This window comes from Hydrogenophaga sp., assembly GCF_022844385.1.
Lineage (GTDB): Bacteria > Pseudomonadota > Gammaproteobacteria > Burkholderiales > Burkholderiaceae_C > Hydrogenophaga.
The window spans coordinates 1-46061 of sequence record NZ_JALHLX010000017.1 but is presented as its reverse complement, the minus strand read 5'-3'; the positions used below and the strand labels follow the sequence as shown (position 1 = coordinate 46061).

Annotated in this window: 50 protein-coding genes and 1 tRNA gene; 20 read left to right on the top strand and 31 right to left on the bottom strand. The window is 65.7% G+C overall.

The genetic code is table 11. The features are described 5' to 3' along the window. From Q0C59_RS05760 to Q0C59_RS05730, 7 genes are all read left to right on the top strand, one after another. Window positions 1-1902: bifunctional salicylyl-CoA 5-hydroxylase/oxidoreductase (locus Q0C59_RS05760; protein WP_291212920.1), on the top strand; the 1902-nt coding region annotated here is incomplete at its 5' end. A gap of 11 nt (window positions 1903-1913) precedes the next feature. Further along, window positions 1914-2393 (top strand): MarR family winged helix-turn-helix transcriptional regulator, encoded by a 480-nt coding sequence (locus tag Q0C59_RS05755; RefSeq protein ID WP_291212926.1) that lies wholly within the window; start codon window positions 1914-1916, stop codon window positions 2391-2393. Beyond that, window positions 2390-3244, top strand: a complete 855-nt coding sequence (locus Q0C59_RS05750) for an enoyl-CoA hydratase family protein (protein ID WP_291212917.1) — start codon at window positions 2390-2392, stop codon at window positions 3242-3244. The genes Q0C59_RS05755 and Q0C59_RS05750 overlap by 4 nt, the downstream gene beginning before the upstream one ends. A 1-nt stretch (window position 3245) precedes the next feature. Continuing rightward, window positions 3246-4445: an acyl-CoA dehydrogenase family protein gene (locus Q0C59_RS05745; RefSeq protein ID WP_291212914.1), complete on the top strand. Its 1200-nt coding sequence runs from the start codon at window positions 3246-3248 to the stop codon at window positions 4443-4445. A 13-nt stretch (window positions 4446-4458) separates the two neighbouring features. Then, window positions 4459-6114 carry an AMP-binding protein gene (locus Q0C59_RS05740; RefSeq protein WP_291212911.1) on the top strand — a complete coding sequence of 552 codons (1656 nt, stop codon included), beginning with the start codon at window positions 4459-4461 and terminating at the stop codon, window positions 6112-6114. Between the two features lie 10 nt (window positions 6115-6124). After that, window positions 6125-6517: a RidA family protein gene (locus Q0C59_RS05735; protein WP_291212909.1), complete on the top strand. Its 393-nt coding sequence runs from the start codon at window positions 6125-6127 to the stop codon at window positions 6515-6517. Between the two features lie 149 nt (window positions 6518-6666). Further along, window positions 6667-8832 (top strand): TonB-dependent receptor domain-containing protein, encoded by a 2166-nt coding sequence (locus tag Q0C59_RS05730; RefSeq protein WP_291212906.1) that lies wholly within the window; start codon window positions 6667-6669, stop codon window positions 8830-8832. Window positions 8833-8841: 9 nt separating this feature from the next. On the opposite strand, the gene Q0C59_RS05725 is transcribed toward Q0C59_RS05730, so the two are convergent. Then, window positions 8842-10047 carry an ATP-binding protein gene (locus Q0C59_RS05725; RefSeq protein WP_291212903.1) on the bottom strand — a complete coding sequence of 402 codons (1206 nt, stop codon included), beginning with the start codon at window positions 10045-10047 and terminating at the stop codon, window positions 8842-8844. A gap of 292 nt (window positions 10048-10339) precedes the next feature. Between Q0C59_RS05725 and Q0C59_RS05720 the strand changes: the two genes are divergently transcribed. Next, window positions 10340-10534, top strand: coding sequence for a hypothetical protein (locus Q0C59_RS05720; protein ID WP_291212901.1), 195 nt, complete (start codon window positions 10340-10342; stop codon window positions 10532-10534). A 74-nt stretch (window positions 10535-10608) separates the two neighbouring features. On the opposite strand, the gene Q0C59_RS05715 is transcribed toward Q0C59_RS05720, so the two are convergent. Both Q0C59_RS05715 and Q0C59_RS05710 read right to left on the bottom strand, forming a co-directional pair. Continuing rightward, window positions 10609-11760, bottom strand: coding sequence for an ABC transporter substrate-binding protein (locus Q0C59_RS05715; RefSeq protein WP_291212898.1), 1152 nt, complete (start codon window positions 11758-11760; stop codon window positions 10609-10611). A 185-nt stretch (window positions 11761-11945) separates the two neighbouring features. Further along, complete coding sequence (locus Q0C59_RS05710) at window positions 11946-13679, bottom strand: AMP-binding protein (RefSeq protein ID WP_291212896.1); 1734 nt, start codon at window positions 13677-13679, stop codon at window positions 11946-11948. Window positions 13680-13832: 153 nt separating this feature from the next. Here Q0C59_RS05710 and Q0C59_RS05705 point away from each other — a divergent pair, with 153 nt between their 5' ends. Continuing rightward, a complete protein-coding gene (locus Q0C59_RS05705) occupies window positions 13833-14321 on the top strand; it encodes a DUF1810 domain-containing protein (RefSeq protein WP_322341516.1) in 489 nt (162 codons plus the stop codon). Window positions 14322-14353: 32 nt separating this feature from the next. Here Q0C59_RS05705 and Q0C59_RS05700 read toward each other — a convergent pair whose 3' ends face one another. The 3 genes from Q0C59_RS05700 to Q0C59_RS05690 form a co-directional block, all read right to left on the bottom strand. Further along, the gene (locus tag Q0C59_RS05700; RefSeq protein WP_291212893.1) at window positions 14354-14530 is read right to left on the bottom strand and encodes a hypothetical protein; all 177 of its coding nucleotides are present in this window, start codon (window positions 14528-14530) and stop codon (window positions 14354-14356) included. A gap of 200 nt (window positions 14531-14730) precedes the next feature. Further along, on the bottom strand, window positions 14731-16434 hold the full coding sequence (locus tag Q0C59_RS05695; protein WP_291212891.1) for an AMP-binding protein: 1704 nt from the start codon (window positions 16432-16434) through the stop codon (window positions 14731-14733). 124 nt (window positions 16435-16558) lie between these two features. Further along, window positions 16559-22198 (bottom strand): response regulator, encoded by a 5640-nt coding sequence (locus Q0C59_RS05690; protein WP_291212888.1) that lies wholly within the window; start codon window positions 22196-22198, stop codon window positions 16559-16561. A 210-nt stretch (window positions 22199-22408) separates the two neighbouring features. Here Q0C59_RS05690 and Q0C59_RS05685 point away from each other — a divergent pair, with 210 nt between their 5' ends. Continuing rightward, the gene (locus Q0C59_RS05685) at window positions 22409-23248 is read left to right on the top strand and encodes a PleD family two-component system response regulator (RefSeq protein ID WP_291212885.1); all 840 of its coding nucleotides are present in this window, start codon (window positions 22409-22411) and stop codon (window positions 23246-23248) included. Between the two features lie 18 nt (window positions 23249-23266). On the opposite strand, the gene Q0C59_RS05680 is transcribed toward Q0C59_RS05685, so the two are convergent. Together Q0C59_RS05680 and Q0C59_RS05675 are read right to left on the bottom strand one after the other, a co-directional pair. After that, complete coding sequence (locus tag Q0C59_RS05680) at window positions 23267-23854, bottom strand: cytochrome c (RefSeq protein WP_291212882.1); 588 nt, start codon at window positions 23852-23854, stop codon at window positions 23267-23269. A 3-nt stretch (window positions 23855-23857) separates the two neighbouring features. Beyond that, on the bottom strand, window positions 23858-25087 hold the full coding sequence (locus tag Q0C59_RS05675; RefSeq protein WP_291212879.1) for a sorbosone dehydrogenase family protein: 1230 nt from the start codon (window positions 25085-25087) through the stop codon (window positions 23858-23860). Between the two features lie 197 nt (window positions 25088-25284). Between Q0C59_RS05675 and maiA the strand changes: the two genes are divergently transcribed. The 7 genes from maiA to Q0C59_RS05640 all read left to right on the top strand — a co-directional run bounded on the left by maiA (window position 25285) and on the right by Q0C59_RS05640 (window position 31102). After that, window positions 25285-25962: a maleylacetoacetate isomerase gene (gene maiA, locus Q0C59_RS05670; protein ID WP_291212876.1), complete on the top strand. Its 678-nt coding sequence runs from the start codon at window positions 25285-25287 to the stop codon at window positions 25960-25962. A 159-nt stretch (window positions 25963-26121) separates the two neighbouring features. Continuing rightward, complete coding sequence (locus tag Q0C59_RS05665) at window positions 26122-26754, top strand: nuclear transport factor 2 family protein (protein ID WP_291212873.1); 633 nt, start codon at window positions 26122-26124, stop codon at window positions 26752-26754. Between the two features lie 56 nt (window positions 26755-26810). Then, window positions 26811-27812 (top strand): tripartite tricarboxylate transporter substrate binding protein, encoded by a 1002-nt coding sequence (locus Q0C59_RS05660; RefSeq protein ID WP_291212870.1) that lies wholly within the window; start codon window positions 26811-26813, stop codon window positions 27810-27812. A gap of 25 nt (window positions 27813-27837) precedes the next feature. Beyond that, a complete protein-coding gene (locus Q0C59_RS05655; protein WP_291212867.1) occupies window positions 27838-28392 on the top strand; it encodes an NADPH-dependent FMN reductase in 555 nt (184 codons plus the stop codon). A gap of 87 nt (window positions 28393-28479) precedes the next feature. Next, window positions 28480-29502 (top strand): methionine synthase, encoded by a 1023-nt coding sequence (locus Q0C59_RS05650; protein WP_291212866.1) that lies wholly within the window; start codon window positions 28480-28482, stop codon window positions 29500-29502. A 1-nt stretch (window position 29503) separates the two neighbouring features. Further along, window positions 29504-30691 (top strand): serine hydrolase, encoded by a 1188-nt coding sequence (locus Q0C59_RS05645; RefSeq protein ID WP_291212864.1) that lies wholly within the window; start codon window positions 29504-29506, stop codon window positions 30689-30691. Window positions 30692-30706: 15 nt separating this feature from the next. Next, on the top strand, window positions 30707-31102 hold the full coding sequence (locus Q0C59_RS05640; protein ID WP_291212861.1) for a dihydroneopterin aldolase: 396 nt from the start codon (window positions 30707-30709) through the stop codon (window positions 31100-31102). Here the strand turns inward: Q0C59_RS05640 and Q0C59_RS05635 are convergent. Further along, window positions 31088-31321, bottom strand: coding sequence for a DUF2805 domain-containing protein (locus Q0C59_RS05635; RefSeq protein ID WP_291212858.1), 234 nt, complete (start codon window positions 31319-31321; stop codon window positions 31088-31090). The two genes, Q0C59_RS05640 and Q0C59_RS05635, sit on opposite strands and share 15 nt — an antisense overlap. Then, entirely contained in the window at window positions 31318-31878 is a 561-nt protein-coding gene (locus Q0C59_RS05630; RefSeq protein WP_291212856.1) for a DUF2889 domain-containing protein, read from the bottom strand. Before Q0C59_RS05630 ends, Q0C59_RS05635 begins: the two co-directional genes overlap by 4 nt. Before the next feature lie 93 nt (window positions 31879-31971). On the opposite strand from Q0C59_RS05630, the gene Q0C59_RS05625 reads away from it, so the two are divergent. Then, window positions 31972-32478 carry a cupin domain-containing protein gene (locus Q0C59_RS05625; RefSeq protein ID WP_291212853.1) on the top strand — a complete coding sequence of 169 codons (507 nt, stop codon included), beginning with the start codon at window positions 31972-31974 and terminating at the stop codon, window positions 32476-32478. A gap of 3 nt (window positions 32479-32481) precedes the next feature. Here Q0C59_RS05625 and Q0C59_RS05620 read toward each other — a convergent pair whose 3' ends face one another. After that, window positions 32482-33765, bottom strand: coding sequence for an amidase (locus Q0C59_RS05620; RefSeq protein WP_291212850.1), 1284 nt, complete (start codon window positions 33763-33765; stop codon window positions 32482-32484). Window positions 33766-33908: 143 nt separating this feature from the next. On the opposite strand from Q0C59_RS05620, the gene Q0C59_RS05615 reads away from it, so the two are divergent. Next, window positions 33909-34559, top strand: a complete 651-nt coding sequence (locus Q0C59_RS05615; protein WP_291212848.1) for a DUF6988 family protein — start codon at window positions 33909-33911, stop codon at window positions 34557-34559. Between the two features lie 6 nt (window positions 34560-34565). Here the strand turns inward: Q0C59_RS05615 and Q0C59_RS05610 are convergent, their stop codons facing one another. Then, window positions 34566-34919: a DUF2845 domain-containing protein gene (locus tag Q0C59_RS05610; RefSeq protein ID WP_291212845.1), complete on the bottom strand. Its 354-nt coding sequence runs from the start codon at window positions 34917-34919 to the stop codon at window positions 34566-34568. Window positions 34920-35019: 100 nt separating this feature from the next. Beyond that, window positions 35020-35244, bottom strand: a complete 225-nt coding sequence (locus Q0C59_RS05605) for a hypothetical protein (protein WP_291212842.1) — start codon at window positions 35242-35244, stop codon at window positions 35020-35022. Window positions 35245-35419: 175 nt separating this feature from the next. Here Q0C59_RS05605 and Q0C59_RS05600 point away from each other — a divergent pair, with 175 nt between their 5' ends. Beyond that, window positions 35420-36064 (top strand): hypothetical protein, encoded by a 645-nt coding sequence (locus tag Q0C59_RS05600; protein ID WP_407066547.1) that lies wholly within the window; start codon window positions 35420-35422, stop codon window positions 36062-36064. A gap of 6 nt (window positions 36065-36070) precedes the next feature. Here the strand turns inward: Q0C59_RS05600 and Q0C59_RS05595 are convergent, their stop codons facing one another. From Q0C59_RS05595 to rplF, 18 genes are all read right to left on the bottom strand, one after another. Continuing rightward, window positions 36071-36547, bottom strand: a complete 477-nt coding sequence (locus tag Q0C59_RS05595; protein ID WP_291212839.1) for a BLUF domain-containing protein — start codon at window positions 36545-36547, stop codon at window positions 36071-36073. 3 nt (window positions 36548-36550) lie between these two features. Next, window positions 36551-37264, bottom strand: a complete 714-nt coding sequence (locus tag Q0C59_RS05590) for a YebC/PmpR family DNA-binding transcriptional regulator (RefSeq protein ID WP_291212836.1) — start codon at window positions 37262-37264, stop codon at window positions 36551-36553. Window positions 37265-37305: 41 nt separating this feature from the next. Further along, a complete protein-coding gene (locus Q0C59_RS05585) occupies window positions 37306-37692 on the bottom strand; it encodes a hypothetical protein (protein WP_291212833.1) in 387 nt (128 codons plus the stop codon). A 75-nt stretch (window positions 37693-37767) separates the two neighbouring features. Beyond that, window positions 37768-38850, bottom strand: a complete 1083-nt coding sequence (locus Q0C59_RS05580) for a TRAP transporter substrate-binding protein (protein WP_291212830.1) — start codon at window positions 38848-38850, stop codon at window positions 37768-37770. Between the two features lie 177 nt (window positions 38851-39027). Then, window positions 39028-39104, bottom strand: a tRNA-Met gene (locus Q0C59_RS05575). A 17-nt stretch (window positions 39105-39121) separates the two neighbouring features. After that, window positions 39122-39517: a 50S ribosomal protein L17 gene (rplQ, locus tag Q0C59_RS05570; protein ID WP_069045179.1), complete on the bottom strand. Its 396-nt coding sequence runs from the start codon at window positions 39515-39517 to the stop codon at window positions 39122-39124. Between the two features lie 86 nt (window positions 39518-39603). Continuing rightward, window positions 39604-40587, bottom strand: coding sequence for a DNA-directed RNA polymerase subunit alpha (locus Q0C59_RS05565; protein ID WP_069045178.1), 984 nt, complete (start codon window positions 40585-40587; stop codon window positions 39604-39606). Window positions 40588-40681: 94 nt separating this feature from the next. Then, on the bottom strand, window positions 40682-41305 hold the full coding sequence (gene rpsD, locus Q0C59_RS05560) for a 30S ribosomal protein S4 (RefSeq protein WP_056269099.1): 624 nt from the start codon (window positions 41303-41305) through the stop codon (window positions 40682-40684). Window positions 41306-41468: 163 nt separating this feature from the next. Next, window positions 41469-41873, bottom strand: coding sequence for a 30S ribosomal protein S11 (gene rpsK, locus Q0C59_RS05555; protein WP_056268973.1), 405 nt, complete (start codon window positions 41871-41873; stop codon window positions 41469-41471). A gap of 18 nt (window positions 41874-41891) precedes the next feature. Next, window positions 41892-42257: a 30S ribosomal protein S13 gene (rpsM, locus tag Q0C59_RS05550; protein WP_056268975.1), complete on the bottom strand. Its 366-nt coding sequence runs from the start codon at window positions 42255-42257 to the stop codon at window positions 41892-41894. Between the two features lie 20 nt (window positions 42258-42277). Further along, the gene (gene rpmJ / locus Q0C59_RS05545; protein WP_009514917.1) at window positions 42278-42391 is read right to left on the bottom strand and encodes a 50S ribosomal protein L36; all 114 of its coding nucleotides are present in this window, start codon (window positions 42389-42391) and stop codon (window positions 42278-42280) included. Window positions 42392-42435: 44 nt separating this feature from the next. Then, a complete protein-coding gene (infA, locus tag Q0C59_RS05540) occupies window positions 42436-42654 on the bottom strand; it encodes a translation initiation factor IF-1 (RefSeq protein ID WP_029461331.1) in 219 nt (72 codons plus the stop codon). Window positions 42655-42663: 9 nt separating this feature from the next. Next, window positions 42664-43983: a preprotein translocase subunit SecY gene (gene secY / locus Q0C59_RS05535; RefSeq protein ID WP_291212823.1), complete on the bottom strand. Its 1320-nt coding sequence runs from the start codon at window positions 43981-43983 to the stop codon at window positions 42664-42666. 23 nt (window positions 43984-44006) lie between these two features. Further along, window positions 44007-44438, bottom strand: coding sequence for a 50S ribosomal protein L15 (rplO, locus tag Q0C59_RS05530; RefSeq protein WP_069045176.1), 432 nt, complete (start codon window positions 44436-44438; stop codon window positions 44007-44009). A gap of 14 nt (window positions 44439-44452) precedes the next feature. Continuing rightward, the gene (rpmD, locus tag Q0C59_RS05525) at window positions 44453-44635 is read right to left on the bottom strand and encodes a 50S ribosomal protein L30 (protein WP_056268982.1); all 183 of its coding nucleotides are present in this window, start codon (window positions 44633-44635) and stop codon (window positions 44453-44455) included. A gap of 11 nt (window positions 44636-44646) precedes the next feature. Beyond that, window positions 44647-45165, bottom strand: a complete 519-nt coding sequence (rpsE, locus tag Q0C59_RS05520) for a 30S ribosomal protein S5 (protein ID WP_056268984.1) — start codon at window positions 45163-45165, stop codon at window positions 44647-44649. 18 nt (window positions 45166-45183) lie between these two features. Then, entirely contained in the window at window positions 45184-45549 is a 366-nt protein-coding gene (rplR, locus tag Q0C59_RS05515; RefSeq protein ID WP_291212818.1) for a 50S ribosomal protein L18, read from the bottom strand. 11 nt (window positions 45550-45560) lie between these two features. Next, window positions 45561-46061: 50S ribosomal protein L6 (gene rplF / locus Q0C59_RS05510; RefSeq protein WP_291212815.1), on the bottom strand; the 501-nt coding region annotated here is incomplete at its 5' end.

The window sequence follows — 46061 nt, the reverse complement described above, 5'->3', positions numbered from 1 at the left end:
GTCTGGCTCGGCACCAAAAAGACGTTTGACGCCTTCACCTTCGATTTTGTGCAGACCGAACACGGCTGGTTCCAGGCGCACGCCTACAAGTTCGACGGCGAGACCTCGACCTTCATCGTAGAAACGCCCGAAGCGGTCTGGAAGGCGCACGGCATCGACCAGATGGAGCAGGCCGAGGGCGTGGCCTTCTGCGAGAAGCTGTTCGCCGACCGGCTGGAAGGCCATGCGCTCATCAGCAATGCGCAGCACCTGCGCGGCTCGGCGAACTGGATCCGTTTCCCGCGCGTGATCTGCAAGACCTGGGTGCACCAGATTGATGTTGCTGGTCGACAGATACCCGTGGTGCTCATGGGCGATGCGGCCCACACCGCGCACTTCTCCATCGGCAGCGGCACCAAGCTCGCGCTCGAAGATGCGATCGATCTCGCCAACGAGTTCACCCGGCACGCGAACGCCGACATGGCCGAGGTGCTGCAGGGCTACGAGTCGCGGCGCAGCGTGGAGGTGCTCAAGATCCAGAACGCCGCGCGCAACTCCACCGAGTGGTTCGAGAACGTGGACCGCTACACGGGCATGGAGGTGGAGCAGTTCGCCTACTCGCTGCTCACGCGCAGCCAGCGCATCAGTCATGAGAACCTGCGCCTGCGCGATCCCGCCTGGCTCGAAGGCTATGAGTCGTGGCTTGAAGCGCAAGCCGATCCGGCGCCGGGCCGCCCCAAGCCGGATCAGCCCCCTCGGGGGGCAGCGACCCGCGCAGCGGCGGAGCGTGGGGGCTCACACCCCACGCCGCCCATGCTGCTGCCGCTCACCGTGCGCGGCCTCACGCTGAAGAACCGCATCGTCGTCTCGCCCATGGCGCAGTACAGCGCGGTGGACGGCGCAGTGGGCGACTACCACCTGGTTCACCTGGGCGCGCGCGCGCTCGGCGGTGCTGCGCTGGTGATGGTGGAGATGACCAGCCCCACACCCGAAGGCCGGATCACACCCGGTTGCCCCGGCCTGTGGAACGATGTGCAGCAAGCCGCGTTCGAACGCATCGTGCACTTCACGCACGGCAGCCACGCCCACATCGGCATCCAGCTCGGCCACAGCGGGCCCAAGGGTTCCACGCAGCTCGGCTGGGAACGCATCGACGAACCGCTGGAGAGCGGCAACTGGCCCGTGATCTCGGCGAGCGCCGTGCCCTATGGCGAGCAGAACCAGGTGCCGCGTGCGATGACGCGCGCCGACATGGACGCGCTCACCGCCGCCTTCGTGGACTCAACGCAACGCGCTGCCGCCGCCGGCTTCGACTGGCTCGAACTGCACGCGGCCCACGGCTACCTGCTCTCGGCGTTCATCTGCCCGTTGACCAACCTGCGCACCGACGAGTACGGTGGCTCGCTCGAAAACCGCTGCCGCTACCCACTGGAGGTGTTCGCCGCCATGCGCGCCGCGTGGCCGGACGACCGGCCCATGAGCGTGCGCATCTCCGCGCACGACTGGGCGCCTGGCGGCAACACGCCCGACGACGCGGTGGCCATCGCACGGCTGTTCAAGGCGGCCGGCTGCGACGTGATCGACGTGTCCTCGGGTCAGACCACGCGTGCGGCCAAACCTGTCTACGGCCGCATGTACCAGACGCCGTTCGCCGACCGCGTGCGCAACGAGGCCGGCATCCTGACCATGGCGGTGGGCGCGATCAGTGAAGCCGACCACGCCAACAGCATCATCGCCGCAGGGCGCGCCGACCTCTGCGCCGTGGCCCGCCCTCACCTGGCCGACCCGGCCTGGACGCTGCACGAAGCCGCCAAGCTGCAGACCCGCGCCTTGCAATGGCCCCGCCAATATGAGAGCGGGCGCGACCAGCTCTACCGGGAAACCGCCCGCCTGCAAACCCTCAACAACAGCGACAAGCCATGAACGATTCACCACTGGATCTGGAGGCAAGGGCCCACAGCGAACACGCTCACGAGTTGCGCCTGTGGCTGCGGCTGCTGACCTGCTCGCAGCTGATCGAAAAACGCGTGCGGGTCGGCTTGCGTGAACAGTTCGACACCACGCTGCCGCGCTTTGACCTCATGGCCCAGCTCGAACGCCACCCAGCGGGTCTGAAGATGAAGGAGCTTTCGCACCGGCTCATGGTCACCGGCGGCAATGTCACCGGCATCACCGACCAGTTGGTGAACGAAGGCCTGGTGGAGCGGCTCGACGTGGACGGCGACCGCCGCGCGTTTCGCGTGGCCCTCACCGACCACGGGCGTACCACCTTCACCGAGATGGCACGCCAGCACGAACAGTGGATCGTCGACGCCTTCGAAGGCCTGAGCCCGCGCGATCTGGAGAGCCTGCACAAGCTGCTGGGCAAGGTGAAGGCCCATCAACTCGACATCAACCAGCGCATCGAAGAATGAAACACCCCATCCCCGACCACAACCCCATGCGCGGCCAGTACACCGCCATGGCCGATGCACGCCCCAGCCACTTCGCGCTCAGCGTGAACGATGGCGTGGCCACCGTCACGCTCAACCGCCCCGAGCGCAAGAACCCGCTGACCTTCGACTCCTACGCCGAGCTGAGCCAATGGTTCCTCGCCCTGCAGAAGAGCACCGACATCAAGGCCGTGGTGCTGACCGGCGCGGGCGACAACTTCTGCTCCGGCGGTGACGTGCACGAGATCATCGGCCCGCTCACGAAGATGACCATGCCCGAGCTGCTGGCCTTCACCCGCATGACCGGTGCACTGGTGAGCGCCATGCGCGCCTGTCCGCAACCCATCGTGGCCGCGCTCGACGGCGTGTGCGCTGGTGCCGGCGCCATGATGGCTTTGGCCTCGGACCTGCGCCTGGGCACGCCACAAGCCACCGTGGCCTTCCTCTTCACCCGCGTGGGCCTCGCCGGTGCCGACATGGGCGCCTGCGCGCTGCTGCCGCGCATGATCGGCCAGGGCCGCGCGAGTGAACTGCTGTTCACCGGCCGCGCCATGACCGCAACCGAGGGCCACGCCTGGGGCTTCTTCAACGCGCTGCACGAAACCGCCGCGCTGCTGCCCGCCGCGCACAAGCTCGCCGCCCAACTCGCCCAAGGCCCCACTTTCGCGCACGGCATGACCAAGACCATGCTGCACCAGGAATGGGCCATGACGCTGGACCAGGCGATCGAGGCCGAGGCGCAGGCGCAGGCGATCTGCATGCAGACGCAGGATTTCAGGCGTGCGTACGAAGCCTTCGCGGCCAAACAGCGCCCTCAATTCCAAGGCGATTGAGATGGTCGCCTTCGAACACCCGCACGGCATGCACCCACCGCAATCGCAGTGGGAACTGCCCTTCTTCGACGCACACCACCGCGCCATGGCGCCGCGCCTGGCCGATTGGGCCGCGCTGCAAGACGTGAACGAGAGCGACGACCGCGCTGCGTGCAAGGACTGGGTGGCGCGCCTTGGGCGCGACGGCTGGCTGCGCTACTGCGTGCCTGCGGCGCACGGCGGCGAGTTGCCCGCACTCGATTCGCGTTCGCTGGTGATCCTGCGCGAGACGCTCGCCTTCCACTCGCCCCTGGCCGATTTCGCGTTCGCCATGCAGGGCCTGGGCAGCGGCGTGATCACGCTCGCCGGCACACCCGCGCAACAAGCCAAGTACCTGAGCGCCGTGGCCAGCGGCCAGAAAATTGCGGCCTTCGCACTCAGCGAACCCGACGCCGGCTCCGACGTGGCCGCCATGGCCACACAAGCTGTGCAGACCACCAGCGGCTGGCTGCTCAACGGCACCAAGACCTGGATAAGCAACGGCGACCTGGCCGACTTCTACGTGGTGTTCGCCAAGACCGATCCGCTGGCCGGTGCGCGCGGCATCAGCGCCTTCATCGTCGACGCCGGGCACCCCGGACTGGACAGCAGCCAGCACATCCACGTGATGGCGCCGCACCCGCTGGCCACACTGCGGTTTGCCGACTGCGCGCTCGGCGCCGACGCCATCGTCGGCTCGCTGCACGGCGGCTTCAAGCTGGCGATGCAGACGCTGGACATCTTCCGCGCCTCGGTGGCTGCCGCCGCACTCGGCATGGCTCGCCGCGCGTTGGCCGAGGCGGTGGCGCAGGCGAAGCACCGCAAGATGTTCGGCCAGACGCTCGCCGACTTCCAGCTCACGCAGGCGCGCCTGGGGGAAATGAGCGCGCTCATCGACGCCGCCGCCCTGCTCACCTACCGCGCAGCCTGGCAACGCGACTGCAGCACCACACAAGGCATGGGCACCCCGGCCTACACCACGGCCGCCGCCGCTGCCAAGCTCACCGCCACCGAAAACGCGCAGCGCGTGATCGACATGGCGCTGCAGATGTTCGGCGGGCGCGGCGTGCAGGTGGGCCAGAAGGTGGAGAGCCTCTACCGCGACATCCGCTCGCTGCGCATCTACGAAGGTGCGAGCGAAGTGCAACTGCTCATCCTGGGCAAAGCCGCATTGCGCGCCTGAACACACCACCGCCATGCCCACACGCCTCATCCCCAGCGCGCAAGCCGACCACTTCGTGCACGACCACCTGCCGCCGCCCGGGCATTGGCCCGAGCTGCGCTTTGATCGGCCCGAACTGCAACTGCCCGCACAGGTGAATGCGGTGCAGGCGCTGTTCGAGCGGGCCATGGCCGCCGGCCACGCCGATCGCCCCCTGTTTCGCAGCGACGAACGCACACTGAGCTACGCGCAGGCGCAAACCGAGGTCAACCGCATCGCCAATGTCTTCACCGTGGAGCTGGGCCTCGTGCCCGGCAACCGTGTGCTGCTGCGCGGCGGCAACTCGGTGGCCATGGCGCTGGCCTGGCTGGCCACGGTGCAGGCAGGTTTGATTGCCGTGGCCACCATGCCGCTGCTGCGCGCCAGGGAGCTCGGCGCCATCCTCAAGAAGGCGCAGCCCGTGCTGGCGCTGTGCGACGTGAAACTGCAGGACGAACTCAAGGCCGCACTCACTGCCGACCCATCCACCGCCGGCGTGGCGATGCTGGTGTTCAACACCGGTGAAGCCGCCCCCCCGCACTCGCTGGAGGCCATGGCAGCTCGCCAGTGCGTGCACAGCGTGCCCTGCCCCACGGCCGCCACCGACATCGCCCTGCTCGCCTTCACCTCGGGCACCACCGGCACGCCCAAGGCGGCGGTGCACACCCACCGCGACGTGTTGGCTGCCTGCGAGACCTGGCCGCGCCACGTGCTGCGCGCCACGCCGGACGACATCGTCATGGGATCGCCGCCGTTGGCCTTCACCTTCGGCCTCGGCGGCCTGCTGGTGTTTCCCATGTGGGCCGGCGCCTCGGTCTATTTCCCGTCCGTGCCCTACACGCCCGAGGGCATGGTGCAGCTCATGGCCCGCGTGGGCGCCACCATTTGCTACACCGCGCCCACCTTCTACCGCCAGATGGCGCCGTTCGCCAAAACCCACGGCATCGGGAAGTTGCGCATCAGCGTGAGCGCGGGCGAAGGCCTGCCCGACGCCACGCGCCAGCTCTGGAAAGCAGCCACCGGACTGGAGATGTTGGACGGCATTGGTGCCACCGAGATGTTCCACATCTTCATCTCGTCGCCGCCCGAATCCGTTCGCCGCGGCGCCATCGGCCAGGTGGTGCCGGGCTATCAGGCGCGGGTGGTGAACGATGCCGGCGAGCCACTGCCGATCGGCGAAGTGGGCAAACTCGCGGTGATCGGCCCGACCGGTTGCCGCTACCTCGACGACGAGCGCCAGACCCACTACGTCAAGGGTGGCTGGAACCACCCCGGTGACGCCTTCCGCATGGATGCCGACGGCTACTTCTTCTACCAGGCGCGCACCGACGACATGATCATCACCGCCGGCTACAACGTGGCCGGTCCCGAGGTCGAAGCCGCGCTGCTGGAACACCCTGCCGTGGCCGAATGCGGTGTGGTGGGCAAGCCCGACGACGAGCGTGGGCAGATCGTGCAGGCCTTCGTGGTGCTCAAGCCGGGCCACGCGGCCGATGCCGCGCAGGTGAAGGCGCTGCAGGACCATGTGAAGCACAGCCTGGCTCCGTACAAGTACCCGCGCGAGGTGGTCTTTCTGGCCCAACTCCCGCGCACCGAAACCGGCAAGCTGCAACGTTTTGCGTTGAGACAGCAAGCCACCCAACAACACTGAGACAACCGAGATGAAACACCTGCAACCGCCCGGCTGGGCCACCCCCAAGGGCTACGCCAACGGCATCGCTGTGCGCGGCACCCACGTGTTCGTGGGCGGCCAGATCGGCTGGAACGCCAGCCAGACCTTCGAGAGCGACGACTTCATTGCACAGACGCGCCAGGCGCTGCTCAACATCCGCGACGTGCTGGCCTGCGCCGATGCCGGACCTCAGCACATGGTGCGCATGACCTGGTACATCACCGACCGCGTGGAATACAACAGCCGCCTGCGCGAACTCGGTGAGGCCTACCGCGAGGTGATGGGCAAGAACTTTCCGGCCATGACCTGTGTGGAGGTGAGCGCGCTCGTGGAGGAGCGGGCGAAGGTGGAGATCGAAGTGACGGCGGTGGTGCCGGACTGAAGCAAGCCGGCTACGGGAATACCCCTGAGCCTTTGTGTCCTGCGGTTGACTGCAAGACGGCACCGTGGCCCGAAAATGCCGGTGAAGCTCCCGGGCCAGTTCGTGGCCCAGCAGCACAGGCCATTCCGCCCGCCGACCGTTCCATACCGATGAAGTCTTCCGCCCCCGCCCTTTCCCGACACCTGAACCACCTCGACCATCCAACGTGCATTGCCATCGGCGTCACCCTGCTGATGGCCTCCCTGGCCCAGGCGCAGACTCCTCCCGAGGTGCCCGAACCCGAAGGCGGTGCGCTCGCGCCGGTGGTCATCACCGGCAGCGGCTCGGCCGACCAGCGCTGGCGCGGCAGCGCCACGGTGGACGTGGTCGATGGCAGCGAACTGCGCAGCGGCCAGCTGCAGATCAACCTCTCGGAAGGCCTGGCGCGCGTGCCGGGCCTGGTCATCCGCAACCGCGAAAATTACGCGCAAGACCTGCAAGTCTCCATCCGCGGCTTTGGCGCACGCTCCACCTTTGGCGTGCGCGGCGTGCGGCTGTTTGTGGACGGCATTCCGGCCAGCGCGCCGGACGGCTCGGGCCAGGCGGCCAACTTTCCGCTGGGCAGCGCGGATCGCATCGAGGTTGTTCGTGGGCCGTTCTCGGCGCTCTACGGCGCCTCCAGCGGCGGTGCCATCCTGCTCTACACCGAAGACGGCGGCCGCCCGGGCGAGCTGCGCGCGGGTGTGGCGGCGGGGGCCAACGGCCTGTGGCGCTTCTCGACCCAGGCCACCGGTCAGACCGGCACGGCCGAAACCCCGGGCTGGTCGTACGCGCTGGACGTGGGCAAGTTCGCCACCGACGGTGCACGCCCGCAGTCGGCTGCGCATCGCAGCACGGCCAACGCCAGGCTCTCGCGTGCACACGAGGGCGGGCGCACCACGCTGGTCTTCAACCGCCAGAGTGCCTTCGCGCTCGACCCACAAGGCTTGAGCCGCACGCAGTGGGATACCGACCCCGAGCAGACCGCCATCCAGCCACTTCAGTACAACACCCGCAAATCGGTCTCGCAAACGCAGGCCGGCCTGGCCTGGGACCAGGCGCTGGGCAACGGGCACAAGGTGGAGCTCATGGGGTATGCCGGTCAGCGCCGGGTGATCCAGTTCCAGTCGATCCCGCCGGTCAACCAGATCGGTGTGGCGGGCAGCTCGGGCGGCGTGATCGACCTCGACCGTGACTACTGGGGCTTCAACGCGCGCTGGCGCCTGCAACGCGAGTGGCAGGGCGGAGAACTCGACCTGAGCGCGGGCCTGGCCGGCGACCGGCAAACCGACCTGCGCCGTGGCTACGAGAACTTCGTCGGGACTCCCCCCAACCGCACGCTGGGTGTGCTGGGCACCCTGCGACGCGACGAGACCAACCGCGCCACCACGCTCGACCCCTATGTGCGCGCTTCGTGGCAGCGGCAAGCCTGGACGTTCGAAGGTGGCCTGCGCCACGTGAACGCGCGCTACGTTTCCTCGGACGCGTTCCTGTCCAACGGCGACCAGAGCGGTGGCGTGCGCTTCAGCGGTTACCTGCCGGTGGTGGGCGCGCGCTGGCAGCTCTGGCCGCAGCTGCAGGCGTTTGCCTCGGTGGGCCGCGGTCTGGAAACACCCACCCTCAACGAAGCGGCCTACAGCGTCGGGGGAGCGGCCGGCCTCAACACCGCGCTCAACGCCTCGCGCAGCACCAGCGCCGAAGTGGGCCTGCGCGGGCGCAACGCAGCAGGCCTGTGGAACGCCACCGTGTTCGACATCCGCACGCGCGACGAAATCGTGTCGGCCGGCACGGTCGATGGGCGCGCAAGCTTCACCAATGGCGGCAGCACGACACGGCAAGGCCTGGAGCTCTCGGCCGAATACGGCGTGGGCAACGTCACCGTGAGCAGTGCCTACACCTACCTGCGTGCGCGCTATGGCAGCGGCACCGCCAGCATCCCCGCCGGCAACCGCATGCCGGGACTGCCCGAACAACAGCTGTTTGCCCAGCTGGCCTGGAGCCCGGCTTTCGCCTCGCGCGTGGGTGGCGTGTTCACCGTGGATGCTCGCCACACCGGCCGCGTGTTCGTCAACGACCTCAACAGCGACGCGGCCGCCGGCCACACGCTGTTCAGCATCGGCGCCCGCTTCGAACAAACCACCGGCGCCTGGACCTGGCGCGAGTTCGTTCGCATCGACAACCTCACCGACAAGAAGCACGCAGGCTCGGTGATCGTCAACGATGGCAACAGCCGCTTCTTTGAACCCGGTCTGGGCCGCTCGCTGTCGGCCGGCATCGAGCTCACCCGGCGCTTCTGAGCGCAGCCCTCAGGAGGGCAACCGGCCGAACTCGCTCTCGGGGTCGATCACCTGCGCGGGCAGGCTGATGGCGAAGGTGCAGCCGGCGCTCGACGCGGCCTCGCACCAGATGTGCCCGCCGTGCCGCTCCACGATGCGTTGCGCCAGTGCCAGGCCGGTGCCGATGCCCTCGTAATCCATGGAGTGGTGCTGGCGCTGGAACAGCGCAAACAGGTTGGGCGCGTGCTCCAGGTCAAAGCCCACGCCGTTGTCGCGCACAAAGACCACACGTTCACCGGAGCTGTCGGTCCACTGGCCCACCTCGATGCGGGCCGGCGTCCGGGTGCGGCTGAAGTTCACCGCGTTCTGCAGCAGGTTGCGCAGCATCTCGGCCAGCAGGATCGCGTCACCCCGCACCTGGGGCAGGTCGTCGTCGATCACCCACTCGATCGAACGCGCCGGGTTCTCGGCCTGCAGGTGCCGCACCACGCCCTGCACCAGCGGACTCAACGGCACCTGCTGGCGCGCCAGCGACACACGTCCCATGCGCGCGTACTCCAGCAGACCTTCAATCATCAAGCTCATGCGCTTGCCGGACTTGGCGATCGACGCCTGGTACTGCAGCAACTGGCTGTCGCCGTTGGGCCCGATGCGCTCCTGCGCCAGCGACACAAAGCTGGAGATGTGGCGCAGGGGCGCACGCAGGTCGTGCGAGACGCTGTGCGAGAACACATCGATGTCCCGGTTGGCGGCCACCAGCTGGTTGGTGCGCCGGGTCACCCGCTGCTCCAGCTCCCGTTTGAGTTCGGCCACCTGCTGCTCGGAGCGGCTGCGTTCGGTGGCGTCAAGCACCACCGCGCTGGCGCCCAGAAACCGGCCACCATCGCCCAGCACTGGCTCCATGCCGAACTCGCACCGGAACACCTTGCCTTGCGGTCCCGCCACGTCCAGCTCCAGCGTGGAGCCCGGTCCGCCGCGTGCGAGCAATGCCAGGTGCGAACCCAGCAGCGCGCGCGAATGCGCGTCAACCAGACCCACGAGGCTCAGGAAGTCGGTGCTGCTGGCCGGTCGACCCTGCGCGAACCGGGTGGGGTCGAGTCCGAGCCACTGGATCAGCGTGCGGTTGATATGGACCACGCGCTGCTCTGCGTCGATGCAGACCAGCCCGCAAGGCGCCTGGTCATAGGGCGCGCCGGGGCCCGTGTGGAGATCAGGTGAAGCCGGCTTGTTGTCCATGGCGTCTCGCTCGGGTGGAATGCAGGAAAGGCGATCAGCGCCCCGCCGTGACGACTGTGCACGGCCAGCAGGCGGGGTTTTGGATTTCAGTATCGACCAAAAGTTGGCCAGCCGGTTCCACTTTTTGGCCATGCGCAGCCGCCGGGCCCGGAGAGACCCCGTGGCGGTCGGCAGGGGCAGCCAGGCCCGACGGCATGGGCATCCCCGTCTGATGCCTCATTAGTGATTCTGATGAATCACCGGATTCATAGGCTCAACACTTAAAATACGGGTTAACCCTAGTGAGTCCCCTATGTTGAAGTTTTTCCAAAGTTGTTTCCAGACGCCCCGTTTCCCGGTGGGCGTTCGTGTCAACCGCCTGCACCAAGGCAGCCTGGACCGCACCGACGGCCGGGTCGTGGCCCAGACCGCCGAAGGCGTGCTGGTCGAGTGGCCTCGCAACGGCAGCGGCTGGGAGCGCCCGCAGGCGCTTTGCCAGCAGGGCTGATCGCCCACCGGCTTGGCCGGCCCCAACAAAAAAACGCCAGCGTGTTGCTGGCGTTTTTCATGGAGCGCTGAACTTCAGGTGCGCACGCGACCGTCGCCCGTGAGCATGGACAGCTCGGCGTAGCGGGAAGCCACGTGGTTGGTCGGGCTCAGCGACACAGAATAGCCGCCCATGGACATGGTGCCGATCGACTCCAGCCCACTGATCAGGCCGTCGCGCGTGATGCGCGAGCCCGAGCGGCGCAGGCCTTCGGTGAACAGCTTCGCAGCCAGAAAACCTTCCATGCTGGAGAAGTTGGCCTGCACCTTGTTGCCGCCCTTGCCGATGGCTTCCTGAAACTCCCGCGAGATCGGCTTGGAGGCCGTGTAGGGCGTGGGCATGACCTGTGACACCACCACACCGGCGCCGTCCTTGCCCAGCTCGTCGGCCAGCGCCTGCGTGCCCACAAAGGACACGTTGTAGAACGTGCCGCCGTAACCCGCCGCCTTGGCCGCGCGGATGTAGGCCGCGCACGATTTGTAGGCGCTGATCTGCACGACGGCGTCGGGCTTGGCTGCGTTGATCTTCTCCACCGCCTGTGCCACGTCGACCGAATTGCGCTCCACCGTGGCCGTGGCCACCGGCTCCAGGTTGCGCGATTTGAGCGCCAGTACCGTGCCGTCGAGACCGGCCTTGCCGTAGGCGTCGTTCTGGTGAAACACAGCGATCTTCTTCAGCCCCAGGTTGGTGAGCTGGCGCACGATGAGTTCCGTCTCGTCGTTGTAAGACGCACGCAGGTGGAAGGCGAGCCGGTTGAACGGCTGGCGCAGGCCCATGGCACCGGTGAAGGGTGCGAAAAACGGCATGTCGGCCTTGAAGGCCAGCGGCAGCGCGGCCACGCTGGTGGGCGTGCCGATGTAGCCGAACAGGGCAAACACGTCGGCCGAGATCAGCTTGCTGGTGTTCTCGGCGCAGCGGTCGGGCTCGTAGCCGTCGTCGAGCTGCAGGATCTCGATGCGCTGGTTGTTCACGCCGCCCTGACCATTGAGCTGGTCAAAAAACAGCTTGGCGCCTGCGTGGAACTGGATGCCCAGCTGCGCCGCGGCACCTGTGAACGCGGCCGACTGGCCCAGCACGATGCGGTTGCCCGACTGCGCGCGCAGGCTGGGCGCGCCGAGTGCGGCCACACCGGCAACGAGGCCACTGAAACGGCGGCGCGAGATGCCGGAAGCGGTGGGGGATTTCATGGGTGGTTGGCTCCGGAAGGGGCAAGGGGAGGCAAGCGCTGCGCGCACCGCACCCCCATGGGCATTGCAAGATTTTGTATCTCTTGATGCTACCCACCCGGGTACGGTACGCCAGCGCAGTTGGTCCACCCAGTCAACCGCTCATCGGGCTGTGCCGCCCCCCGCACCACCGCAATGCCCGATCCTCAGTCGTCCAGCCTCAGGTTCGGGAAATCGCTCTCCAGAAACTCGCCCGCCCCGCGAGAACCGGCCACCTGACGCTCCACCTCTTGCGCGCGCAGCTGCACGCGGCGGATCTTGCCCGAGATGGTCTTGGGCAGCTCGCTCACGAACTCGATGCGGCGCACCCGTTTGTAGGGCGCGAGCTGCTGGCGCGCGAAGGCAAAGATGGCTTCGGCCAGCGCCGGGCCGGGCGTGAAGCCGGGTGCGAGCAGCAGGTAGGCCTTGGGCACCGCGGTGCGCACCGGGTCCGGGCACGGCACCACCGCCACCTCCACCACCGCCTCGTGCTCGATCAGCGCGCTCTCCAGTTCAAACGGACTGATGCGGTAGCCCGAGGCCTTGAACACGTCGTCGGCCCGACCCACGAAGGTGAGGTAGCCGTCGGCGTCGCGCGCGGCCGTGTCACCCGTGTGGTAGTGGCCGCCGCGCATCACTTCCGCGTTTTTCTCAGGCGCGTCGAGGTAGCCCACCATCAAGCCCAGCGGGCGTTCGCGCAGGTCGATGCAGACCTCGCCCTCGTCGGCCTCGTGGCCGTCGGCGTCGAGCAGCGTGATCTTGTAGCCGGGCAGCGGCAGACCCATGGAGCCGGGCTTCAAGGGCAGGCCCGGCGCGTTGCCCACCTGCGCAGTGGTCTCGGTCTGGCCGTAGCCATCGCGCAGCGTGAGCCCCCAGGCCTTGCGGATCTGCTCGATGATTTCCGGGTTCAGCGGCTCACCCGCACCGATCACCTCGCGCAGCGCCAGCCGCCCCTGCCACGCGGCCAGGTCTTCCTGGATCAACATGCGCCACACCGTGGGCGGCGCGCACAGGCTGGTCACACGGCAGCGCTCCAGCACGGCCAGCAGGCCTTGCGCGCTGAACCTTGGCGTGTTGTGGATGAAGACGCAGGCGCCCGCGTTCCACGGCGCAAAGAAACAGCTCCAGGCGTGTTTGGCCCAGCCGGGCGAGGAGATGTTCAGGTGCACATCGCCCGGGCGCAGCCCGAGCCAGTACATGGTGGAGAGGTGGCCCACCGGGTAACTCTGGTGCGTGTGCAGCACCAGCTTGGGCTGCGAGGTGGTGCCCGAAGTGAAGTACAGCAGCATCGGGTCGGTGGCGAGCGTGTTGCCCTGCGGGTCGAAGTCGAGCGGGTACTTGCGCGAGTCGTCAAAGTTCACCCAGCCCGGCTGGGCAGCGCCGACACAAATGCGCGAGAACGCACCGCTGATGGCCTCGAATTTGGGCACCTGCACAGCGCCCACCACGACGTGTTTCACCGCGCCGCGTTCGATGCGGTCGTGCAAGTCGTCCGGCGTGAGCAGCGACGTGGCCGGGATCAGCACCGCGCCCAGCTTGATCGCTGCCAGCATGGTGGCCCACAGCGCTGGCTCGTTGCCCAGCACCATGAGCACGCGGTCACCGCGCTGCACGCCCTGCGCACGCAGGAAATTGGCCACCTGGCTGGAACGCGCCGAGAGTTGCGCAAACGAAAAACGCTCTTCGGTGCCGTCCGCGTCCACGATCCACAAGGCGGTGGCGTCATTGCCACGCGCCATGGCGTCGAAATGGTCCAGCGCCCAGTTGAACCCGGTGAGCTGCGGCCAGCGGAACTGCGCGCTGGCCGCCGCCGGATCGCCGCGCAGGCTCAGCAACTGGTCGCGCGCGGCGAGAAAGGCCTGGGTGGCGGATGGATTCGGGGCAGTGGTGTCGCTGGGCATGTTGTCTCTTCCATGTTGTTGTGTCAGGGCGCGAGAAGTCATCCTAGCCGCTTGCCTCGGCCCATCACCTTGCACCGCAGCATCCCCCACATGTGGTGCCCTTGGCGCGCACTGCGTGATAGTTTTCACGCTTCGCCGCAGCCGAGCACCGCCATGAACCTCCAACGATTTCTCGACGCCCAGGAACCGCTCTATGAACAGGCGCTGGAAGAGCTCAAGGCCGGGCGCAAACAAAGCCACTGGATCTGGTTCGTCTTTCCGCAGCACCGCGGACTGGGCAGCAGCCAGAAGGCACAGTTCTACGGCATCGAATGCCTGGACGAAGCCCGCGCTTACCAGAAGCACCCCGTGCTCGGGCGCCGCCTGCACGAGTGCACCACCGCCGTGTTGCGCCACACCCAGCAGTCGGCCAGCCAGATCCTGGGCGTGCCCGACGACCTGAAGTTTTTCTCCTGCATGACGCTGTTCAGCGAAGCGGCGCCCCAGGAACTGGTGTTCCGCCTGGCGCTGCAGGCTTTCTTCAACGGCTCCAAGGATCCGGAGACCCTGCGCCTGTGTGGCCTCACCACCCGCGCCACCACCCGACCCGCAGGCGCGCCGCAACAGAGCCTGTCGGCGGCGGCGCTCTGGCCGATGCGCTGAAGCCCCGGCCTCTCAGCCGGTGAACAAAGCGGTCAGCGTGTTCCGCCCGGCAAGACCTGCAGCAGGATGGCGGACCAGATCACGCGCTGGTCGGCCTCGCTCAGGGGTTCGCCACCCTGGCTGCCGAGAAACCAACCGATGTGCTCGTCGAAACGCCGGTGGTTTTTGTCGTTGGCGCTGTAGATGTAGAGCAGCCATTTGCGCTCCACTTCGCAGCCGGTGACGAGGGTGAGGCCTGGGCCAGCCGGATCATCGGCGCAGCGCCGAACGGGTCAACAAGGGGGCGGCATTCAAGGTCATGGTCGCTCGCGGCGGGTGTTTGTCACACAAGGCAACTCACGCCGCCCGCAACTCCCCCTTTTGTGGGGCGCCTTGGGCAATGGATCACACAACCCGCGCAGAACGCCGCTCACGCGGTGGCTATCTCCTGCAGCCCCAGCTTCTCCACCATGGCCCGGCGCAACACGAACTTCTGGATCTTGCCGGTGATGGTCATGGGAAAGGACTCCACAAACTCGATGTAGCGCGGCACCTTGTAGTGCGCGATCTGCCCCTGCGCAAACGCCTGCAACTCTTCGGCGTTGGCGCTTTGCCCGGGTTTGAGCACCACGCAAGCGCACAGCACCTCGCCATAGCGCACATCGGGAACGCCGACCACCTGCACGTCCTGCACCTTCGGGTGGCCGTAGTAGAACTCCTCGATCTCGCGCGGGTACACGTTCTCGCCCCCACGGATCACCATGTCCTTCAAGCGCCCGACGATGTTCACATAGCCCTCGGCGTCCATGGTGGCGAGGTCGCCGGTGTGCATCCATCCCTCGGCGTCGATGGCTTCCTGCGTCTTGTCGCGGTCGGCCCAGTACCCCTGCATCACCGAATACCCGCGCGTGCAGAGTTCACCCACCACGCCACGCGCCACACGCTGGCCGTCGGCGTCCACGATCTGCACCTCCAGGTGCGGCTGCACCCGGCCCACGGTGGACACGCGGCGTTCCAGCGGGTCGTCCACCGCGCTTTGAGTGGACACGGGAGAGGTTTCGGTCATGCCGTAGGCAATGGTCACCTCGCGCATGTTCATGGTGGTGGCCACGCGTTTCATCACCTCGATCGGGCACGGCGAGCCCGCCATGATGCCGGTGCGCAGGCTGCCCAGGTTGGTGGCGGCGAACTGCGGATGGTCGAGCACCGCGATGAACATGGTGGGCACACCGTAGAGCGAAGTGCAGCGCTCGGCCTGCACCGTCTGCAGCACGGCGGCCGGGTCGAACGCTTCCGACGGATACACCATGGTGCAGCCGTGGGTGAGGCAGGCCAGGTTGCCCATGACCATGCCGAAGCAGTGGTACAGCGGCACGGGGATGCACAAACGGTCTTCGGGGGTGAGGCGGATCGCTTCGCCTACGAAGTAGCCGTTGTTGAGGATGTTGCGGTGCGTGAGCGTGGCGCCCTTGGGGAAGCCGGTGGTGCCCGAGGTGAACTGGATGTTGATCGGGTCGCTGGCCGAGAGCGTGGGGCCGATGTTGGCGAGCTGGCTCAGGTGCTCGGGTCCGGCCCACACCGGCACGTCGTTGAAATTGAGCATGCCCGGTGTGTGCTCGTCGCCCAGGCGCACCACCCAGCGCAGATGCGGCAGCTGCGCGGCCAGCAGTTCGCCTGGCGCGCTGTTGTCGAGTTCGGGTGCCAGGCTGCGCAGGATGTCGATGTAGTTGCTGGTCTTGAGCGCAGGCGCCATCACCAGTGCGGTGCAGGCCACCTTGTTGAGCGCGTAGGCCAGCTCACTGGCGCGGTAGGCCGGGTTGATGTTGACCAGGATCAGGCCGGCGCGCGCGGTGGCGAACTGCATCAGCGTCCACTCGGCGCAGTTGGGCGCCCAGATGCCCACGCGTTCACCGGGCTGCAAGCCGAGCGCAAGCAGGCCGGCGGCCAGCGCATCGGTGCGGTGCAGCAGCTCGCTCCAGCTCCAGCGCACGCCCTGGTGCGGCACCACCAGTGCCTCCCGGTCGGCAAAGCGTTCGGCGGTTTGCGCCAGCGCCTGGCCGATGGTGCATTCGAGCAGGGCGGGGGTGTTGGCGCCCTGGGCGTATGCCGGGACGGATGCGGCTTCTGTGGACATGCGGGGTCTCCTCGTTGCGGCCGGGTGCGGTCGACTGTGCCGCCACCCTGATCGCCACATCATGGACCGGCGCAGCAGCCCCCACACGTCCGGGCTTTCCCTGAGCGCCCGCTGTTGCGTTTCGTCACACCACGCTGGTCTGCGGGATCAATCCGGCGGCCTCCGCAAAGTCCAGGCCATCGAGCAGGTCCGTCAGGCGCTGTACCAACGCCGGGCCCAACCTGGCCGCCAGGGCGTCGCGCTGCACCGCGAAGAACGACAGCGCTTCCAGATTCTGGTCGAGCAGCATCTGCCGCAGCACCATCAACGCGTCATCGCCAATTGACGGGGTGCCTTGAACACCCGGCGCCTGCACCGGATCCGGCGCACGGAGGTCCCGGGTGGCGTCTTCGAGTTCGGCCAGCGCCTCGCACAGCGGCGCCCACAGCAACACCACCGCGCTCCACGGGGCCTGCCCACGCAGCAGGTCCTCCAGGGCGCGCGCCACCGCGTAGAGCTTGCGGGCTTCCACCAGACCGGCACCGCCCTTGAGCTTGTGCATGCGCGCGGCCAGCGCGGCGCGCGCGGCCAGGTCCGGCTCGGTGGTCATGGGTGTGTGTTGCAAGGGCCCGAATTCGTCGAGCAGGCGGCGCAGCGAGCGGCGCAACAGCGCCTCGTCGCCGCCCATGCGATCGAGGGCCACAGCGTGATCCATGCCCGGCAACACGGTCCGGGGTGCAGCCGCGGCAATCGAACCGGTCGCCGCAGCGCGGGCCCGCTCGATCTGCTCGCACAGCACCCGCTGCAGCAGCTGCAGATCGAGCGCCTTGCTCAGAAAGTCGTTCATGCCGGCGTCCAGGGCGTCCTGGCGGTCGGACGGCTGTGTGCCCGCGCTCAGGGCAATCACAGGCAGGGTGCCCAGCGCCAGCTCGCGGCGGATGCGGCGTGTGGTCTCCAGGCCATCCATGTCGGGCATCTGCACGTCCATCAGCACAGCGTCAAAGCGCTTCGGCCAGGCGGCCAGCTGCGTCAAGGCCTCTGCACCGGACGAAGCGCAGGTGGCCACCGCGCCCAGGCGCTGCAGTTGGTGCTGCGTGACATCGAGGTTGATGTCGCTGTCGTCCACCAGCAAGATGTGAACACCTTGCAGGCCTTGCGGCGCCAACAGGTTGGCGGGCGTCTGCGTCGTGCCGGCCGGGGTCGACAGCTCGTCCAGCAAGGCGCGCAGGGGCGCCAGATCAAAGCCATCCAGCAGGCGCAAGGGCTCGTCGCCATGGGACACATGGCGCGCCGCCGCCAGCGCCTTTTCGGCCCGGAATGCCAGGTCCACCAAGGGCGTGATGCCCAGCGTGCCGGCCAGCCCCTTGAGGGTGTGTGCCACGCGCGCGCCGGCCTTGAAGTCGGCCGCCGCCACGCTGGATCTCAGCTCGGCCAGTTGGCGCGGCTGGTCTTCGACAAAGCGCGCCAGAAAGCGCGTATAGGCCTTGGTGCTGCCGCCCAGGCGGTGCAGCGCAGCGTGCAGGTCGATGTGGTGTCTGCCGGCCAACGCCAGCGCGGCAGGGGGCACATCCAGGGCTGCCGGTGCGTCGCCGCCGCCCGATGCCGACAGTGGGTGGGCCTTCGGTGCATGGCGCTGGATGACCTGCACCAGCCGCGCGAGGTCGAATGGTTTGCCCACGTGGTCGGTCATGCCCGCCTCCAGGCTGGCTTCGCGGTCGCTGGCCATGGCGTTGGCGGTCATGGCGATCACGGGCAGCGCAGTGAGGCCGAGTTCGCCGCGGATGCAGCGCGTGGCGGTGTAGCCGTCCATCACGGGCATCTGCACGTCCATGAGCACCAGCTCGAAGGCAGCGCTGTCGGCCGCCAGCAGGTCCACCGCGATGCGGCCGTTGCCGGCCACGGTGACCCGCGCACCCTCCTGGGCCAACAGCTCGCAGGCGACCTGCTGGTTGGTCTCGTTGTCTTCGACCAGCAGGATGCGCAGGTCCTGCAGGGAGCCCGCGTGCTGCGCAGGCAGTTGCAACAACGGTGAACCGTCGCGCTCGGCGCGGGCGGTCTTCAGGGCGTCCACCAGCATTGAGCCGGTGACCGGCTTGATCAGGTAGCCGTCGAGCAGGCTTTTCTCCGAGAGGTCCTTGCTCTCCAGCAACTCGCGTCCGTGGGCCGTGACCATGATCAGCAGGTCCATGGCATCGCGCAAGGGTGCCGCCCTGAGGCGGCGCGCCGACTCCCAGCCGTCCAGGCCGGGCATGTGCCAGTCCATGAACACCGCATCGAAGCGCCGACCTTGTTCACGCGCCCGGCTCAGGCATTCGATCGCAGCCTCACCGCTGTCCACCGCGTGCACGGTCCAGCCGTTGGCCACGGCCATGCTGGCCAGTGTGTCGCGTGCGATGTCGTTGTCGTCGACGATCAGCACCTCCAGCGCAGGTGCGCTCAAGGCGGGCGCCGCATCCGGCACGGTGTGACGCGGCACGCCCAGCACCACGGAGAAGCTGAACACTGTGCCTCGTCCGAGCTGGCTCTGCAGTTGCAGTTCACCACCCATGAGGCGAACCAGGCGCTGGCAGATCACCAACCCCAGCCCGGTGCCACCGAAGCGGCGCGTGGTGGTGGCCTCGGCCTGGGTGAAGCCCTCGAAAATGCGGGCCTGATTCTCGGGTGCAATACCAATGCCCGTGTCGCGCACGGCCACCTCCAGTGCCACCTGACCCGAACCCAGACGCTTCCCGCGCAGCGAGATCACGACCTCGCCGAACTGGGTGAACTTGATCGCGTTGCCCGCCAGATTGACGAGAATCTGCCGCAGGCGCAGCGCATCGCCGAACAACACGCCCGGGAGGTCGGGATCGATGTCGAACAGCACCTCGATCTCTTTGTCGCCCACGCTGGCCGAGAGCACCACCGCGAGATCGCGCAGCAACTGGTCCACCCCGAAAGGATGGGGATCGAGCACCAGCTTGCCGGCTTCGACTTTGGAGAAATCCAGGATGTCGTTGAGCAGGCCGAGCAGGGAACGCGCTGCGCTCTCGGCCTTGTCGGCGTAATCGAGCTGGCGGGTTGTGAGGTGCGTGCGCTGGAGCAGCGAGAGCATGCCCAGGATGGCGTTCATCGGAGTGCGGATCTCGTGGCTCATGTTGGCCAGGAACTGGCTCTTGGAGCGCGAGGCCGCCTCTGCCGCCTCGGTGGCACGCACGACGTTGGTGATGTCGATGCGAAAGCTCACCACATGGCCGTCGGGCAGCGCCCGCTCCACCACGCGCAAGGTTCGTCCGCCCGGGATGCGGCGCTCCCAGTCACCGCCCAGCCGGTGGTCACGCACCCGCTCGGCCACCCATTCTTCACGCCGCCCCTGGGCTGCAGGTGGCTCCTGCAGCGCGAGGTTGGCGCGTACGATCTCCTCGAACACGGCCCCGGGCTTGAGCAGGTCGGCGATCTCGCTGTAGAGCTCGCGGTAGCGGTCATTGCAGAACACCAGCCGGTCGGACGGGTCGAAGATGACCAGCCCGGCGCCGGTGACCTCCAGCGCGCTGGACATCAGATCCTGGGAGCGGCGGGCCTGCGCCTCGGCTTCGCGCCGCGCCGAGATGTCGGTGTAAGTGCTGACAAAGCCGCCCTTGTCCATTCGTCCGCGGCGCAGCTCGATCACCTCGCCGCCCACCAAGGTGCGCTCGAACTGCTGCTTCGGAGCGGCGTGGTTGGCGGTGTAGATGATTTCGTGGACCAGCTCGTCGATGTCCCCCGGGCCGAAGTCGCCGCGCAGGGCGCTGAAGCGCACCATGTCGGCAAATCGCGTCACACCCGGCTGGCACAGGTGGGGCGGCAGGGAAAACAGCCGACCGAATTCGGTGTTGGCCAGCAGCAGCTTGCCTTGCGAATCCACCACGCTGAGCGCGCACGGCAGGCTTTCGATGACGTTGCTGAGCAACTCGTTGCTGCGCTCCATCGCTTCGGACAACTGTTTGGCCGCAGTGATGTCCTGCATCGCCCCGACCAGGCTGCGCGGCACGCCATCGCGCACATCAAGCTCCCCGGCGGCCCGTACCCAGATGGCGCGGCCACGGGCCGTGATCAGGGGCAACTCCACGTCGAACGCCTGTCCGGATTCCATGGCCAGTTTGAATCCGGCCTCGATGACGCTCCTGGACCCTGCCGGGAAATACGACAGCGCCTCTTTCAGCGAGGGCATGTGCCCGGGCTCGCGGTCGTGGATGCGGCAGGTCTGATCGGTCCAGCGAACCTGCCGGGTGGCCAGGTCCATCGCCCAGCCACCCACGCCCCCGATGCGCCCGGTGCGGTCCAGAAAGGCCTGGCTTGATTGCAGGGCCGCCGCGCTCAGGTGGCGCTCGGTGACGTCGTTCTGGATCGCCATGAAGCCCAGGAACTTGCCGGCATCGGACATCAGCTGCTGGATCTCCAGCTCGATCCAGTAGTCGCGTCCGTGCTTGCCCCGGTTGAGCAGCTCGCCCAGGAAAGGCTCGCCGGCATTGAGCGCGTCCCGCAGGCGCGCCAGCTCGCGCACATCGGTCCCTTCGAACTGCAGAAACTTGACTGCTTCTTGCCCCAGAACCTCGGCCATGCTGTAGCCGGACATGCGCTCGAATCCGGCGTTGACCCAGGTGATGCGGCGCTGCGCGTCGGTGATCACCACCGCGTTGGAGGTGCGGCGCGCCACCACCGCCAGTCGCTCCAGGTCGATCGTCATCGAGCGCGCCAGCGCCTCGGCGTGGCGCTGCGCACGGGCCGCATGCGAGGCCATCCAGGCCAACGCCAGTGTGAGCAGGATGCCCACGCCCAGCACCACGAGCGCCGGGGTCTGCGTCACCGACGCTTCAAACGTGTTCGTGCTGCTGGTGAGCACGGTGAAGGTTCGCCCATGGACCTTGAAGTGCAGTTCCTGGCTGTAGGCGGACACGGAGGGCATCCGCGGCTCGTCGGTGCGGGTGATGCCTTTGCCGCCCTCGATGGCATGAAAACCGGCGATCCAGTTCTCCAGCGAGGGCGCTTCCCGATTGGTGTACAGCTGGAAGGTCAGCAGATCGTCGGTCGTGCCATTGATGCCGCGCAACACGTCGCGGGCGATCAAAGGGGCGTACAGCACACCCTTGAGCAGGGCCCGGCGTTCTGCCTCGGTGGCGGGCGTCGCGCCCGTGGCATAGACCGGCTTGAGCAGCAGAAACCCGGGCGAAGGCGAGCCATCGCGGGTCAGGGGAACCGGTGGCGTGAGCGTGGTCTCACCGCTGGCAATGGCGTGTTCGATGGCGGCGCGCCCGCGCGGGTCGCTGCCCACGTCAGCCCCCATGGCGCCCTGGTTCAGCGCCTCGGGTTCGATGTAGCGGATCACATAGAGCGTGTCGTGCTGTTTCTCGCCGAACTGGCGCAGCGTCAGCCCGGGCGAGTCGCCTGCCCGCATTTCGCGCAGGTAGGCCGGCAAATCGCTGCGCTGCACCCGGTCGATCCAGCCGAACCCGCGGTTGCCGGGCATGGTGTGCTGCATGTCCATGGAGTCGACCAGGGCCTTGAACTCGCCCCGATCGACCCGCTCGCTGGCCACAAAAGCGCCACGCGCACCCCGCAGGCCGTACTCCGACGCCGACAGGCGCTGGCTGATCTCGGTGGTGAGCAGGTCGCTCTTGCGCCAGAAGTCGGCCTGGGCGTCGGCCTGCACACGGCGGGCGAGGGTGTAGGCGCTCAGGGCGCTGACCACCAGCCCCAGGCACAGGATCACCGCCGTCAGGCTGAGGCTGGCCAGCGTCTTTTCGCGGCGTGAACGGGCTGGTTTCATGGGCTGGGCGCAGAAGGGGCAGGACCTCCCAGTGTCTTGCCGGCGTTGGCGTCGAAGGCGCGAATAAGCGGCAGCACCACAGCCCAGTTGCGACGATCAGCGGCGCCCCGCGGTGTCAATGCGAGGATTTGGGGGCGCCTTGTGCCGCTTTTCGGCGTTTGAACGTGCGCACAAGCGGGGAACATCGAGCACTCAATGACTGGAGCTGCCGTGGACCACGCAACACACGACCCAACCACCGAACGCCGCCGGGTGCTGATCGTCGACGACGATCCGTCCATGGTGCATGTGCTGGCCCGCACGCTGATGGACTGCGCCCAGCTCTACTTTTCGGTGCGCGGCGAAGACGCCCTCAAGAAGCTCGACGCGCACCAGCCCGACCTGATGCTGATCGATGTGGACATGCCCGACCTGAGTGGCTACGAGGTGATGCAACGCATGCAGCACAACCCCAGGACACGCGACACGCAGGTCATCATGGTGACCTCGCACACCGAAGACAGCTACCGCCGCCGAGCCATGGAATTCGGTGCGGTGGACTTTTTCGTCAAGCCGATCAACCGTGAAGCCATCCGCGCGCGGGTTGATCAGTTGCTCAATGAAGACGTGGAGACCATCGAGCTGAGCCTGTCCTCACAAGGCGACTTCACCAGCAAGACCGCCCACACCACGGCACCCAAAACGTCGTCGCCCTCGGGGCATTCGCGCCTGGAAATCGAGAACAGCTTCGCAGAGACACAGATCTTTGCCGATTTCGCCAGCATCCCCGCCGTCAAGGCGGCCGCGCCGGCAGCCCCCGTCGAGCCCCCCGCAAAGGTGCGAACCGCTGCGGCGCCGTCTGTGCAGGACGTGGCCAGCAGCGACAGCATCACCTCCGAGTTGTTCGAACGCATGTCGGCCATCCTGGAGCAGACCGAATCGATCCGCCACACCGACCAGAAAGGCCTCTCGCCCGAGGTGTCGCGGCGGATCGGACGCATCGAGGAAGAGTGCGCCGAGGTGATCCAGTTGCTGGTCACACTGAGCGATGAACAGAGCAGCGCTGCCTGACGCAGCACACGACAGTCCTCAGGGCGGCACGCGCGCCAGGAAATGGGCGAGGGCCTTGAGGTCGTTGTCGGACACGCCGTAGAGCGAGGCCGCCATGATGGTGTCACGTCCGGTGGCCTGGTTGTTCTTGAACTGCAGCATGGAATAGAGCAAATAGTCTTCGCGCTGCGCCGCCAGCCGGGGCATCTGTTCGCGCCCCCGGTAGTCGGGCAGGTGACAGATGCCGCAGCGCATGCCCTCGGCCAGCACCTTGCCTTGTGCCATGAGCGCGGGGTCGCCCGGTGTCGGCGCGTTGCGTGCCGGCAGCTTGGCGAAGTGCACCGCCATGGCGGTGATCTCCGCGTCGCTCACACCATCGAGCAAGCCCTTCATGGCAGGGATGTCGCGCAGCCCCTCGCGGATGATGACGAGCTGGTTTTCAATGAACACCTTGGGCTGCCCGGCCAGCGACGGGATGTTGGGCAACTGCGAGTTGCCGTCCGCCCCGTGGCAGGCCGCGCAGGCCATCAGGCGCGCCGAAATGTCTTGCGCCCACACCGGGGAGCCAGCCCACAGCACGGCCCCGAGGAGTGCGCACACGCCCCGCGCCAGCGACAGTTTCGCCATGCCTTACTTCGCGTAGGTGATGCGGTAGATCGCACCCAGCTGCTCGTCGGAGACCAGCATCGAGCCGTCCTTCATCTGCAGCATGTAGGCCGGGCGGCCCCAGAACGACTGGTCGGCCTCGTTCATGAAACCGGTCATGAACGGCACCACCTGGCTGTTCTTGCCGTCAGCGCTGGCCTTCACCATCACGATGTCGTAGCCGATCTTCTTCGTGCGGTTCCACGAGCCCTTGCGCGCGTTGAACAGCACGCCCTTGTACTCGGCCGGAAACATGTTGCCGGTGTAGAAAGTGACGCCCATGCTCGCGGAGTGCGGGCCCATGAGCGCCACGGGTGGCTCCACGCCGGCGCAGGCGTTGTCCTTCTTCACATCGGGGTCGGGCAGGTTGCCCTGGTGGCACGATGGGAAGCCGAAGTTCAGGCCCACCTTGTGCATGCGGTGGACGGTGTCGTGCGGGGTGTCGTCGCCCATCCAGTCGCGGCCGTGGTTGCTGAACCAGAGTTCCTTGGTGGTGGGGTGCCAGTCAAAGCCCACGCTGTTGCGCACGCCCGTGGCCACCACCTCCATGCCCGAGCCGTCCGGGTTGTAGCGGCGGATCTGCGCGTACTCGGGGGTCGGCAACTCACAGATATTGCACGGCGCGCCGAACGGCACATAGAGCTTGCCGTCGGGGCCGAAGGCGATGTACTTCCAGTTGTGGTGTTGTTCGGGCGGCAACTTGAAAGCAGCCGTCATGTCCACAGGTGCCACTGCGGGGTTCTTCTCGATGCCGTCGAAGCGCAGCACCTTGTTGATGGCCATCACGTACAGGGCGCCGTCCTTGAATGCCACGCCCGCGGGCTGCACCAGTTTGTCCACCACGGTGCGCACGCTGCGCTCCGTGCCGTTGTTGCTCACCTCGTACACCCGGCCCAGGCCACGCGTGCCCACGTAAATCTTGCCTTCGTCGCCCATGGCCATGGCGCGTCCGCCCGGCAGGCCGGTGGCCCAGACCTCGACCTTGAATCCTGGCGGCAGCTTGATCTTGTCGATCGGAATGTCGGCCGCCGGGGTGACCGTGTTCTTGCCGGCCAGTGGTGCCAGCGTGGAGGTGGCCATGCTCTCGGGCATGCCTTGTTTCCAGGCGGGTGGCGGGGGTGCGGCAGGGGCTGCGGTTTGCGCCAGGGCGGCGGCGCTGCCGAGGGCCAGGCCCATGGCGAGGGCCACCGAGCTCATGCGGTGAATGGTTTTCATGTCTTGTCTCCTGAGGTGTTTTGATGAGGGCGCTTGGCGAAAAACACGGGCGCAAGGCCACACCCGAACGCGCATTCTGACGCGATCGTGAGCATGGTAACGGTCGCGCAGCGGACTGTGAAGCGCCTTTGATGCTGCACTGCGACTACAGTGTGCCGGCCCCGTCACAGCCCGCCCAACACAACGCAGGACACCCCATGACAGACACCGCACGCTTCGACCTCTACGCTTTCTGGCGCACCTCGGCCACCTACCGCGTGCGCGTGGCCTTCAACCTCAAGGGCGTGCAGCCCAACGAAATCAACGTCAACCTGGAAGCTGGCGAACAGCGAAGCGAGGCCTACCTCGGGATCAACCCGATGGGCGCCATTCCTGCGCTCATCGACAACGCGCCCGACCAGCCGAAAACGCCGATCACACAGTCGCTGGCGATCCTCGAATTCATCGAAGAAACGCACCCCACACCGGCCCTGTTGCCGGTCGATGCGCACGGCCGCGCCCGCGTGCGCTCGCTCGCCACGCTGCTGGCGGCGGACACCCATCCGCTCGTCACGCCCCGGGTGAAGAAGTACCTCACCAGCGTGGGCGGCTTTGACGAAGCCGCCTGGCGTGCGTGGCAGATCCAGTGGTTCACCACCGGCCTGCAGGCCCTCGAACAGCGCCTGGCCGGCGAGCCGGAGACCGGCACCTTCTGCCATGGCCACACGCCCACGCTGGCCGACATCTGCCTGGCCAGCATCGTGGTCATGACACGTCTCTTCAAGATCGAACTGCCGGAATTGCCCAACGTGCAACGCATCATGGCGGCCTGCGAACAACTCGACGCGTTCGCGCGCGCCGCACCCGGCCTGCAGGCCGGCGCACCGCAGGCCTGACCCGCAGTCCAGCCCCGGGTTTTGCAGATTCTGCAAATTTGATTTTCACCCCGGGGGTTCTTCCCTCAACGCGATCGACATAGAGTGCGCCCACGCCCGGCGTCGGCCCGGGCACGGGTACGCCATGGCGTCCATCCAGAACAACGAAGGAGACATTCAATGAACGAAGACCTGAACGACCAACTGCTGGTGCGCCAGATGGTGGAGCGCTGGGCGGTGTGGCGCGACGCGGGTGACTGGCACCGCTTCGCCACGGTGTGGCACCCGCAGGGCGTGATGATGGCCACCTGGTTCCAGGGCCCGTTTGCCGACTTCATCCGCGTCACGCAGGAGGGCTGGGCGAAGGGCGTGAGCATCCTGCACTTTCTCGGCGGCTCGGCCATCGAGGTGGCGGGCGACCGCGCGATTGCCCAGACCAAGATGACCATTTCGCAGCGCGGCATGGTCGAAGGCGAACATGGCCCGGTGCTGTGCGACGTGGTGTGCACCGGCCGCTTTTACGACTTCGTGGTGAAGGTCGATGGCCAGTGGAAGCTGCTGCACCGCCAGCCGATCTATGAGAAGGACCGCATCGACGCGGTCGACCCCGCAGCCCAGCTCTCGCTGGACCAGCAGGCCCTGGCCGGCTTCCCCGAGGGCTACCGGCACCTCGCCTACATCCAGACCCGCATCGGCTACACGGTCAAGCTGGACATGCCCATGCTCAAGGGCGCCGAGGTGCAAGACCTCTACCGCCGCGGCGCAGCCTGGCTGGCCGGCGGCCCGCTGGAGCGCGAGATCAACCCCGCCTGAATTCCGCGTGAGTCACGCGCCCGCCGGTTCGCTTCACAACAAGACAGGAGACAGACATGCAAGACAACCCACTCTCGACCTCGCGCCGCCACCTCGTGGCAGCCCTGCCCGCAGCCTGCCTGCTGAGCGTGTTCGCACCCGCGGCCTGGGCGCAGGCCGACTATCCGTCGCGCGCGCTGCGCGTGATCGTGCCGCAGCCGCCCGGCGGCGGGTTTGACTTTGTGGCGCGTGCACTGGGCGAACGCCTGGCCAAGCGCCTGGGCCAGCCGGTGGTGGTGGAAAACCGCACCGGTTCGGGCACGTTGATCGGCACCGACGCGGCGGCCAAGGCCGCCCCCGACGGCTACACCCTGCTCACCGGTTCGGTGTCGAACATGGTGCTCAACATGGGCCTGTACAAAAGCCTCTCGTACGACAGCCTGCGCGACTTTGAACCCGTGGGCCTGGCCGTGAGCTACAGCTACACGCTGATCGCGCGCGCCGACCTGCCCTTCAAAACGCTGGCCGAGGTGGTGGCCCACGCCAAGGCCAACCCCGGCAAGCTGACCTACGCCTCGGCCGGCAACGGCTCGGGCCAGCACGTGCTGGCCGCCGCGCTGTGGCAGTTGGCCGGGATCGAGATCACGCACGTGCCTTACCGCGGCGCGCAAGCCGCCTACACCGACCTGCTCGGTGGCCGCGTCGACATGTTCTTCGACCTCACGCCCACCACGCGTTCGCACATCGAATCGGGCAAGGTGTTTCCATTGGCAGTCTCCGGCGCCGAACGCAACGCCTTGCAGCCCACCGTGCCCACCATCAACGAGACCGGCGTGGCCAGGCTGGACCTGGAATCGTGGTTCGGCTACTTCGCGCCGCGCGGCACGCCGCCAGCGGCCCTGCAGCGCTTGCGCACCGAGCTGGCCGCCGTGATCGCCGAGCCCGAGCTGCGCGATGTGTTCACCAAGGCCGGTGGCAAACCCCTGACCATCAGCGTGGAGCAGACATCTGCCATGCTCAAGCGCGACGTGGAGCGCTGGACCGCACTCATCCGGGCCGCCAACATCTCGCTCGACTGACCTCCTCATTTTTCAGGACATCCCCATGACATTCCACGTCGTTGCCATCTCCGGCAGCCTGCGCAAGAGTTCCACCAACACCATGGCACTGCGCGCGGCGCAGCGCCTGGCGCCCGAGGGCATGGCGATCGAGATCGTCGACATCGCCGACATTCCCTTCTACAACGACGACGTGCGTGCCGCCGGTGAACCTGCCTCGGTGACGGCACTGAAAGCGAAGATCGCTGCTGCCGACGCGGTACTCATTGCCACGCCCGAGTACAACTTCTCGATCCCCGGCGTGCTCAAGAACACGCTGGACTGGATGTCGCGCCCACCGTCGCCTCCGTTCGACGGCAAGCCGGTGGCCATCCTCGGCGCGAGCCCCGGCCCGGTGGGCACGGCCCGCGTGCAGTACCACCTGCGACAGGTGCTGGTGTTCCTCAACGCCTTCACGCTGAACAAGCCCGAGGTGTTCATCAACCAGTCGGGCAGCAAGTTCAACGCCGAAGGTGAGCTGACCGACGAGACCACCGCCAAGTTCATTGGCGAACAACTGGTGGCCTTGCGCACGCTCGCCGAGCGCGTCAAGCCGCGCTGAATGCCTGGGGGCTGCAAGCCCCCGCGACAGCAAAAACACCATGGTCTGATTAAGATTCGCCGGCCATTCAAAAACACCGGAGACACCATGTTCGACACCGCGATTGCAGGCAGCCTGCCCAAACCGGCCTGGCTGGCCGAAACCGAAAAACTCTGGCCGCAGTGGAAGACACAAGGCCCCGAGTTGCAGCAGGCCAAGGCCGACGCCACGCTGCTGTGGATCAAGGCACAGGAAGACGCAGGCCTGGACGTGATCGGCGACGGCGAGCAGGCGCGCCAGCACTTTGTGCACGGCTTTGTGGAGCAGGTCGAAGGCATCGACTTCGAGCACAAGGTGACCATGGGCATCCGCAACAACCGCTACGACGCGCAGGTGCCGCAAGTCGTTGCCCCGCTGCGCCTGAAGGGCCGCGTGCACGCGTTTGAAGCGCAGCTCGCGCGCAAGCACACCAAGAAGAAACTCAAGTTCACCCTGCCTGGTCCCATGACCATCGTGGACACCGTGGCCGACCGCTTCTACGGCGACAAGATCAAGATGGCCATGGCCTTTGCCGAGCTGCTCAACCAGGAAGCGCTGGCGCTGCAGGCCGACGGCGTGGACATCATCCAGTTCGACGAACCGGCCTTCAACGTCTACATGCAGGACGCGGCCGACTGGGGCGTGGCCGCACTCGAGGTGGCCGCGCGCGGCCTCACCTGCACCACCGCTGTGCACATCTGCTACGGCTATGGCATCAAGGCCAACGTGGACTGGAAGCAGACGCTGGGCGAACAATGGCGCCAGTACGAGCAGGTGTTTCCGGCGCTCGCGAAAAGCAGCATCGACCAGGTCAGTCTGGAGTGTTTCCATTCGCACGTGCCGCCCGAGCTGATGCAGCTGCTGGAAGGCAAGGACGTGATGGTGGGCGTGATCGACGTGGCCAGCGATGTGATCGAAACACCCGAGCAAGTGGCCGACACCATCGGCCTGGCGCTGAAGTACGTGCCGAAAGACAAGCTCATTGCCTGCACCAACTGTGGACTCGCGCCCATGAGCCGAGAAGTCGCCATGGCCAAGCTCGAAGCGCTCGCACAGGGCGCCGCGCTGGCGCGCCAACGCTACGGAGCCTGACATGCGCGCGCCCCTGCCACCGGCCGATGTGGCCGACCTGGGCCTGTGCCCGACGCGCATGCGCCGCCTGGTGGATGTGTTTCAAGCCGACGTGAACAGCGGCCGCCTGCCTGGTGCGGTGCTGGTGCTGGCCCGGCACGGCCGCATTGCATTGATGGAGTCGGTAGGCCAACTCGACCCGGCACGCGACGCGCCCATGTCGATCGACGCCATCTTCCGTATCTACTCCATGACCAAACCCATCGTGTCGGTGGCGGTGATGATGTTGATCGAACAGGGTCGCTTGAAGCTTGCCGACCCGGTGCACCTGCACCTGCCGGAATATGCAAACCAGCAGGTGGCTGTGAGCGCACCCGGGGGCGTGACGCTGCGCCCGGTGCAACGCGCGGCCACGGTGCAAGACCTGCTGCGCCACACCGCCGGTCTCACCTACGAATTTCTCGGCGACTCGCCGGTGCAGCAGCGGTACCGTTCGGAGAACATGGGGTCGCGCGCGCGCAGCAACGCCGAGTTCAGCCAGGCACTGGCCGCCGTGCCATTGATGTTCGAGCCGGGCAGCATGTGGGCCTACAGCCGCGCCACCGATGTGCTGGGCCGGCTCATTGAAGTGATCACGGGACAGACGCTCGCCGAGCACCTGCAGCAGGCCATCCTGACGCCGCTGGGCATGAAAGACACGGCGTTTGTGGTGCCCGAAGCCGACCACCCGCGCATTGCCGAGCCCTTTGCACACGACCCCGACGGCGGCATTCCCATGCGCCTGATCGACCCGCGCGAAGCGCCGACGCTGCAGAGCGGTGGCGGCGGGCTCATGAGCACCGCGGCCGACTACGCGCGCTTCCTGCAGTTCGTGCTGAACAAGGGTGAGCTCGGTGGCGTGCGCCTGCTCGGCCCGCGCACGGTCGATTTCATGACGGCCGACCACCTGGGCCACATTCCCGGCAGCGACCCTGCGCTGCTGCCGCCGGGTCATGGTTTCGGTCTGGGCTTTGCAGTGCGCACGGCGCCGGGTGAGGCGCCCATGCCGGGTTCGGTGGGCACGGTGCACTGGAGCGGCATCGGCGGCACCAGCTTCTTCGTCGACCCGGCCGAACACCTCTTCGGCATCTTTCTCGCACAAGCACCCAACCAGCGCGAGCACTACCGCGCGGTGTTCCGCACGCTGGCCTACGCGGCGCTGGTGGACTGAGCGGGGCATCTCTGCATGGCAATGCGAAGCACGGTGGAGTTGCGGCAGCTGGCGCTGGACACGCGGATCGGCACCTGCGGCCCGGGCGACACCGTGCCGACCCTGCACCTGCTCGACCTCACGCTGTCGATCGACCCGGCGCTGGTGTTGATCGGGCAGGACGGCATGGCACAGGTGTTCGACTACGACCCGCTGGTGGCCGAGATCGTGCGGCTGGCTCGGGATGGCCACCACGAAACGCAGGAACGCCTGATCACGCGCATCGTTCACGCATGCGCGGCGTTCGCGCAGGTCGAGGCGGTGGATGTGGTCTTGAGCAAGTCGCCGGTGCACGCCGGTTCGGGATCGCTGGGCGTTCGGCTGGTCGCAGACGGCGCCGCGCTCACCAGCCTTCGATCAAGGCCCGGCTGAGCGCGCCTGTTTGTAGGTGGCGCGCTGGTCGCTGAAGCGCCGCACGCGGCGTCGCCAGGCGCGGTAGCTGCCGGGCGCCAGGTGGGTGCGCATCAGCGCCTTCACCTCATCGGGGCTGAGTCCATGAAGGCCGCGGATCTGCTCGAAGCTGACCTCGTCGCTCAGCGCCATCTGGATGATTTCGCCGATGGTGCCGGCGTCCAGCGGAGGTCGCTTCACGCCTTGCCCACAGCGGCCCGGGGTTGCCACCGGAAAAACATGGGATACACCTTCTCCACCACCGGTCCGTTGAAGTCCCAGGCCAGGCACTGTCCCAGGTGCACCGGGGGCGTTCCATCGGACGGCGGTGCAAACGAATCCGAGCGGGTTTGAAACGCGGCGGTGGCCAGGTTGAACAACAACTCGCGCAGGTGGGTGCAGCCCTGGACGCCCCCAAGATGGCGCTGGATGGTGTGGCGCCAGCCTTTGCCCAGCACCTCGCCCACCAGACCCTGCATGGGCGCCATGGCTTGCGGGCAGGGGCCGTGCGGATGTGCATCCATCGCCACCGCGATGTCGCGGATCACCATCGTGTTGTCCACCGTGACGCGCAGGTGCATGTGGTGCACCGGCTCGCCGGCTTCCCAGCGTCGCTCGCCCTCGATCTCGAAGCTGTGGGGCTTGCTGTCGTGCAGCGTGCCTTCAATGTCCCACAGACCGTCTTCTCGGTGAAAGCCGCGGTACTCGACGCGGCGCGTGTGCATGGAAGTGCGGGGCTGGGGGGCGGGCAGGGGCAAAACGGTTTCTCCAACTGGGGCGATTCAATGCGATGATTTTCGGGCATGGAAGCCGGTGGCACACTGACCCTTTGATCGCCCAGGAGACACGCCATGCCGCACGACCACGACCACAACCACGACCATCCCCACGAGCACGCGCCCGCCTGGAAGCACGACGGCGTGCGCGTGGTGCCCGGCAACCAGCTCGACGGCAACGTGCCTTCAACGCCGGGTATGGACCGCAAGGCCGCGATCAATTTTGCGCGAGTGGGGGCGCAGAAGCTCTGGGCCGGCACCGTCACCATCCACCCCGATGCCAAGACCGGCGCCCACCACCACGGCCCGCTGGAGAGCGTGATCTACGTGGTGAAGGGCCGTGCGCGCATGCGATGGGGCGAGCAGCTGGAGTTCACGGCCGAGGCCGGCCCGGGTGATTTCATCTACGTGCCGCCCTTCGTGCCGCACCAGGAGATCAACGCCAGCGCCACCGAGGTGCTGGAGTGCGTGCTGTGCCGCAGCGATGGCCAGGCGGTGGCGGTCAACCTGGACATCGCGCCGGTGGAAAAACCCGAGCAGGTGCTGTGGGTGGACCCCACGCACCCGACCGGCGCGGTCTGAGCGTCAGCTTCTGATCGACGCTTCGAGTGCCATCGCAGCGCTGAGCGCCTTGGCATCGCGCCAGCGCGGCCCGATCACCGTCACACCCACCGGCATGCCGTGGCGGCCCACACCCGTGGGCACGTGCACACACGGCACACCCAGCAGGCTCCACATGCGGCTGAAGATGGGGTTGCCGGTGGCGTCCAGCCCCAGCGGCGCTTCACCGGTGGCGCTCGGTGCGATCAACACATCCACCTGGCTCAACAAGTTCTCGATCTCGCCGCGCGCGTGGATGGCCAGTGCATGAGCCTCGGCCAGCCGCGCGCCGCTCACTGCCGCACCACTGGCCAGCACCTCGGCAAACGCCGGGCTGAACAGGCCCGCCTGGTGGTTGCGCTCGGGCGCGAACGCGGCCCAGGCCTCAAAGCCCATGATGTCCATCTGGGCCTGCGCCAGACCCGCCCACGCGCCCGGGACCACCGCCTCGACGAGGCGCGTCCCCAGCTTGTCGAAGTGGTGCGCGGCAAGCTGCAGCGCGCGGCGGGCGTCTTCGTCGGCCAGTTCCCAATGCGGTGTGTGGCACACGCCCACACGCCAGCCCTTGACGGGTGCCATCGGCAGTTCGATGCGCGAGAGCGCGTTCACGAAGAACGCGGCGTCGTCTACCGTGCGTGCGAACACACCGGCGGTGTCCAGCGTGGGCGAGAGCGACTTGATGCCCGCCATGGGCAACAGGCCGAACGTGGGCTTGTAGCCGACCACACCGCAGTAGGCGGCGGGCCGGACGATGGAAGCCGCGGTCTGCGTGCCGAAGGCCAGCGGCACCATGCCGCAGGCAACAGCAGCCGCAGAGCCGCTGGACGAGCCGCCCGGGGTGCGCGGTGCATCGGTGGCGGCGCGCGGATTGCGCGTGACGCCGGGCTTGAAGGTGGCGAACTCGGTGGTGACGGTTTTGCCCATGACCACGCCGCCGGCCTCGCGCACGCTGGCGACCACGGCCGCGTCCACCGCCGGGCGGTGGCCGGCGTAGATCGGCGAGCCGTAGGTGGTGGGCATGTCGACGGTGTCGATCAGGTCCTTCACCGCAATCGGCACGCCCGCCAGTGCGCCCTGCGCGCCAGCACGATCGACCGCTTGCGCCTGCTCGATCACTTGATCGGCGTCAAAGTGCTGCCAGGCCTGGACGCCGGGTTCCTGCGTCTCGACGCGGTCCACGAAGGCGCGCGCCACGGTCTCGGCGCTGAGCTCGCGTCGCGCCACGCGCGCAGCGACCTCGCGTGCCGACAAGTTGTCCAGGTTCTGCATGGCATGCCTTGATCAGGTGAGTCGAACAGCCGACCCGTCAGTGCTGCATTTTGAAGGGCTGCTGACGGCTTGAAAGCCACTGAAGCGACAGCCGCAGCGGGGTTCTGCGCAGCGGGGCAAGCGGGCGCCGCTACCATGCGCGCATGAACTACGAACAGATCCTCCTCGAACAAGCCGAAGCCTTTGCCCTGCACCTCGGTGAACACATTGACCAGATGCCCGAGCGGGACGACAGCCACCGCGCGCAGGCCGCCGCGCTGGCCTGCGAACTCAGCATCGAACACGCCTACGCGCTGCGCATCCTGTTTGCCACCGGCGCCCAGAACGCGGCTTGTGCGATGCTGCAAGTGCAATACGACGCGCTGGTGCGCGCTGCGTGGTATGCCTATGTGGCCACCGACGCCGAGCTGGAGGCCATGCTCGATCCGAAACAGACGTTCACCCGCCCCTACCCCGGGCGCATGGTGCATGGGCTGAAGGAGCAGTTGGCGGGTGAGCCCGCACTGGCAGGGCTGGTGAAGCCGCTGCTGGCCATGAACGACGAGTTCACCGAAGCGCTGGGCATGCTCGAACAAGGTGGCATCAACCCGCTGCAACACGCCGGCGTGGGCTTTCCCGTGGACCTGTTCGACACGGTGGTGCGCTGCTCCAACGGCCTCATGTACCTGGCGTTCCGCCTGCTGGCCCGGCAAGGCCCGGCCGGCGGATTCATCCAGCGCATGGACGGCGCCCTGGCGGGCTTTGAAGACGCATTGCCCATGGCCTGCTTTCAGGACCCGAAGCGGGCCGGTTGAAACGTCCTAGCGCGGCTGGCGCTGGATGCGGATGGACTGCACGGTGCCCGAGCGGATGCGCACCGTGGCCATCAGGTTGCCAGGGCCGCGGTCGTAGATCCAGTCGTCGATCTGCAGACAAGGCACGGCTTTGCCGGCGAAGGGCTCGGGCACCAGCGATTTGTTTTGAAACACCGGTGCACAGAAGCTGTCCTGGAGCTGGGGGCGGCCGCATTTCTGCAGCAGCGACGCACGGGAGTCGCCTTCTTCCACAGTGCCCCCTCCGCAACGCAGCGCGTCGGCGTGCGCGGGCAATGACAGCCAGGCAAGCACCAGCAACAACCCCAGACGACCCCGCAGACCCATGTGAACCTTTCGCATTCAAGAGCCTGCAGTGTGCATGGGATGTGTGTCTGGATTGTGTGTACCGACCACACACCGTGTCAGCGGGCCGCGCCGGGCGACAACGGCAACCCTAGGGTCACCAGAGTGCGGAATCGCGCATGTCCTCGATCTTGCGGCGGCTGCGGCTGCGCCTCACGCTCAGCACACCGCCCAGAACGATCAGCAGCAACACGCAGGCCACGGCCAGTTCGCCAAAACCCAGGTGACGACCCAACCAGACCGACATCAGCCACGAGATGCCAAGCAGGCACGCGGCGATGGCTGCAGCTGCAAGGGCTATGTACGGTAAGGAACGCAACATGGGAGGGTGGGCTCGGGTGTTCTCAAGGACATGCGCCAGCCTGGGCGGGCGCGGGAGGAGCAGAGCATCTGCCGTGCATCCCGGGCTTTGCATTCTCGCACCAAGGCACGGAATTGCGTCACTACACTCTCCCCTCCTTGTGTGCGCCGATGGCCGCACATCAACGGCCCGGAAAATGGCCACCAAAGAACTACAAAAGGTCGGTGAACTGACGATGGACTTCCTGATTCTGCTGATGCTGGTGCTCTCGGGCGTGTGGTTTTTGCGTTCGATGGAACAACGGCGCCGCGTGGCCCTGCTGGGCAGTTTTCTGGGCAAGTACCAGATCGAGGCACTGATGGAGAACCTCACGCAGGGCTACCTGCGGGCTCTGGGCGAAGACGACCCGGCGCGGCGCGAGCAGATCCTGAACATGCTGGCGGCGGCCGAGCAGTCAGTGGCGCTGCAATTCGGCAGCTTTGCCACCGAGTTCGCCCGGGTCGATGAGGAGCCAGCACGGGTGAGCACTGTCGGCATGGCGTTGCCCTTTGCCACCCGCCTGCTGCCCAAAGCCACGTTTGACGTCCGCGAGGCCTTCCGCATTCACGCGCGCGGACTGGCCCAAGCGGCGAGCAACGAGATGCAACGCTCACCCCGGGACAAGGCGTTCACGATGTCGGCCGAATTGCTGCTGATGCAGCACACCTGTCACTGGTTCTGCCGCTCCAAGGCGACCGCTTCGGCACGCACGCTGGTGCGCCACCAGACGCCCTACGAACAACTGGTGGCCTCGGTGGCCCCGGCCACGCGGCGCGACTACCTCGCGCTGGTGCAGGGCTGAGCCGTCTCAGTCCGGGGCGGGACCATTGAGCAAGCCCGCATCGAGTTGCTGCAACAACGCGCGCAACGCGTCTGCGTTCTTCGGATCCTGGGCGCTGTCCAGGGCGTCCACCAACACGTCGCGCACCGCGTCGGCCGTGACCAGTTCCATGTCCCAGTCGGGGAACAGCCTTTCACGCACTTCTTCACCCGAGGTCAACACCACCACGGTGTGGTGCCGGGGGTCTTGCTTGAGCAGCGCGAGAAGTGCAAGCACGCTGTCGCGCGGGCCTTCGAGCCATTGAAAGAAGATGCCGCTGCCCAACACCAGGAGGCCGGTGATGCTGCGCGCCGGGTTGCAGCGCCGCGAAGTCTCGATGATCTGATCCACGGCGGCGGCGTCCACGCCCTCGGTGGCGCGGCTGCAGTACACGAGGTTGTAAAGCAGCGGAGGATTGTGGCCCTGCAAGGGTTCGTCGGCCCGTTCGGTGTGTTGGGTGTTCATGGTTCAGCCCCCCAGACCGGCAAACACGTTCTGAACGTCTTCGTTGGCATCCAACGCCGCGAGAAACGCCTCCACCTCTTCCAGGTGTTCGGGACTCAAGCTGCCCGGATCGATCGGGTTCCTGGGCTTGTAGCCCAGCTTTGCCGAGACCACGGTGAACCCTTGTGCCGGCAGCGCACGGCTCACGAGGTCGAGATCGGTGGGGTCCGTGAGAAAGACCACCAGACCATCCTCGTCTGCAGGATGGAAATCCTGCGCGCCGGCCTCGATGGCGGCCAGTTCCGGATCGGCATCTTTCCTGGCGGCTTCGGCTTCGATGATGCCGAGGTGATCAAAGTCCCACGAGACCGAGCCCGAGGTGCCCAACTGCCCCTTGCGGAACAGCACGCGCATGTCGGAAGCCGCGCGGTTCACGTTGTCGGTCAGGCACTCCACCATCACCGGCACCCGGTGCGGGGCGAAACCTTCGTAGATCACGTGCTCGAAGTGAACGGTTTCCCCGGTGAGCCCGGCGCCCTTCTTGATGGCGCGGTCCAGCGTCTCTTTGGGCATGGACACCTTGCGCGCCTGCTCGACCACCAGCCGCAGCCGCGAATTCGCCGCCGGGTCGGCACCGTGACGCGCGGCGATCATGATGTCTTTGGCCAGCTTGCCGAACAGCCTGCCTTTGGCGTTGGCCGCCAGATCCTTGTGTTTTGCTTTCCACTGCGCGCCCATGGCAATCTTCCTTTGAGTTGACGCGCGAGTTTACGCGCCGGCTATTGGGCGCCGTAGTAAATCCCTCCCACACCGACCACACGACCGGACTCCAGCGAGGCCTTGTCGAACAGCCTGCGCAGCGATTGGGCGGGGGTCGAGCTGGCGCGAGGGTCGCGCTGGGCCGATTCGGCCAGGGCGAGGGTGATCTCAATGACTTGAACGAACTGCGTGCGCGCCGCCGGATCGCTGCGAAACGCACCGACACAGGCGGGCGAGGTGTTCAGGATCAAGCCCTCCACCGCTACCCGCATGCAGTCCCTGGTGAAGTCCAGCGCCTGGCTGCGTGCAGGCAGTGACAGCAACACGCTCACCAGAAACAGCAACGCCCAGCTGTGCGACCGAAGGTCCAGGGGCTGGGCGTTGCAAGGAGGGGTTGGCGCGGGCATGGCCTGATTTTCAGGCCAGCCCTTTGCCAGCGGATGACGAGGAAGCGCCGCCGGGCCGGCAGCGGCGTCCGGCGGTCAGATCTTCGCGGTGGTGATGTAGCTGTCGTAGCGCCACTCGGAGAAGCGGCTCCACAGGATCTGGTCGCGCTGGAAGGCGCGCATGTCCTGGTGGATCTTCTTGAACTCGGGCGACTTCGCTTCGTGCGCAGCGAATACTTCCATCGACGCCTTGAAGCCGGCGTCCATCACAGCCTTGGAAAACGGCATCAGCTTGGTGCCACCGGCCACCAGGCGCTTGAGCGCTGCAGGGTTCTGGGCATCGTACTTGGCGGTCATGTCGCGCGCGGCCACGGCACCTGCAGCCCGGACAATGGCCTTGTTCTCGGGCGACAAGGCATCAAAGGCCTTCTTGTTGATGAAGAACTCCAGCTCGGCGCCGCCTTCCCACCAGCCAGGGTAGTAATAGAACGGCGCGACCTTGTTGAAGCCCAGACGCTCGTCGTCGAACGGGCCCACGAACTCGGTGGCGTCCAACGTGCCTTTTTCCAGCGCCTGGTACACCTCACCGGCGGGCATGTTTTGCGCCACCACGCCCAGCTTGGCCATGGCCTCACCGAACAGGCCGCCGCCCATGCGCATCTTCAGGCCCTTGAGGTCGGCGACGGTCTTGATTTCCTTGCGGTACCAGCCACCCATCTGGGTGCCCGTGTTGCCGGAACTCATGGAGACGATGTTGAACTTGCCGTAGAACTCGTCCATCAGCTTGCGGCCATTGCCGTGCTCCATCCAGGCGTCCATGTGGCGCGCGGTCAGGCCGAAAGGCACTGCACAGCCAAATGCAAAGATGGCGTCCTTGCCGGTGAAGTAGTACGGCGCAGTTTGCGCCATTTCAATCGTGTTGTCCTGGATGGCATCCACCACACCAAAGGCCGGCACGATGTCGCCTGCGGCGTGCAGCGACACCTCGAACTTGCCACCTGAGAGTGCCTTGACGGTCTCGGAGAATTTCTCGGCCGAACCAAAGATGGTGGGCAGTGATTTCGGGAAGCTGGACGCCAGGCGCCAGCGGACAGCCGCCTGTGCGTGGACAGCGGGGGCGATACCAGTGGTCAGCACGCCGGCGATGCCAGCGTTCTTGATCAGGGAACGACGATCCATTGGAACAATACTCCTGAGATGGGTGAAGGAAACAGCGAACCGTGCAATGGCTTGCAAGAGACAGACGCCCCAAGGCAAAACACATTTCTGTGGCGGCAGACCCCACCACAAACGTCGGCACAAACAAAAAAGCCCTCGTGTCCGAGGGCTTGGTTGCCAAGCAAGTGCTTGTCTGGTTGGTTGCGCGGGCAAGATTTGAACTTGCGACCTTTGGGTTATGAGCCCAACGAGCTACCAGGCTGCTCCACCGCGCGTCAAGCCTATGATTCTATCACGCTTTGTCGGCGTCTGCGGCTGGCGCAGCATCTTCTGCACGATCAACCAACTCGACGAGCGCCATCGGAGCGTTGTCGCCCACGCGGTAACCCATCTTCAGGATGCGGGTGTAGCCACCAGGACGTGCAGCAAAGCGCGGGCCCAGTTCGTTGAACAGCTTCACGACCACATCGCGGTCGCGCAGGCGGTCAAATGCCAGGCGGCGGTTGGCCACGGTCGCGACCTTGGCCAGCGTGATCATGGGTTCCACCACGCGGCGCAGTTCTTTCGCCTTGGGCACCGTGGTCTTGATGACTTCGTGCGTGAGCAGCGAATTCATCATGTTGCGAAGCATGGCGAGGCGGTGCTCGCTGGTGCGGTTGAGTTTTCTAAGTCCGTGTCCGTGACGCATTTTTCATCCTTTCAGTTGTTTTGCCCGCAGCCGTGTCAGGTACTGCGAGTTCGTCCGTGGCCGGCTTCGTGCCGGCTTGCGGAATTTCAGTGCTTGTCCAAACCGGCCGGTGGCCAGTTCTCAAGCTTCATGCCCAAGGTCAGGCCGCGCGAAGCGAGCACTTCCTTGATTTCGTTGAGCGACTTGCGACCCAGGTTGGGGGTCTTCAGCAGCTCGTTTTCGGTGCGCTGGATCAAGTCACCGATGTAATAGATGTTCTCGGCCTTGAGACAGTTGGCCGAACGCACGGTGAGCTCGAGCTCATCGACGGGACGCAACAGGATCGGGTCGAACTGCTGCGAGCTGCGCTGGGCAGGGGCTTCGAAATTCAGTTCGGCGCCTTCCAACTGTGCGAAAACAGCCAGTTGCTCAACCAGAATCTTGGCCGATGCGCGAACCGCTTCTTCCGGGCCGATGGAACCGTTGGTTTCGATCTCCAGCACGAGCTTGTCCAGATCGGTGCGCTGCTCGACGCGGGCGCTCTCAACCGTGTAGCTCACGCGCTTGACGGGCGAGAACGAGGCGTCCAGCACGATGCGGCCGATGGAGCGTGCCTGGTCGTCGTTGCGGCGCAGGCTGCCCGGCACGTAACCACGGCCCTTTTCGACCTTGATCTGCATGTCGAGCTTGGCACCAGCGGACAGCGTGGCAATCACGTGACCGGGATTCACGATCTCGACGTCGTGCGGGGTCTGGATGTCGGCGGCGGTCACGAGACCTTCGCCATCTTTGCGCAGGCTCAGCGTGACTTCATCGCGGTTGTGGAGCTTGAACACCACACCCTTGAGGTTCAGGAGCATGTTGACCACGTCTTCCTGGACGCCGTCGATGGACGAATACTCGTGCACAACACCGGCGATGGTGACTTCGGTCGGCGCGTGGCCGGTCATGGAAGACAACAAAACCCGGCGCAGGGCATTGCCCAGCGTGTGACCATAGCCGCGTTCGAAAGGCTCGAGCGTGACTTTGGCTTTGTTGGCCGAGACTTGCTCGACGTTGATGGTTTTGGGCTTCAGCAGATTGTTCAGCATTCAAACTTCCTTCAGTACCCTCGGCTCGTTACACCGATAAGGCAGATGGAGCATGGCCCGGCCGCACCCGCAAAGGTGCCTGCCGGGAACGAAATTAACGGGAATAAAGTTCGACGATCAACGATTCGTTGACGTCGGAGGCGAACTCGTCGCGGTCAGGCGACTTCTTGAACACGCCTTCGACCTTTTCCACCGACACGTCCACCCAGGCCGGGAAACCGATCTGTTTGGCCAGCTCCATGGCTTCCAGCACGCGGCCCTGCTTCTTCGACTTCTCGCGAACCGCAATGACGTCGCCAGCCTTGACCGAGTACGAAGGAATGTTGACCGATTTGCCATTCACCAGGATCGCCTTGTGCGACACGATCTGACGCGCTTCGGCGCGGGTGGAAGCAAAACCCATGCGGAACACGACGTTGTCCAGACGGGCTTCGAGCAGGAACAGCAGGTTCGCACCGGTGTTGCCACGACGGCGATCGGCTTCTGCGAAGTAGCGGCGGAACTGACGCTCCAGCACTCCGTAAGTGCGCTTGACTTTCTGCTTCTCGCGCAGCTGCACGCCGAAGTCGGAGGTACGCTGACCCGAGGTGCGGCCATGCTGGCCGGGCTTGGAGTCGAACTTGGCCTTGTCGCTGATCGAGCGGCGGGCGCTCTTGAGCAACAGGTCGGAGCCTTCACGGCGGGAGAGTTTGGCCTTGGGGCCTAGGTAACGTGCCACGTTGATGTCCTTGTGTTTCTGCCGCAACCGACATCAGACGATGTCATTGCGGGAGCCACTCCTTAAACGAAGTGGCGGTGGGCTTAGCAAAAAATGCCACCGCAGGCGACTGCGGTGGCGCTCGAAAAAAAGCTTTCCATTGTACCGCGAGAGCGGTACCGCCTCAAATGCGGCGGCGTTTCTGCGGACGGCAGCCGTTGTGGGGAACGGGAGTCACGTCAGAGATGGAATTGATGCGGATGCCGAGAGCGCCCAAAGCGCGCACCGACGATTCGCGACCAGGACCCGGACCTTTGATCTCGACGTCCAGGTTCTTGATGCCTTGCTCAATGGCAGCACGTCCAGCCACTTCCGAGGCCACCTGGGCAGCGAAAGGCGTGGACTTGCGTGAGCCTTTGAAGCCCTGGCCACCAGACGATGCCCACGACAAGGCATTGCCTTGACGGTCGGTGATCGTGATGATGGTGTTGTTGAACGAAGCGTGCACATGCGCGATGCCGTCGGCAATGTTCTTGCGGACTTTCTTGCGGACGCGTGCGGATGCGCTGGTGGAGGGTGACTTGGCCATGGGAATCCTTCGAACCGATTACTTCTTCAGCGACTGGGCCGCTTTGCGTGGACCTTTGCGCGTGCGCGCATTGGTCTTGGTGCGCTGACCGCGCAGCGGCAGGCCACGGCGGTGGCGGAAACCGCGGTAGCAACCGATGTCCATCAATCGCTTGATGTTCATGGTGGTCTCGCGGCGGAGGTCGCCTTCGATCGTGAACGTGCCGACCTGATCGCGCACTTTTTCAAGCTCCGCGTCGCTCAGGTCCTTGATCTTCTTCGTGTAGTCGATGCCGCACGCCTCGCAGATCTTGCGAGCGCGGGTGCGACCGATACCGAAAATTGCCGTCAAGCCGATTTCAGCGTGCTTGTGCGGCGGAATGTTGATGCCTGCAATACGAGCCATGATGGTCCTCTAAACTTCAATCAGCCTTGACGCTGCTTATGACGCGGATCGGTGCAAATGACTCGCACAACACCGTGCCGCTTGATGATCTTGCAGTTGCGGCACATTTTTTTGACCGAAGCCGAAACTCTCATAGTCTTCTCCTAGATATTCCAAAAAATATTCAACAACCAACCACTCACTTCGAGCGGAACACGATCCGCGCCCGGGTGAGGTCGTAGGGCGTGAGCTCTACTTTGACTTTGTCGCCAGGCAGGATCCGGATGTAGTGCATCCGCATCTTGCCGCTGATGTGTCCCAGCACCACATGACCGTTTTCGAGCTTGACCCTGAAGGTCGCATTGGGGAGGTTTTCAACCACCTCTCCCTGCATCTCGATCACGTCGTCCTTGGACATACAAACCACTCAACTCCCGGGTGAGGTCTTGAAATTGGCCTTTTTCAGCAGCGAGTCGTACTGCTGCGACATCATGTAATTCTGAACCTGGGCCATGAAATCCATGGTCACCACAACAATGATCAACAAAGAGGTACCACCGAAGTAGAACGGCACGTTGTATTTCAAGATCAGGAATTCGGGAAGCAGACACACGGCGGTGATGTAGATGGCACCTGCCAATGTCAAACGAAGCAAGATCTTGTCGATGTAGCGCGCAGTCTGGTCGCCTGGGCGAATGCCGGGAATGAATGCGCCGCTTTTCTTCAGGTTGTCTGCCGTCTCGCGGCTGTTGAACACCAACGCTGTGTAAAAGAAGCAGAAGAAGATGATGGCTGCCGCATACAAGGCAACATAGATCGGCTGACCTGGCGACAGCGCAGAAGCGATGTCGCGCAACCAGCGCGTGGAGTCACCCGTACTCACCCAGCTCACCACCGTGGTTGGCAGCAAGATGATGGACGAAGCAAAGATCGGAGGAATCACACCCGCCATGTTCAGCTTCAAAGGCAGGTGCGACGACTGGCCACCGTACACCTTGTTGCCCACCTGGCGACGCGCATAGTTCACCAGGATCTTGCGCTGTCCGCGTTCGACGAACACCACGAAATAGGTGACGAGAACCACCAGCAATATGATGAAGATCGCAATCAGGATGTTCATGGCACCGGTGCGAACCAGCTCCAGCAAACCACCTACCGCACTCGGCAGACCTGCGGCAATGCCCGCGAAGATCAGGATCGAGATTCCGTTCCCCAAGCCGCGCTCGGTGATCTGCTCACCCAGCCACATCAGGAACATGGTTCCGGCCACCAGACTGACCACAGCGGTCAGACGGAAACCCATGCCAGGATCGATCACCAGTCCGGTCTGGCCTTCCAGTGCAAGCGCAATGCCCATCGACTGGAAGATGGCGAGTCCGAGCGTGCCGTAGCGCGTGTATTGCGTGATCTTGCGACGTCCGGCTTCGCCTTCTTTCTTCAGCTGCTCAAACGTCGGCACCACGTAGGTCATGAGCTGCATGATGATCGACGCCGAGATGTACGGCATGATCCCCAGTGCAAACACTGCGAATCGCGACAGCGATCCGCCCGAGAACATGTTGAACAGGCTCAGAATGCCGCCCGCCTGCCCCTTGAACAGCTGCTCAAGTTGCGCGGGGTCAATGCCCGGCACGGGGATGTGCGCACCAATGCGGTACACCACCAGAGCGAGCAGCAAGAAAACCAGCCGGCGACGCAAGTCGCCGTATTTGCCGGTTTTTGCCAGGGACGTGGATCCAGTTGCCACAGGTCGGTTCCGTCGGGTTCCGGTCAGGCGATCGAGCCGCCAGCGGCTTCGATCACGGCTTTGGCACCCGCGGTGACCGTCACGTCCTTGAAGGACACGGCACGCGTGAGTTCGCCCGTCTTGATGACCTTGACGCGCTTGGCCAGGTGCGGCACGAGGCCTGCCTGCTTCAGCACGAGCATGTCCACATCGGCCACGTTGAGCGCGCTGATGTCGGTCAGCGTGACTTCGGCGTTGAACTGCAGCTGGGTCGACTTGAAGCCGCGCTTGGGCAAGCGACGCTGCAAAGGCATTTGACCGCCTTCAAAGCCCACCTTGTGGTAGCCGCCCGAACGGGATTTTTGACCTTTGTGGCCACGACCTGCGGTCTTGCCCAGGCCAGAGCCGATGCCGCGCCCCACGCGACGCTTGGCGTGCTTGGAGCCTTCAGATGGCTTGATGGTGTTGAGTTGCATGTCCGTGACCCCGATCAGAGAACTTTGACCAGATAGCTGATCTTGTTGATCATGCCGCGCACGGCAGGCGTGTCCTGCAGCTCGCTGGTGCTGTTGAGTTTGCGCAGGCCCAGACCGCGCACGGTGTCGCGGTGGGATTGCTTGGTTCCGATGGGGCTGCGCACCAACTGAACCTTGACAGTGTTTTGAGTGGTCATGATCGCTCCAATCAACCCAGGATGTCTTCAACGGACTTGCCACGCTTGGCAGCCACATCGGACGGGGTGGTTGAATTCTTCAGGGCGTCCAGCGTGGCACGCACCAGGTTGTAGGGATTGCTCGAGCCATGGCTCTTGGCCACGACGTCGGTGATGCCGAGCACTTCGAACACAGCGCGCATCGGGCCGCCAGCAATGATGCCGGTACCTTTGGAGGCTGGCAGCATCATGACGTTGGAAGCGCCGTGTTCACCGTGCACGCTGTGGTGCAGGGAACCGTTCTTGAGCGACACCTTGATCATGTTGCGGCGAGCGGCTTCCATGGCCTTCTGCACGGCCACCGGCACTTCACGCGCCTTGCCCTTGCCCATGCCCACGCGGCCATCGCCGTCGCCGACGACGGTCAGTGCTGCGAAACCGAGGATGCGACCGCCTTTGACCACCTTGGTCACGCGGTTGATCGCGATCATCTTCTCGCGCAAACCGTCTTCGTTCGCTTCGTTCTTGATGTTTGCCGTAAATTTAGCCATTTTGTGGTTTCCGTTTGATCAGAACTGCAGGCCGGCTTCGCGGGCGGCGTCTGCCAGGGCTTTCACCCGACCGTGGTAGGCGAAACCTGAGCGGTCAAAAGCCACCTTTTCAATGCCGGCGGCCTTGGCCTTCTCGGCGATGCGCTTGCCGATGAGGGCTGCAGCAGCGGCATTGCCACCTTTGCCAGCGCCACCGATCTGGGCACGCACTTCGGCTTCGGCCGTGGAGGCCGAGGCCAGCACCTTGGCTCCGTCGTCGGAGATGACGCTCGCATAGATGTGCAGGTTGGTGCGGGTCACGCACAAACGAACAGCACCCTGCTGCGCAATGCGGATGCGCGTTTGACGGGCGCGGCGCAGTCGTTGCTCTTTTTTGGTCAACATGATCCTGATCCTTATTTCTTCTTGGTTTCCTTGATCACGACCTTTTCATCCGCATAACGGATGCCCTTGCCCTTGTAAGGCTCGGGGGGGCGCACGGCCCGCACTTCGGAAGCAATCTGACCAACACGCTGACGGTCCGAACCCTTGATCAGGATTTCGGTCGGCGTCGGCGTTTCCACCTTGATACCGGCAGGCATGTCCATCACCACCGGGTGGGAGTAACCCACCGTGAGGTTCAGCTTGGTGCCTTGTGCCTGGGCCTTGTAGCCCACGCCCAGCAGGGTAAGCTTCTTCTCGAAGCCCTTGCTGACGCCGTTGACCATGTTGTTCACCAGCTGACGCATGGTGCCCGACATGGCGTTGGCTTCGCGAGATTCGTTCACGGGAACGAAGGTCAGCGCGCCGTTGTTGCTTTCAACCTTGACCAGCGCGTTTTGCGCCAGCGCCAGAGCACCCAGGGTGCCCTTGACGTTGATCAGGTCGTCTTTGACGGCGATCTCGACCCCGGCAGG

Coding starts and splice junctions, on each gene's coding strand:
- Q0C59_RS05730 (WP_291212906.1), top strand. CDS start 6,667: ATGAAGTCTTCCGCCCCCGCCCTTTCCCGACACCTGAACCACCTCGAC.
- Q0C59_RS05695 (WP_291212891.1), bottom strand. CDS start 16,434: ATGTCCACAGAAGCCGCATCCGTCCCGGCATACGCCCAGGGCGCCAAC.
- infA (WP_029461331.1), bottom strand. CDS start 42,654: ATGTCCAAGGACGACGTGATCGAGATGCAGGGAGAGGTGGTTGAAAAC.
- Q0C59_RS05665 (WP_291212873.1), top strand. CDS start 26,122: ATGAACGAAGACCTGAACGACCAACTGCTGGTGCGCCAGATGGTGGAG.
- Q0C59_RS05660 (WP_291212870.1), top strand. CDS start 26,811: ATGCAAGACAACCCACTCTCGACCTCGCGCCGCCACCTCGTGGCAGCC.
- Q0C59_RS05645 (WP_291212864.1), top strand. CDS start 29,504: ATGCGCGCGCCCCTGCCACCGGCCGATGTGGCCGACCTGGGCCTGTGC.
- rplQ (WP_069045179.1), bottom strand. CDS start 39,517: ATGCGTCACGGACACGGACTTAGAAAACTCAACCGCACCAGCGAGCAC.
- Q0C59_RS05655 (WP_291212867.1), top strand. CDS start 27,838: ATGACATTCCACGTCGTTGCCATCTCCGGCAGCCTGCGCAAGAGTTCC.
- Q0C59_RS05650 (WP_291212866.1), top strand. CDS start 28,480: ATGTTCGACACCGCGATTGCAGGCAGCCTGCCCAAACCGGCCTGGCTG.
- Q0C59_RS05580 (WP_291212830.1), bottom strand. CDS start 38,850: ATGGATCGTCGTTCCCTGATCAAGAACGCTGGCATCGCCGGCGTGCTG.
- Q0C59_RS05625 (WP_291212853.1), top strand. CDS start 31,972: ATGCCGCACGACCACGACCACAACCACGACCATCCCCACGAGCACGCG.
- rplR (WP_291212818.1), bottom strand. CDS start 45,549: ATGTTGACCAAAAAAGAGCAACGACTGCGCCGCGCCCGTCAAACGCGC.
- Q0C59_RS05610 (WP_291212845.1), bottom strand. CDS start 34,919: ATGCGAAAGGTTCACATGGGTCTGCGGGGTCGTCTGGGGTTGTTGCTG.
- maiA (WP_291212876.1), top strand. CDS start 25,285: ATGACAGACACCGCACGCTTCGACCTCTACGCTTTCTGGCGCACCTCG.
- Q0C59_RS05710 (WP_291212896.1), bottom strand. CDS start 13,679: ATGCCCAGCGACACCACTGCCCCGAATCCATCCGCCACCCAGGCCTTT.
- rpsK (WP_056268973.1), bottom strand. CDS start 41,873: ATGGCCAAGTCACCCTCCACCAGCGCATCCGCACGCGTCCGCAAGAAA.
- Q0C59_RS05750 (WP_291212917.1), top strand. CDS start 2,390: ATGAAACACCCCATCCCCGACCACAACCCCATGCGCGGCCAGTACACC.
- rplO (WP_069045176.1), bottom strand. CDS start 44,438: ATGCAACTCAACACCATCAAGCCATCTGAAGGCTCCAAGCACGCCAAG.
- Q0C59_RS05715 (WP_291212898.1), bottom strand. CDS start 11,760: ATGAAATCCCCCACCGCTTCCGGCATCTCGCGCCGCCGTTTCAGTGGC.
- Q0C59_RS05675 (WP_291212879.1), bottom strand. CDS start 25,087: ATGAAAACCATTCACCGCATGAGCTCGGTGGCCCTCGCCATGGGCCTG.
- Q0C59_RS05725 (WP_291212903.1), bottom strand. CDS start 10,047: ATGGACAACAAGCCGGCTTCACCTGATCTCCACACGGGCCCCGGCGCG.
- Q0C59_RS05590 (WP_291212836.1), bottom strand. CDS start 37,264: ATGGGCGCGCAGTGGAAAGCAAAACACAAGGATCTGGCGGCCAACGCC.
- Q0C59_RS05620 (WP_291212850.1), bottom strand. CDS start 33,765: ATGCAGAACCTGGACAACTTGTCGGCACGCGAGGTCGCTGCGCGCGTG.
- rpmD (WP_056268982.1), bottom strand. CDS start 44,635: ATGACCACTCAAAACACTGTCAAGGTTCAGTTGGTGCGCAGCCCCATC.
- Q0C59_RS05595 (WP_291212839.1), bottom strand. CDS start 36,547: ATGAACACCCAACACACCGAACGGGCCGACGAACCCTTGCAGGGCCAC.
- Q0C59_RS05720 (WP_291212901.1), top strand. CDS start 10,340: ATGTTGAAGTTTTTCCAAAGTTGTTTCCAGACGCCCCGTTTCCCGGTG.
- Q0C59_RS05565 (WP_069045178.1), bottom strand. CDS start 40,587: ATGCTGAACAATCTGCTGAAGCCCAAAACCATCAACGTCGAGCAAGTC.
- Q0C59_RS05705 (WP_322341516.1), top strand. CDS start 13,833: ATGAACCTCCAACGATTTCTCGACGCCCAGGAACCGCTCTATGAACAG.
- Q0C59_RS05690 (WP_291212888.1), bottom strand. CDS start 22,198: ATGAAACCAGCCCGTTCACGCCGCGAAAAGACGCTGGCCAGCCTCAGC.
- rpsE (WP_056268984.1), bottom strand. CDS start 45,165: ATGGCTAAATTTACGGCAAACATCAAGAACGAAGCGAACGAAGACGGT.
- rpmJ (WP_009514917.1), bottom strand. CDS start 42,391: ATGAGAGTTTCGGCTTCGGTCAAAAAAATGTGCCGCAACTGCAAGATC.
- rpsM (WP_056268975.1), bottom strand. CDS start 42,257: ATGGCTCGTATTGCAGGCATCAACATTCCGCCGCACAAGCACGCTGAA.
- Q0C59_RS05585 (WP_291212833.1), bottom strand. CDS start 37,692: ATGCCCGCGCCAACCCCTCCTTGCAACGCCCAGCCCCTGGACCTTCGG.
- Q0C59_RS05735 (WP_291212909.1), top strand. CDS start 6,125: ATGAAACACCTGCAACCGCCCGGCTGGGCCACCCCCAAGGGCTACGCC.
- Q0C59_RS05640 (WP_291212861.1), top strand. CDS start 30,707: ATGGCAATGCGAAGCACGGTGGAGTTGCGGCAGCTGGCGCTGGACACG.
- Q0C59_RS05615 (WP_291212848.1), top strand. CDS start 33,909: ATGAACTACGAACAGATCCTCCTCGAACAAGCCGAAGCCTTTGCCCTG.
- Q0C59_RS05680 (WP_291212882.1), bottom strand. CDS start 23,854: ATGGCGAAACTGTCGCTGGCGCGGGGCGTGTGCGCACTCCTCGGGGCC.
- Q0C59_RS05605 (WP_291212842.1), bottom strand. CDS start 35,244: ATGTTGCGTTCCTTACCGTACATAGCCCTTGCAGCTGCAGCCATCGCC.
- Q0C59_RS05745 (WP_291212914.1), top strand. CDS start 3,246: ATGGTCGCCTTCGAACACCCGCACGGCATGCACCCACCGCAATCGCAG.
- Q0C59_RS05600 (WP_407066547.1), top strand. CDS start 35,420: ATGGCCACCAAAGAACTACAAAAGGTCGGTGAACTGACGATGGACTTC.
- Q0C59_RS05740 (WP_291212911.1), top strand. CDS start 4,459: ATGCCCACACGCCTCATCCCCAGCGCGCAAGCCGACCACTTCGTGCAC.